The organism is Hyphomicrobiales bacterium (genome assembly GCA_016710435.1).
GTDB lineage: Bacteria > Pseudomonadota > Alphaproteobacteria > Rhizobiales > Aestuariivirgaceae > Aestuariivirga.
This window is the reverse complement of sequence record JADJVV010000001.1, coordinates 1178609-1233587: the sequence shown is the minus strand read 5'-3', so window position 1 is coordinate 1233587 and position 54979 is coordinate 1178609. Positions and strand designations below refer to the sequence as shown.

61 protein-coding genes, 1 tRNA gene and 1 pseudogene (2 of these 63 cut by a window edge) are annotated in these 54979 nt (G+C 63.4%); 42 read left to right on the top strand and 21 right to left on the bottom strand.

The window, feature by feature from the left end:
• Both IPM06_06040 and IPM06_06035 read left to right on the top strand, forming a co-directional pair.
• Window positions 1-461, top strand: the 3' portion of a protein-coding gene (locus IPM06_06040) for a DNA-3-methyladenine glycosylase 2 family protein (protein MBK8769974.1). Its footprint begins 43 nt before the window's first position; 461 of the gene's 504 nt are visible here — the last part of the coding sequence; the start codon falls outside the window, past its left edge; the stop codon is at window positions 459-461.
• A 69-nt stretch (window positions 462-530) separates the two neighbouring features.
• Window positions 531-1103 (top strand): HNH endonuclease, encoded by a 573-nt coding sequence (locus IPM06_06035; protein MBK8769973.1) that lies wholly within the window; start codon window positions 531-533, stop codon window positions 1101-1103.
• 12 nt (window positions 1104-1115) lie between these two features.
• Here IPM06_06035 and IPM06_06030 read toward each other — a convergent pair whose 3' ends face one another.
• The 3 genes from IPM06_06030 to arfB are packed head-to-tail and all read right to left on the bottom strand — an operon-like array spanning window position 1116 to window position 2603.
• Window positions 1116-1574 (bottom strand): disulfide bond formation protein B, encoded by a 459-nt coding sequence (locus IPM06_06030; GenBank protein ID MBK8769972.1) that lies wholly within the window; start codon window positions 1572-1574, stop codon window positions 1116-1118.
• A complete protein-coding gene (locus tag IPM06_06025; protein ID MBK8769971.1) occupies window positions 1568-2176 on the bottom strand; it encodes a DedA family protein in 609 nt (202 codons plus the stop codon). The genes IPM06_06030 and IPM06_06025 overlap by 7 nt, the downstream gene beginning before the upstream one ends.
• Window positions 2177-2180: 4 nt before the next feature.
• Window positions 2181-2603, bottom strand: a complete 423-nt coding sequence (gene arfB / locus IPM06_06020) for an aminoacyl-tRNA hydrolase (GenBank protein ID MBK8769970.1) — start codon at window positions 2601-2603, stop codon at window positions 2181-2183.
• A gap of 67 nt (window positions 2604-2670) precedes the next feature.
• Here arfB and IPM06_06015 point away from each other — a divergent pair.
• The 5 genes from IPM06_06015 (at window position 2671) to IPM06_05995 (ending at window position 6636) form a co-directional block, all read left to right on the top strand.
• Window positions 2671-2754 (top strand) — tRNA-Leu (locus IPM06_06015).
• A 98-nt stretch (window positions 2755-2852) separates the two neighbouring features.
• Entirely contained in the window at window positions 2853-4274 is a 1422-nt protein-coding gene (locus IPM06_06010) for a D-alanyl-D-alanine carboxypeptidase (GenBank protein ID MBK8769969.1), read from the top strand.
• A gap of 4 nt (window positions 4275-4278) precedes the next feature.
• Entirely contained in the window at window positions 4279-5166 is an 888-nt protein-coding gene (locus tag IPM06_06005) for a DMT family transporter (GenBank protein ID MBK8769968.1), read from the top strand.
• A 4-nt stretch (window positions 5167-5170) separates the two neighbouring features.
• Entirely contained in the window at window positions 5171-6283 is a 1113-nt protein-coding gene (locus tag IPM06_06000) for a GTP-binding protein (protein ID MBK8769967.1), read from the top strand.
• Entirely contained in the window at window positions 6280-6636 is a 357-nt protein-coding gene (locus IPM06_05995; protein MBK8769966.1) for a Spx/MgsR family RNA polymerase-binding regulatory protein, read from the top strand. Before IPM06_06000 ends, IPM06_05995 begins: the two co-directional genes overlap by 4 nt.
• A gap of 4 nt (window positions 6637-6640) precedes the next feature.
• Here IPM06_05995 and IPM06_05990 read toward each other — a convergent pair whose 3' ends face one another.
• Together IPM06_05990 and IPM06_05985 are read right to left on the bottom strand one after the other, a co-directional pair.
• A complete protein-coding gene (locus IPM06_05990) occupies window positions 6641-7519 on the bottom strand; it encodes an amidinotransferase (GenBank protein ID MBK8769965.1) in 879 nt (292 codons plus the stop codon).
• Window positions 7516-7758, bottom strand: coding sequence for a sulfurtransferase TusA family protein (locus tag IPM06_05985; GenBank protein ID MBK8769964.1), 243 nt, complete (start codon window positions 7756-7758; stop codon window positions 7516-7518). The genes IPM06_05990 and IPM06_05985 overlap by 4 nt, the downstream gene beginning before the upstream one ends.
• A 38-nt stretch (window positions 7759-7796) precedes the next feature.
• Between IPM06_05985 and IPM06_05980 the strand changes: the two genes are divergently transcribed.
• Together IPM06_05980 and mobA are read left to right on the top strand one after the other, a co-directional pair.
• Window positions 7797-8387 (top strand): MOSC domain-containing protein, encoded by a 591-nt coding sequence (locus tag IPM06_05980; protein MBK8769963.1) that lies wholly within the window; start codon window positions 7797-7799, stop codon window positions 8385-8387.
• A 2-nt stretch (window positions 8388-8389) separates the two neighbouring features.
• Complete coding sequence (gene mobA / locus IPM06_05975; protein ID MBK8769962.1) at window positions 8390-8977, top strand: molybdenum cofactor guanylyltransferase; 588 nt, start codon at window positions 8390-8392, stop codon at window positions 8975-8977.
• Here the strand turns inward: mobA and IPM06_05970 are convergent, their stop codons facing one another.
• The gene (locus IPM06_05970; GenBank protein ID MBK8769961.1) at window positions 8978-9874 is read right to left on the bottom strand and encodes a DMT family transporter; all 897 of its coding nucleotides are present in this window, start codon (window positions 9872-9874) and stop codon (window positions 8978-8980) included.
• Window positions 9875-9999: 125 nt separating this feature from the next.
• On the opposite strand from IPM06_05970, the gene mobB reads away from it, so the two are divergent.
• The 3 genes from mobB (at window position 10000) to IPM06_05955 (ending at window position 13692) form a co-directional block, all read left to right on the top strand.
• Window positions 10000-10515, top strand: coding sequence for a molybdopterin-guanine dinucleotide biosynthesis protein B (mobB, locus tag IPM06_05965; GenBank protein MBK8769960.1), 516 nt, complete (start codon window positions 10000-10002; stop codon window positions 10513-10515).
• 13 nt (window positions 10516-10528) lie between these two features.
• Window positions 10529-11065: a DUF924 domain-containing protein gene (locus tag IPM06_05960; protein ID MBK8769959.1), complete on the top strand. Its 537-nt coding sequence runs from the start codon at window positions 10529-10531 to the stop codon at window positions 11063-11065.
• Window positions 11066-11175: 110 nt separating this feature from the next.
• Entirely contained in the window at window positions 11176-13692 is a 2517-nt protein-coding gene (locus tag IPM06_05955) for a GcvT family protein (GenBank protein MBK8769958.1), read from the top strand.
• Between the two features lie 9 nt (window positions 13693-13701).
• Here the strand turns inward: IPM06_05955 and IPM06_05950 are convergent, their stop codons facing one another.
• Window positions 13702-14601 carry a DMT family transporter gene (locus tag IPM06_05950; protein ID MBK8769957.1) on the bottom strand — a complete coding sequence of 300 codons (900 nt, stop codon included), beginning with the start codon at window positions 14599-14601 and terminating at the stop codon, window positions 13702-13704.
• Between the two features lie 125 nt (window positions 14602-14726).
• Here IPM06_05950 and IPM06_05945 point away from each other — a divergent pair, with 125 nt between their 5' ends.
• A complete protein-coding gene (locus IPM06_05945) occupies window positions 14727-15680 on the top strand; it encodes a DMT family transporter (protein ID MBK8769956.1) in 954 nt (317 codons plus the stop codon).
• On the top strand, window positions 15677-16552 hold the full coding sequence (locus IPM06_05940) for a DMT family transporter (GenBank protein MBK8769955.1): 876 nt from the start codon (window positions 15677-15679) through the stop codon (window positions 16550-16552). Before IPM06_05945 ends, IPM06_05940 begins: the two co-directional genes overlap by 4 nt.
• A 9-nt stretch (window positions 16553-16561) precedes the next feature.
• On the opposite strand, the gene gloB is transcribed toward IPM06_05940, so the two are convergent.
• The gene (gene gloB, locus IPM06_05935; protein ID MBK8769954.1) at window positions 16562-17332 is read right to left on the bottom strand and encodes a hydroxyacylglutathione hydrolase; all 771 of its coding nucleotides are present in this window, start codon (window positions 17330-17332) and stop codon (window positions 16562-16564) included.
• An 85-nt stretch (window positions 17333-17417) separates the two neighbouring features.
• On the opposite strand from gloB, the gene IPM06_05930 reads away from it, so the two are divergent.
• The 7 genes and pseudogenes from IPM06_05930 to IPM06_05900 all read left to right on the top strand — a co-directional run bounded on the left by IPM06_05930 (window position 17418) and on the right by IPM06_05900 (window position 23428).
• Window positions 17418-18167 (top strand): methyltransferase type 11, encoded by a 750-nt coding sequence (locus IPM06_05930; GenBank protein ID MBK8769953.1) that lies wholly within the window; start codon window positions 17418-17420, stop codon window positions 18165-18167.
• A 66-nt stretch (window positions 18168-18233) separates the two neighbouring features.
• On the top strand, window positions 18234-19028 hold the full coding sequence (locus tag IPM06_05925) for a chorismate mutase (GenBank protein MBK8769952.1): 795 nt from the start codon (window positions 18234-18236) through the stop codon (window positions 19026-19028).
• A gap of 5 nt (window positions 19029-19033) precedes the next feature.
• Window positions 19034-20129: pseudogene (locus IPM06_05920) on the top strand (histidinol-phosphate transaminase).
• Entirely contained in the window at window positions 20126-21049 is a 924-nt protein-coding gene (locus IPM06_05915) for a prephenate/arogenate dehydrogenase family protein (GenBank protein MBK8769951.1), read from the top strand. The pseudogene IPM06_05920 and the gene IPM06_05915 overlap by 4 nt, the downstream one beginning before the upstream one ends.
• A gap of 13 nt (window positions 21050-21062) precedes the next feature.
• Window positions 21063-21590, top strand: coding sequence for a gamma-glutamylcyclotransferase (locus tag IPM06_05910; GenBank protein MBK8769950.1), 528 nt, complete (start codon window positions 21063-21065; stop codon window positions 21588-21590).
• Between the two features lie 147 nt (window positions 21591-21737).
• The gene (locus tag IPM06_05905; protein MBK8769949.1) at window positions 21738-22484 is read left to right on the top strand and encodes an electron transfer flavoprotein subunit beta/FixA family protein; all 747 of its coding nucleotides are present in this window, start codon (window positions 21738-21740) and stop codon (window positions 22482-22484) included.
• Between the two features lie 2 nt (window positions 22485-22486).
• Entirely contained in the window at window positions 22487-23428 is a 942-nt protein-coding gene (locus IPM06_05900; protein MBK8769948.1) for an electron transfer flavoprotein subunit alpha/FixB family protein, read from the top strand.
• Here the strand turns inward: IPM06_05900 and IPM06_05895 are convergent, their stop codons facing one another.
• Entirely contained in the window at window positions 23429-24595 is a 1167-nt protein-coding gene (locus IPM06_05895) for an MFS transporter (protein MBK8769947.1), read from the bottom strand.
• 98 nt (window positions 24596-24693) lie between these two features.
• Here IPM06_05895 and IPM06_05890 point away from each other — a divergent pair, with 98 nt between their 5' ends.
• Window positions 24694-25569, top strand: a complete 876-nt coding sequence (locus IPM06_05890; GenBank protein ID MBK8769946.1) for a 3-hydroxybutyryl-CoA dehydrogenase — start codon at window positions 24694-24696, stop codon at window positions 25567-25569.
• On the opposite strand, the gene IPM06_05885 is transcribed toward IPM06_05890, so the two are convergent.
• Together IPM06_05885 and IPM06_05880 are read right to left on the bottom strand one after the other, a co-directional pair.
• Entirely contained in the window at window positions 25570-25890 is a 321-nt protein-coding gene (locus IPM06_05885) for an MmcQ/YjbR family DNA-binding protein (GenBank protein MBK8769945.1), read from the bottom strand. It abuts the gene before it with no gap.
• Complete coding sequence (locus IPM06_05880) at window positions 25887-26546, bottom strand: TlpA family protein disulfide reductase (protein ID MBK8769944.1); 660 nt, start codon at window positions 26544-26546, stop codon at window positions 25887-25889. The genes IPM06_05885 and IPM06_05880 overlap by 4 nt, the downstream gene beginning before the upstream one ends.
• A gap of 99 nt (window positions 26547-26645) precedes the next feature.
• Here IPM06_05880 and argH point away from each other — a divergent pair, with 99 nt between their 5' ends.
• The 4 genes from argH to IPM06_05860 all read left to right on the top strand — a co-directional run bounded on the left by argH (window position 26646) and on the right by IPM06_05860 (window position 32634).
• Window positions 26646-28019, top strand: a complete 1374-nt coding sequence (gene argH, locus IPM06_05875) for an argininosuccinate lyase (protein ID MBK8769943.1) — start codon at window positions 26646-26648, stop codon at window positions 28017-28019.
• A gap of 121 nt (window positions 28020-28140) precedes the next feature.
• Window positions 28141-29409, top strand: coding sequence for a diaminopimelate decarboxylase (lysA, locus tag IPM06_05870; protein ID MBK8769942.1), 1269 nt, complete (start codon window positions 28141-28143; stop codon window positions 29407-29409).
• A 54-nt stretch (window positions 29410-29463) separates the two neighbouring features.
• Window positions 29464-31983: a TIGR02302 family protein gene (locus tag IPM06_05865; protein MBK8769941.1), complete on the top strand. Its 2520-nt coding sequence runs from the start codon at window positions 29464-29466 to the stop codon at window positions 31981-31983.
• A 177-nt stretch (window positions 31984-32160) separates the two neighbouring features.
• Window positions 32161-32634, top strand: a complete 474-nt coding sequence (locus tag IPM06_05860) for an SRPBCC family protein (GenBank protein ID MBK8769940.1) — start codon at window positions 32161-32163, stop codon at window positions 32632-32634.
• 18 nt (window positions 32635-32652) lie between these two features.
• On the opposite strand, the gene hpt is transcribed toward IPM06_05860, so the two are convergent.
• Window positions 32653-33195: a hypoxanthine phosphoribosyltransferase gene (gene hpt / locus IPM06_05855; protein ID MBK8769939.1), complete on the bottom strand. Its 543-nt coding sequence runs from the start codon at window positions 33193-33195 to the stop codon at window positions 32653-32655.
• Complete coding sequence (locus tag IPM06_05850; GenBank protein ID MBK8769938.1) at window positions 33192-33863, bottom strand: hypothetical protein; 672 nt, start codon at window positions 33861-33863, stop codon at window positions 33192-33194. The genes hpt and IPM06_05850 overlap by 4 nt, the downstream gene beginning before the upstream one ends.
• 112 nt (window positions 33864-33975) lie before the next feature.
• Here IPM06_05850 and ftsE point away from each other — a divergent pair, with 112 nt between their 5' ends.
• The 5 genes from ftsE to IPM06_05825 are packed head-to-tail and all read left to right on the top strand — an operon-like array spanning window position 33976 to window position 38600.
• Window positions 33976-34632 carry a cell division ATP-binding protein FtsE gene (ftsE, locus tag IPM06_05845; protein MBK8769937.1) on the top strand — a complete coding sequence of 219 codons (657 nt, stop codon included), beginning with the start codon at window positions 33976-33978 and terminating at the stop codon, window positions 34630-34632.
• Window positions 34632-35534 (top strand): ABC transporter permease, encoded by a 903-nt coding sequence (locus IPM06_05840; protein MBK8769936.1) that lies wholly within the window; start codon window positions 34632-34634, stop codon window positions 35532-35534. The genes ftsE and IPM06_05840 overlap by 1 nt, the downstream gene beginning before the upstream one ends.
• Entirely contained in the window at window positions 35531-36253 is a 723-nt protein-coding gene (locus tag IPM06_05835; protein ID MBK8769935.1) for a 1-acyl-sn-glycerol-3-phosphate acyltransferase, read from the top strand. Before IPM06_05840 ends, IPM06_05835 begins: the two co-directional genes overlap by 4 nt.
• A 44-nt stretch (window positions 36254-36297) precedes the next feature.
• Window positions 36298-38085 (top strand): adenosylcobalamin-dependent ribonucleoside-diphosphate reductase, encoded by a 1788-nt coding sequence (locus tag IPM06_05830; GenBank protein MBK8769934.1) that lies wholly within the window; start codon window positions 36298-36300, stop codon window positions 38083-38085.
• On the top strand, window positions 38043-38600 hold the full coding sequence (locus tag IPM06_05825; GenBank protein MBK8769933.1) for a hypothetical protein: 558 nt from the start codon (window positions 38043-38045) through the stop codon (window positions 38598-38600). Before IPM06_05830 ends, IPM06_05825 begins: the two co-directional genes overlap by 43 nt.
• Here IPM06_05825 and IPM06_05820 read toward each other — a convergent pair.
• The 6 genes from IPM06_05820 to IPM06_05795 are packed head-to-tail and all read right to left on the bottom strand — an operon-like array spanning window position 38545 to window position 43658.
• A complete protein-coding gene (locus IPM06_05820) occupies window positions 38545-39231 on the bottom strand; it encodes a rhomboid family intramembrane serine protease (GenBank protein MBK8769932.1) in 687 nt (228 codons plus the stop codon). The two genes, IPM06_05825 and IPM06_05820, sit on opposite strands and share 56 nt — an antisense overlap.
• Before the next feature lie 9 nt (window positions 39232-39240).
• Window positions 39241-39840, bottom strand: a complete 600-nt coding sequence (locus tag IPM06_05815; protein MBK8769931.1) for an amino acid transporter — start codon at window positions 39838-39840, stop codon at window positions 39241-39243.
• Window positions 39840-40430, bottom strand: a complete 591-nt coding sequence (locus tag IPM06_05810) for a cob(I)yrinic acid a,c-diamide adenosyltransferase (GenBank protein MBK8769930.1) — start codon at window positions 40428-40430, stop codon at window positions 39840-39842. Before IPM06_05810 ends, IPM06_05815 begins: the two co-directional genes overlap by 1 nt.
• A 21-nt stretch (window positions 40431-40451) precedes the next feature.
• Entirely contained in the window at window positions 40452-41150 is a 699-nt protein-coding gene (locus tag IPM06_05805) for an FtsX-like permease family protein (GenBank protein MBK8769929.1), read from the bottom strand.
• Entirely contained in the window at window positions 41071-42978 is a 1908-nt protein-coding gene (locus tag IPM06_05800; GenBank protein MBK8769928.1) for a hypothetical protein, read from the bottom strand. Before IPM06_05800 ends, IPM06_05805 begins: the two co-directional genes overlap by 80 nt.
• Entirely contained in the window at window positions 42975-43658 is a 684-nt protein-coding gene (locus IPM06_05795) for an ATP-binding cassette domain-containing protein (GenBank protein ID MBK8769927.1), read from the bottom strand. Before IPM06_05795 ends, IPM06_05800 begins: the two co-directional genes overlap by 4 nt.
• Before the next feature lie 148 nt (window positions 43659-43806).
• Between IPM06_05795 and IPM06_05790 the strand changes: the two genes are divergently transcribed.
• The 4 genes from IPM06_05790 (at window position 43807) to IPM06_05775 (ending at window position 46155) form a co-directional block, all read left to right on the top strand.
• Window positions 43807-44436: an arylesterase gene (locus tag IPM06_05790; GenBank protein ID MBK8769926.1), complete on the top strand. Its 630-nt coding sequence runs from the start codon at window positions 43807-43809 to the stop codon at window positions 44434-44436.
• Between the two features lie 57 nt (window positions 44437-44493).
• The gene (gene thpR, locus IPM06_05785; protein ID MBK8769925.1) at window positions 44494-45048 is read left to right on the top strand and encodes an RNA 2',3'-cyclic phosphodiesterase; all 555 of its coding nucleotides are present in this window, start codon (window positions 44494-44496) and stop codon (window positions 45046-45048) included.
• Window positions 45045-45338 (top strand): 4a-hydroxytetrahydrobiopterin dehydratase, encoded by a 294-nt coding sequence (locus IPM06_05780; GenBank protein ID MBK8769924.1) that lies wholly within the window; start codon window positions 45045-45047, stop codon window positions 45336-45338. The genes thpR and IPM06_05780 overlap by 4 nt, the downstream gene beginning before the upstream one ends.
• Window positions 45339-45426: 88 nt before the next feature.
• Complete coding sequence (locus tag IPM06_05775) at window positions 45427-46155, top strand: Bax inhibitor-1/YccA family protein (GenBank protein ID MBK8769923.1); 729 nt, start codon at window positions 45427-45429, stop codon at window positions 46153-46155.
• A 76-nt stretch (window positions 46156-46231) separates the two neighbouring features.
• Here IPM06_05775 and IPM06_05770 read toward each other — a convergent pair whose 3' ends face one another.
• Window positions 46232-46636, bottom strand: coding sequence for a DUF2794 domain-containing protein (locus tag IPM06_05770; GenBank protein MBK8769922.1), 405 nt, complete (start codon window positions 46634-46636; stop codon window positions 46232-46234).
• A 348-nt stretch (window positions 46637-46984) separates the two neighbouring features.
• On the opposite strand from IPM06_05770, the gene htpG reads away from it, so the two are divergent.
• The 7 genes from htpG to IPM06_05735 all read left to right on the top strand — a co-directional run bounded on the left by htpG (window position 46985) and on the right by IPM06_05735 (window position 53932).
• Window positions 46985-48862: a molecular chaperone HtpG gene (htpG, locus tag IPM06_05765; protein MBK8769921.1), complete on the top strand. Its 1878-nt coding sequence runs from the start codon at window positions 46985-46987 to the stop codon at window positions 48860-48862.
• 318 nt (window positions 48863-49180) lie between these two features.
• On the top strand, window positions 49181-49369 hold the full coding sequence (locus IPM06_05760) for a hypothetical protein (protein ID MBK8769920.1): 189 nt from the start codon (window positions 49181-49183) through the stop codon (window positions 49367-49369).
• A 137-nt stretch (window positions 49370-49506) separates the two neighbouring features.
• The gene (gene leuC, locus IPM06_05755; GenBank protein ID MBK8769919.1) at window positions 49507-50916 is read left to right on the top strand and encodes a 3-isopropylmalate dehydratase large subunit; all 1410 of its coding nucleotides are present in this window, start codon (window positions 49507-49509) and stop codon (window positions 50914-50916) included.
• 173 nt (window positions 50917-51089) lie between these two features.
• A complete protein-coding gene (locus IPM06_05750; protein ID MBK8769918.1) occupies window positions 51090-51245 on the top strand; it encodes a hypothetical protein in 156 nt (51 codons plus the stop codon).
• Between the two features lie 149 nt (window positions 51246-51394).
• A complete protein-coding gene (gene argC, locus IPM06_05745; GenBank protein MBK8769917.1) occupies window positions 51395-52345 on the top strand; it encodes an N-acetyl-gamma-glutamyl-phosphate reductase in 951 nt (316 codons plus the stop codon).
• A gap of 11 nt (window positions 52346-52356) precedes the next feature.
• A complete protein-coding gene (gene leuD / locus IPM06_05740; protein ID MBK8769916.1) occupies window positions 52357-52962 on the top strand; it encodes a 3-isopropylmalate dehydratase small subunit in 606 nt (201 codons plus the stop codon).
• Window positions 52963-52984: 22 nt separating this feature from the next.
• Entirely contained in the window at window positions 52985-53932 is a 948-nt protein-coding gene (locus IPM06_05735; protein ID MBK8769915.1) for an AEC family transporter, read from the top strand.
• 3 nt (window positions 53933-53935) lie between these two features.
• On the opposite strand, the gene IPM06_05730 is transcribed toward IPM06_05735, so the two are convergent.
• Window positions 53936-54979: the 3' portion of a MaoC family dehydratase gene (locus IPM06_05730; GenBank protein ID MBK8769914.1), read on the bottom strand. 21 nt of this gene lie beyond the right edge of the window; only the last 1044 of its 1065 coding nucleotides appear in the window; its start codon lies off the right edge, out of view — the gene reads right to left on this strand; the stop codon is at window positions 53936-53938.

Sequence of the window (54979 nt, the reverse complement as noted above, 5' to 3'; positions counted from 1 at the left end):
CGCACGCCATCTGGCTCAGGATCGAGGCGCGCCTGTCGCCCTTTTCCAGCGACGCAGTCCTCGCATGTCCCGTCGACGAGTTGATGAGGCTGGGCCTGTCGGGCGCGAAGGCCCGCAGTTTTCACGGTATTGCGGCCCGCCTGCTATCTGACCCCGACTATATCTCCGGCCTGACCACCTTGCCGGACGACGAGGCGCGGGCACGTCTGGTGGCACTTCCCGGGGTCGGGCCCTGGACTGCCGACATTTACCTCCTGGTTGCCCTTCAGCGCGCTGATGTGTGGCCTGCGGGCGATCTTGCACTGCGGCAGGCGGCAACCCATCTGTTCAGCCTGGGCGAACCGCTGTCAGAGAAGACCATGCGGATCATGGGCAGCCGGTTTTCCCCCTGGCGGGCCGTTGCGGCGCGCCTGTTGTGGTCGCACTACCGGGGTCTTAAGGGCCTGGGGCAGGCCAAATAGGTGGGGCCGATCGACCCCCTTCACACGGCTGTCGCACCAGATATAGTAGGCGTTGCTGGAGTTCCAGCGGTGGAGAGACACGTGTATCACGCGCCGATTGCGCCGGAAGCCTGTCCTGCCCTTGTCCTCAATGCCGATTACCGGCCATTGAGCTACTATCCCTTGTCCCTGTGGAGTTGGCAGGACGCGCTGAAAGCCGTGTTCATGGAGCGGGTCAACATCGTCTCCGAATATGACCGGGTGGTGCGCAGTCCTTCGATGGAATTCCGCCTGCCGTCGGTCGTCTCGCTCAAGACCTATGTGAAGCCGTCGCGTACGCCTGCCTTCACCCGGTTCAATGTCTTCCTGCGGGACCGCTTCCAATGTCAGTACTGCGGGTCGTCGGACGATCTTACTTTCGATCATGTGATCCCGCGTTCCAAGGGCGGACAGACGACATGGGACAACGTGGTCGCGGCATGCGCGGGCTGCAATCTCGCCAAGGGCGGGTTGCTGCCGCAGGAGGCGCACATGTTCCCGGCCCACAAGCCGCATTGTCCCAGCGTGAACGACCTGCACGCCAACGGCAGGCTTTTCCCGCCGAACTATCTGCACCAGAGCTGGATGGATTACCTTTACTGGGATACGGAACTGGACCCCTGATCGCGCGAAACGTCAGCGCCGCGCGCCGCGCATGGCCAGCAGCGACAAGACCAGCGAGACGATCGCATTCCATCCCGCCAGCGACAGGCCGAGGATGCGGAGCGCGGCCTCATTGCAACGCACGGCCATCTTGTTCAGGTCGGGAAGTCCGTCGCCAAAATTCACATCTCCGCCGGAGCAGGTGACGGGCCCCTGCCACCATCCCCATTCAACACCCGAATGATAGGCGCCGAAAATGGCGCTGCCCAGCCACCAGACTGTCATGAGCCACAGGGCACCGCGGATCCAGGCCGGGTTCCAGGCCGCCATCAAAAGGGCCACGGGAATGCCGATGTAATAGGGCCAGCGCTGCAAAAGGCAAAGTTCGCACGGTGCGTAGCCGTAGTACTCGAAGATCCACGCCCCTGCGATGATGATGAAGGCGATGACGGCGATGAGGAGGCTTGTGGTGCGCGGCGACAGGTTCAGCATGCGGGGGTTCCAGAAGCGGCAAGATACTTCACGGCGAGATAGAGTCCAATCAATAGCGCCGCAGCAATACCTGCAAGCAGGCCCAGCCGCTTTTCGATGAATGTCTTGATCGTCTCGCCATAGCGCTGCAGCGCCCAGGCCAGCGCGAAGAACCGGGCCCCGCGGGCGATGATGCAGGAAAGCAGGAAGAATACGAAGCTGACCTGTGCCACCCCCGCAAGGATGGTGACGACCTTGATGGGCGGCAGGTGCGCCAACCCCGATGTCACGAGCAGGAGCACGAGGGTGTCTTCGCTCGCGCAGGCCTTGAGGGCTTCAAAGCTTTCGAGCTTTCCGTAGAACAGCAGGATGGGCTTGGCGATTGCTTCATAGGCGAAGTAGCCAAGTGCATAGCCGGCGATGCCCCCCAGTGTGGAGGCGAGCGTGGCGACCAGGGCATAGCGGTAGGCGCGGGCGGGTTTCGCCAGCGACATGGGCAGGAACAGCACGTCTGCCGGGACGAGGAAGATGGAGCTCTCCACGAAGGCGATGACAGCAAGCCAGCGTTCTGCCGACTTTCGAGCCGCGAGCGAAAGCGTCCAGTCGTAGAGTGCGCGCAGCATGCCGTCAGTCATCCAATCCGGGTTTGACGCGGCGTTTCGACTTGACGTCCGAGCGCCGCGACTTTGATTCGAGCCGGCGCAGCTTTGACGCCTTTGTCGCCCTTGTTGCAATACGTTTGCGCGGCCGCACCGCGGCCTTGCGGATCAGGGTTATCAGCTTCTGAAGGGCATCTTCCCGGTTGCGTTCCTGCGACCGGTATTGCTGTGCGGTGATGACGAGGTCGCCGGATTGCGCGAGTTGCCGCCCCGCCAACATGCGCAGGCGTGCCCGCACTTCGTCAGGAAGGCTTGCTGTCTCGATGTTGAAACGAAGTTCCGCCGCCGTCGCGACCTTGTTGACGTTCTGTCCGCCCGGACCCGAAGCGCGCATGAAGTTCCAGCGCAAATCCGCGGGGTCAATGATGATCGAAGGCGTGATGAGGATCATGGGAATCGTTAAGCCCCTTTCCGGTTGACGGCGCAAGGGCCCGCGCTCTAGACGTGGCCCCGCGCAAGCCCGTGTGGTGGAATGGTAGACGCGGCGGACTCAAAATCCGCTACCGAGAGGTGTGGGGGTTCAAGTCCCTCCACGGGCACCAGTTCCTGATCCGCCTCATCCTCCAGGTTCGGTAGATCCGTTGCCTGTGGCGGGTTTGGCAATCGAGGCATTCACTGCCATAACCGGGGTGTGTTGCACGTGAAGAAGTTGTTGTTCGTTCTTCTGTCTCTCCTGCTCCTCGGCGCGCCCGTGGCGGCCCAGGAAAGCGATGCCGACGCAGGTGACGACGATGCTGTTCAGACGGAACAGGCCACACCGTCCGGAAAAGATAAACCCGCCGCCACCATTGCCGCCCCCGGGAAGGCCGCGAAGAAGGCAAAACCCGTAAAGCCGGAGCCGCGGGGTCCTTCCATCCTCATCGATGCACGGTCAGGCGAAGTTCTGATGGAGGAACGGGCGGGAGAACCGTTCTATCCCGCATCGCTCACCAAGCTGATGACCAGTTACATCATCTTCCACAAGCTGCGGTCGGGACTTCTGAAGCCGGACCAGGCGCTTGTCGTGTCCGAGCTTGCCCATTCGCAGGAGCCGAGCAAGATCGGCGTGCCAACGGGCAAGACCGTAACAGTCGATTTCGCCCTTCAGGCGCTGCTTGTCTATTCGGCCAATGATATGGCCTATGTGCTGGCCGAAGGTGCTGACGGTTCGATTGCCGCCTTTGCAGATGAGATGAATGCAACGGCACGGCGCTTGGGACTGACGGCCTCTCACTTCATGAATCCCAACGGCCTCTTTGATGCGCGTCATGTGTCCAGCGCGCGCGACCTCGCGGTTCTGGCGGCGGTCATCATCAATGAGTTTCCGGAGTACCAGAAATATTTCGTGCAGCAGTATCTGGAGGTCGGCAAGCGCCGGCTGCCCAACCGCAACATCCTCATCCGCACCATGCCGGAGGCGGACGGCATGAAGACGGGATTTGTCTGCGCCTCCGGGTTCAACCTCGTTGCCTCCGCCAGCAGGGATGGCCGCCGTCTCATCGCCGTGGTGATGGGCATGCGCAACAGCGCGGCGCGCGCGGCTGCGGCCAAGGCCATGCTGAACGCGGGCTTTGACATGCCGGCGGCACCGCGCCGCAAGATTGCCGACGTCAACAACCTGCCGCAGGGCGCCATCGTTCCGGTGGACATGACGGGCACCGTCTGCCGCAGCAAGCCTCCCGTGACTGTCCAGGACGGCGCGGAGCTGGCAGGCTGGGCTGCGTCCTTCGGCACCTATGACAGCGCCGACAAGGCGCAGATGGCGCTTCGTGGCCGGGCCCTGAGCCCCGCCGGATTGTCCGCAGGCGGACGTGCCGGCATCATCCAGATGCCCGACGGGGCAGGTTTCCTTCCGGTGATCTGGGGCCTCGACCAGATGCAGAGCGTCAATGTGTGCTCTGCCTACAAGCTCGATGGCGCGCACTGCGACGTGCTGCCGGCCGTATTGATGGACAAGATGGCGACCATCGCCAAGGCGCGCAAGGCGGCGCAAGCGACTCAGGCGCCGATCGAGCAGGGTTCCGATGGCACGCAGCCGAACAGCCCGACCCGGAAGCTCCTGAAACGGCGCGTCGGCCACTGATCCCATGAAGCCATCTCATCTGACGGGTGTGTTGCTGGCTCTGGGCGCGGCGACGATCTACGGGGCAGTACCGAACTTCGCGCGACTCGCCTTCCTCAATGGCGTACCTGCGCTCGAAAATGTCTTCTACCGAACCTCCACCGTCGCCGTGGTGCTCGCCATCGTGGCCGTGGTGCGCGGGGAAAGCTTTCGCATCCGTGCCGAAGCATGGCCAAGTTTCCTGTACCAGTGTCTCGCGACGCTCATGGTGTCTGCCTGCTATCTCGCCTCGGTGCAGTTCTTGCCGGTCACGCTTTCGGTCATCATCTTCTACCTTTTTCCTGTGCTCATTCTTCTGGCGGCACCCCTGGCCGAAGGCCGGGTACCGGGATTCGCACGCCTTGGTGTGGCGCTTCTCGGCTTTTCCGGGCTCGCGGTTTCGGTGGGACCGGCCTTCGACCAGGTCAGTGTGCTGGGTCTGGTGCTGGCGTTTCTCGGCGCCGTGGGCTGCATGATGCAGTTCTTTTCGGGGCGCATGCTGTCGCGGCACCTGACGCCCGCTGCATTCGGCAGTCTCGTGCATATCGCCATCTGGCCGATCATGCTTTGCCTCGCGCTTGGCTTCGGCGGCAATACCTTGCGGCTGATCGACGGCCAGGCACTCACGGGGAGTCTCGCGTTTCTGGCTGTGGCCCTCGTCTCGGTGGCGTATGTCGGCGGCTACTTCCTCCACATGTCGTCGGTGCGGGCCGCCCCGTCGTCGGTGGTCGCTCCCTATTTCAATCTGGAGCCCATCGTCTCCACCATGCTCGCCGTCTTCATTCTGGGAGAGGCGATGTCGATCAACCAATGGATCGGAGGGGCAATGGTCTTTGCGGCTCTTGTCATCTCGGGCCTGTTGCCGGAAAAATGACGCCATGACGACACCCATTCCCGTTTCCGTGCTCACCGGCTTTCTCGGCTCGGGCAAGACCACACTGCTCAACGTCCTGCTCAAGGATCCGATGCTCGCCAATGCCTGCGTCATCATCAATGAATTCGGGGATGTGGGCATCGACCATCTGCTGGTGGAAAGGTCGGATGAAAATCTCGTTGAGCTGTCGTCGGGCTGCCTGTGTTGCACCATCCGCGGCGATCTCATCGACACGCTGACGGACCTGCTGGCGCGCCGCGATGCAGGAACGATCAAGGCCTTCGACCGCATCGTGATCGAGACCACGGGTCTGGCGGATCCCGCTCCCATTCTTCATGTGCTGATGATGGACCCGCTGCTGGTGTCGCGCCTGCGGCTGGAGGGCGTCATCACGGTGGTCGATGGCTTCAACGGCATGGCGACGCTTGATGCACATCCAGAAGCGGTCAAGCAGGTGGCCGTGGCGGACCGGGTCGTGCTCACCAAGCTCGACCTGCTCGAGGGCAAGGAAGGCGAGGACATGCTCTTCGCCATCATCGCCAAGGTGCGCAAGCTCGCGCCGGGGGCACGCCTGTTGACCACGCATCGGGGCGAAGCGACGGCCGAACGACTGTTCAATGCCGGCCTTTATGATCCTGCGAGAAAATCAGCCGACGTCCAGAACTGGTTGTCACTGGAGGCCGTGCAGAAGGCGGAGCGTGCTGCGCACCGTCACCAGCATGGTGGCCACGGTGAGGGTCATCACCATCACGATGCGTCCCGGCACGATGACAGCATCCGGTCCTTTGCCTTTACCGACGACAATCCCATCAGCCCCCAGGCACTTGAATTGTTCCTCGAATTGCTGACCTCCTATCACGGGCCGAAGCTGCTCCGCCTGAAAGGAATCGTGAAGCTCAGCGACGAACCCGACCGTCCAGTTGTGCTGCATGGCGTGCAGCATGTGCTGCATCCTCCTGTGCGCCTTGAAGGCTGGCCTGACGGACTTCCACAGACACGTCTCGTGTTCATCGTGAAGGACATCGACAAGGCGGCGATCGAAGAATTGTTCCGGGCCTTCACTGATCCGTTGACAGGTGGCGCAAGTACAACGGACAAGACTCTCTCGCTGTCGTGAAGGCCAAGCCGATGAAAGCCTATGGATTGAAGAAGTGTTCCACCTGCCAGAAAGCGCTCGACCATCTGGCGGCGAAGAAGGTTCAAGTGGTCTTCACCGACCACAGTGTGTCACCGCCCACGATAGACCAGGTCGCCGGCTGGTCGAAGGCCTTGGGCGGATGGGAGAAGATGATCAATCGGGCCGGCTATACCTGGCGTGGCCTCCCGAAGTCCGACATTGAAAACCTGACGGAGGCCAAGGCCGTGGCGCTTGCGGTGAGACATCCGTCACTCATCCGGCGGCCCCTGATCGAGCATGATGACGGCAGCGTCACCGTCGGTTTTGCGGAAAAAGTGAAAGCGCTGTTCTAGCTTCTCAGCCGCGAATGAGCGGACGCGTCATGCAGGTGGGTCCGCCTTCGCCCTTGCGGCAGATATCGCTGCCGCTGATGACTTCGACCTTCACGCCCGCCTCGCGCATGCGGTGGTGCGTCTCGGGATTTCCATCCACCATCATGGCGTGGCGCGGGCCCAGCGCGAGGACGTTGCAGCCCATGCTGTCAAACTCTTCGTCCGGCACATGGACGAACCGCACACCCCGGTGCTCCAGCAATTCCACCAGACGCACCGGCATGAGCGGCAGATAGACAACCGCGAGATCATGGTCGAGCGGGCTCAATACCGACATGAGATGGAAGACATCGGTCCGGCCCTTGTAGTGCGGCATGTCGAACCAGAGGACCTCCACATCGCCACCCGCCAATTCCTGCAACTGCATCACGCCTTCGATGTTGGTGCGATAGCCCACGCCCGCAATCAGGGTGTGGCGGTCGAGCCAGACGAGGTCGCCGCCCTCCAGCTTGCCGTCGCCGCCGATTTCACCAGCGATGGGATATCCGAGGCTTTCCAGATAGGCTCCGTTCACGTCGGCCTCCTGGCGGCGCTGCGACTTGCCCATGCGGGGTTTGACGAGACCGTTCGGCGTCACGACGAGGGCGTCATGCGTATAAAGTGAGTCAAGCGTGAGGCCCGGACCATCGGGAAGCTGGATCACCTCAGCACCGGTCGCGGCGAGAATTTTTTCGACGGCTTCAAATTCCTTCAAGGCCTTGGCGAGGTCCGGGCGGGAGTGGAAGTTCAAGTCCTTCCACTCGGCATCGATCTTTGCATCGGACTTGAAGGCCCGGGCGGGATTGCGCACCGCGACGGCCTTCAGTGTTCCCCAGTTGTTGAAAGCGCCAAAATCGAAAGTCATCTGCGTTTGATCCTGAAATGAAAGTTCTGTCCTGCCTGTTCATGCGACAGCAACGTATGGCCCTGCTCGGCGCAGAAGTGCGGCATGTCGATCATCGACATGGGGTCAGTGGCGACAACCTGAAGGATGGCCCCCGCCGGCATGGCCTGCAGCCGTTTGCGCGCCTTGAGGACGGGCAGGGGGCAGAGCAGTCCGGTCACGTCGAGCATGCTTTCGCCATCGGCAGGGTTGTCGGCCATGGAGGCTTCCTATAGTGGCATTGGCGAGGAGACGCCATATGCCGCTCTTGACCAAATTGCCCCGGCCCGGACGCGTGGAGCAGCTTTTGCAGCGCGCCTCGCGGCAGAGCGGGTTTGAAAAGTCGGCCACGGAAAGGGTCCTGCTGCGCTTCGATGGGCCCGAGGGCGATTGCCATGCGGGACTGACGCGCAAGTCCGACTCGCGGACCCTGCAGACCTACAAGCGCAACACGGACATCCGCAACGTCCGGCAGGTGACCATCCTTTCCGTCGAAGAACTGGAGGAGACGGCACAGGCGCTGGGCATTCCGGCGATTGATCCGTCGTGGTTCGGGGCCAATATGGTGGTCTCGGGCATCGCGGACTTCACGCTGCTACTGCCCTCCACCCGCCTGCAGTTTCCGTCCGGGGCCACGCTGGTGGTGGACATGGAAAATCTCCCCTGCAGCCAGATCGCGGAGGTGGTGGCGCGGCATCATCCCGATGTGCAGTTCAAGGTCGTTCCCGCAGCCATGCACAAACGCGGTGTGACTGCCTGGGTGGAGCGCGAGGGAGAGGTGCTGGTGGGCGATGCCATGACGGTCTGGCTGCCGCCGAACCGGCTCTATCCCCACATGCCCGTGGTGTGAGCATGCGTGTGCTGGGGGCGATCATCGCGGGCGGACAGTCGCGCCGCATGGGTGGGCAGGAAAAGGCGTTTGTCACGCTTGGCGGCATCACGCTCCTTGAACGGGTGATCTCGCGTATCGCGCCGCAGGTGGATGAGGTCGTCATCAACGCCAATGGAGAAGCGGCGCGCTTTGCCCACTTCGGGAAGCGTGTGGTGGCGGACGTGCTGGACACGGGAACGCCGCTCGCCGGACTGCATGCGGTGCTCTGCCTTGGCCAGCGCGAGGGTTTTGACGCCGTGCTCACGGTACCGTCGGATTCACCATTCCTGCCCCTTAACCTTGTGGCGCGCCTTGCAGACGCAGGTGCGCAGACGGGGGCTGCCGTGGCGGCAAGCGGCGGGCAGGTGCATCATCTCACCGGGCTCTGGTCGTCCGCCATCGGTGGCAAGCTGGATGAATTGTTGCGCGCCCGCACCATGCAGCGGGTGATGGACCTCGCCGTCGTGTTCGATGTAGCGGCCGCCACATGGGAAACGGAACCTGTCGATCCGTTTCTCAATCTCAACACGCCGAGGGATCTGGCTTTGGCCGAGCAGCAACTGGTCTGATCAGGCGCGCTTCGTCCGCGCAGGCAGGATGCGCCACTTCAGGTTCATCCCCAGCGTTGCGAGACAGATGAAGCCAAGGCCGACAAACTGCAGGGACGACAACAGCCTGTCGTAGGCCAGCCAGTCGATCAGGATCACGACGGCCGGATAGACGAAGTTCATGATGGCGATGACGCGTGTGGGGAGTAGCGGAAAGGTGGCGTACATGGCGACCATCACCACGCCGGTGTGGATTACGCCCATGCCCACAAGCCAGCCCCAGGAGCGCAGGCTGAGCGTCTGGTGAAAGTCAGCCAGCAGGGCGAGGATCAGCGCTCCGGTCAGGGCCTGCATCATCATCGTCACCTCAGGGCGCTGATTGCGGATGACACGGGTGATCATGGTGGTCACCACATAGGCGGCAGCCGAGATCACTGCGAGGAGTGTGCCGAGAAACCAGTTGCCGCTGTCGGCGTGGCTTGCTCCCAGGGCGCCGCTGGCCAGGGCCACGCCACCAAAGGCCAAGACCATCCAGAAGAATTCATCAAGGCTGAGAGCGTCACGCCACACCAGCACGCCGCCCAGCACGAGGAGAAACGGATAGCTCTGGAAGACCAGCGTGGCCGTGGCGATGGAGGTGATGCGGAACGCCGTGAAGAGCGTGACCCAGCAGAAGGCGAGGAAGGCTCCGGCAAGCATGGCGAGGAGCAGGTTGCGCGGCTTGAGCGCGTCGCGCTTGAGATAACCGAATGCAAGACACCACGACCCCAGGAAGACCGCGCCAAAGAAACAGCGCCAGAACACCGTCGTCATCGGGTCGATGCCTGCCTCGTGGGCGAAGGCGCCAACAGACGCGCTGACGGCAAGGGCGATCGCAAGCTGCACCGCCGGATGTCTGACCTGGGGTGCGTGGGGCACGAGATGTCTCCGATGACGCCTGTGGGTAGGACAAAAGGTGCGGCGTGATCAATCAATGGTTTGTGATAGATGCTTCACGGAATGTCATGGGTGAGGGCGCCGCCCGCCGGAGAGGATTGCATGTCATGAGCCAGAAGGTGATCGGCGTTGCCGGATTCAAGAACTCGGGCAAGACAACCCTCGTCGAACGTCTTGTCCGTATCCTGACCGAGCAGGGCTATCGCGTGTCGACGGTCAAGCATGCCCATCATTCCTTCGACATCGATCACGAGGGCCGCGACTCTTTCCGCCACCGCAGGGCGGGAGCCACGGAAGTTGCCGTCATCAGCCGTGACCGCACGGCCATCATCCATGAATTGCGCGGGCAGGAACCGCCGTCTTTGGAAGAGGTGCTGGCGCGCCTGAAGCCCTGCGATCTCGTCATCGTGGAGGGCTACAAGCGCGATCATCATGACAAGATCGAGGTACGCAATCTCGCACTTGACCACCCGTTGCTGGCGGGCGACGATCCGACCGTCGTTGCGGTCGCTGCCAACGGAGCGGTGCAAGGCGCTGCCGTTCCCGTGTTCGACCGCGATGATGTCACCGGTCTCGCGGCCTTCATCTGCCGTCACATGGAACTTCGGCCGCGTACGTCCTGAGGGGAGGTCTGCCATGACTCCGGATGAATTGATTGCCGTCTGGCTGGAGGCGGGGGAAAGCCGCTGGTTCACCAAGGATGCCGTGTTCGACGGAATGCTTTCCGTACGATTCGGAGTCAGCCTGCGCGAAGCGCGGTTAGGGACCTTCGACCATTGGACGGCGACGGCGCGGGGGTCGCTTGGCCTTGTCCTTCTCCTGGACCAGGTGTCGCGCAACATCCACCGCAATTCGGCGCTGGCCTTCGCGGGTGATGCCAGGGCGCTGGCGGTGGCCAAGGCGTCGGTCGCGCGTGGTGATCACCAATCCATGCCGCCACCGCTGGCCATGTGGTTCGTGATGCCCTTCGAGCATGCCGAGGACCTGGATTGCCAGGAACGGGCCGTCAGCCTGTTTACCGTGATGGGACAGGGCGAGATGGTCCGCTGGGCCAAGGTGCACCGCGACATCATCGCGCGCTTTGGCCGTTTTCCACACCGCAATGCGGTGCTGGGCCGCCCGTCGCGCCCGGAGGAGGTGGCTTTCCTCAAGTCAGGTGGCTTCAGCGGCTAAGAGACGCGTGTCGCAATCCGCCAAGGCGCTGTCGCTGGCCTTCACGCCTGTTGAGTTTTTCTCACTTAGGTGTTGAGTCATTATCCCGGATCTCGAGAGCAGGTTTTTCCATGAAGACAGAAGCGCGTGCAGTGGTGATCGGCGGCGGTGTCGTCGGTGTGTCCACCCTTTACCATCTGGCCAAGAAGGGCTGGAGCGACGTTGTGCTGATTGAGCGCAAGGAGTTGACGTCGGGGTCCACCTGGCATGCCGCGGGACTGTTGCCGCTCTTCAATCTGTCCTACTCGGTGGGGCAGATCCACAAATACTCGGTCCGCTTCTATCAGGAACTGGAGAAGGAAACGGGCCAGCACGTCGGCTTCAGCAAGGTCTCCAACATCCGCCTCGCCCGTACCAAGGACCGCTGGGACGAGTTCATGTATTATGCCGGTGTTGCCGAAACGATCGGCGTCAAGGTCAACATCCTGACGCCCGAGCAGGTGAAGGAGATCTGGCCGCTGTGCGAGACCGACGGCATCCTCGGCGCCATCCAGCATCCGGACGACGGCTACATCCAGCCCGCCGACCTGACGCAGGCCCTGGCCAAGGGTGCACGTTCGCGTGGGGCAGAGATTTACCGCAACACCACTGTGACGGCGATCACCCAGCGCGACGACGGCAAGTGGACCGTCACGACCGACAAGGGCGAGATCGTCGCTGAACATGTGATTTCATGTTCCGGCAACTTCGCCCGCAAGACGGGCGCCATGGTGGGCCTCGACGTGCCGGTCATTCCCGTCGAGCACCAGTACATCGTCACCGAGCCGCATCCTGCCATCCGCGAACGCCAGGCCAAGGGTCTGCCGGAAATGGGCGTGCTGCGCGAAGCTGACTCCTCATGGTACATGCGCGAGGAAAACGGCGGCCTGCTGCTCGGTCCGTATGAGAAGGGCGCACCCTGCTGCTACATGGACGGTCCCTCCGACGAGAGCGAGTACGAACTCTTCCAGGAAGACCTCGACCGTCTTGCCCCGCACATCGAAACGGCAATCACGCGCGTTCCGGCTTTCGGTGAAGTGGGCATCAAGAAGGTGTACAACGGCGCCATCGCCTATACGCCTGACGGCAACCCGATCATCGGCCCGGCACCGGGCCTCAAGAATTTCTGGCTGAACGAGGGTCATTCCTTCGGTGTCACCGCCGCCGGCGGTGCTGGCTGGCAGTTGGCGGAATGGATCGTGGACGGCGAACCCACCATCGACATGATGGGCGTCGATCCGCGCCGCTTCGGCCCCTATGCCACGCGCGGCTACCTCAAGATCAAGAACGAGGAAGCCTACGCCAACGTCTTCACGCCGCACTATCCGGATGAAGAACGGGTTGCCGCCCGTCCGCTCAAGACCACGCCATGCTACGGCCGGATGAAGGACCTGGGCGCTGTCTTCGGCTCCGTTTACGGGTGGGAACGTCCCGGCTGGTTTGCGCCGAAGGGTTATGGACTGTCGAAGGATGAGGTCAATTCTCCCGACGTCCTCACCAACCACAATCACAGTGCCGCCGCCGATGATGGCAAGATCAAGGAGAAGTGGTCCTTCCGCCGCTCCAACTATTTCCGTTTCGTCGGCGAAGAGTGCCGTGCCGTCATGGACAGCGTCGGCCTGCAGGACATGTCGGCCTTCGCCAAGATGGAAGTGTCGGGACCTAAAGCGCGGGAATGGCTGGAATCGATCCTCGCCAACAAGATCCCGAAGAAGCAGGGCCGCATCGCACTCTGCCATCTGCTGACACCGCGTGGCGGCGTGCGCGCCGAATTCACGGTCTATGAATGGCAGCCGGGCCGCTTCTACCTGGTTTCGGCCGGTGCCTACGAGCGGCACGACCATGACTATCTCCACAAGCTCTGCCCCACGGACGGTTCCGTCAGGCTGAACCCGATCACGACGCGCCTCGGGGTGCTGGTGATCGCGGGCCCCAATTCCCGCAAGCTCCTGCAGAAGCTCACCTCGACCGATCTTTCCAACGAGGCCTTCCCGTGGCTGTCGGGCAAGCAGATCAGCGTCGGTCCCGTGTCCAGCCACTGCCTGCGCGTGAACTTCGTCGGCGAACTGGGTTACGAGTTCCATCATCCGATCGAGCAGCAGGTTGCGTTGTTCGATCTCCTCATGGAGGCGGGCAAGGAATTCGGCATCCGTCCCTATGGCATCAAGGCCATGTCGTCGCTCTCGATTGAAAAGAGCTACCGGCTGGTGCCGCGCGAACTTTCCATCGAGTATTCCGCCTACGAGTCGGCGCTGGATCGTTTCGTGCATCCCAACAAGGGCCAGTTCATTGGCCGGGACGCGCTTGTCGCGGGCCGTGAAAAGGGACTGGGCTGGAACTTCGTCACCATGGAAGTGCATGGCATCAAGGACAGCGACTCGGATGTGCGCGGGTCCGAACCCGTCTATGCCAAGGGCCAACTCGTGGGCCGCGCCACCAATGGCGGCTTCGGCTTCCGAGTGAACAAGTCACTGGCTCTCGCCATGGTGAAACCGGAGCACGCAGCCTTGGGCACCGAACTTGAAATCAAGATCCTCGGTTCCATGTTCAAGACAACGGTGGTGGCGGAAAGCCCTTACGATCCGGAGAACGTCAAGCTCCGTGCCTGACGCACAAGTCTAGGTGCGGCCTGCAAAAAGCAGCGCCATGCCGCAGATCACAAGGCCCGCCCCGAGCCATGCGCCCGCGGCGGGCCTTTGTTTTGTGGTGATCCACAACAGTGGCAGCACCATTGCCGGCGAGGTGGCGGAAAGGGTCGAGACAATGCCGGTCTTGCCGCCAGAGAAAGCATAGAGCAGCAACGTCATGCCGACGCCCATGGCGAGCACGCCGCTGCCCACCGTGAGCAGCGCAACTTTCATCGTCAGGGGGTTTTTCTGCCGGATGGTCGGAATGGGGAGAAGCAGGAAGCCGCTGAGGCAGAGGCCGGCCACGCCGATCCGCACCATGGAAGCGACGAAAGGATCAAGCCCGCCTGCCATGAGGGGGCGGGCAATCACCGAACCAATGGCCTGGCCCAGCGCCGCACCAAGACCAAGCGCTACGCCGATCCAGAGCGGCCCCTTGCCTTGCTCGAAGACATGGGTGTTGCCCGCGCGCTTGCCGAAGAAGATCGCCAGCATGACGCCTGCCACGCATACGGCAATGCCGAGCACCGCAAGGGGCGACAGGGTCTCGCCGAGAAAGGCATAGCCGAGCACCGCGGCCATGGGGGCATTGAGGGCAAAGAGGATGCTGGAGCGGCGCGGCCCCAGGCGGTTCAGTGCGGTGAACAACAGTGAATCACCCACGAAGATGCCGATCACGCCCGACGCCATGAGCAGGGCTAGGTCATGGTGAGAGAGGTTCTGCCACCGGCCCGTCACGAAGACGAAGGCGGCAAGCATTGCCGCCACGGACACCTGCCGCAATCGGCTGAAGGCGACGGCACCGAGATGGCCGGCAGGTACGGCAGCGATCAGGCTGGTCGCTGCCCAGCAGACAGCCGTCGCCAGGGCCGCAAGTTCATGGACGGGCAGTTCAGAAAGAGTCATGAACCGGCAGCTAACATTGCAGGAGAGACCAGACAACCCGCCGCAACAGGCGGCAGGCATGACGCCTTTTGCTGTCACATCCGGGCGCAAGCCCGTGGTATGGCCGAGAGATGGAATCAACGGCGCGTCAATCCTACGGACAGGGCATCGGCTTCGTGCTGCTCGCCACTCTGGGATGGTCGCTCTCCGGGTTGTTCGTGCGGCTCATGCCGGGACTGGATGGCTGGCAGCTCAATTGCTGGCGCGGGTTCTGGATGGCTGTCGTGCTGCTGTGTTACCTGGTGGTGGTCTATGGCCGGGACCTGTGGTCCAGCTTCCGGGTCATTCCGCTGGTGGCCCTGTGTTTCTCAGCCGGATTCTTCGCCCTCGGCTCGACGCTCTATGTCACCTCACTCACACTCGTCAGTACGGCGACGATCTCGGTCATCGGAGCCTCGTCACCGATCTTCACGGGGTTACTCAGCCCCTGGGTCACCGGTGAACGGCCCGGCCTTGCGGCGTGGCTTGCGGCGGCACTGGCCATGGCGGGCGTCGGCATCATCGCATGGGAAAAGCTGGAAGGAGGAAACCTCACGGGAATCCTCATTTCCATCTGCGTGCCCATGACATTTGCAGGGCAGACGCTGGCCCTGCGCCGGTATCGCGGCGTCGACATGACGCCTGCCATCTGCGCGGGCGGATTTCTCTCATTTTTTGCCGCGGGCATCCTGGGTTTTGTGGTTCCCTATGTCATGGGGCTCGACGTGCGGCCGGGCGGTGGCTTCAATGTGGGCCTTCGCGAAGTGTTGCTGCTTGCCCTGATGGGACCATTGCAGCTGTCGATCCCTCTCATTTTCTACATCAAGGGAGCGCGCTCCGTTCCCGCCGTGACGCTGGCGCTCATTGCCATGCTGGATGCGGTGCTCAATCCGCTGTGGCCCTGGCTCTTTGTGGGCGAGCAGCCGGAACGGTCCTCGTTCATGGGTGGCGCCGTCATCATCGCTGCCGTCATCATCTCGATCTTCGGGGGGCAATGGCTCGAACGGAAAAGGAAACGGGCGGGTTTGAGCGGTTCCATGGCATGAACAAGACAACGGCAACAATGATCGGCTTCACGGCCGTGCTGATGTGGGGGCTTCTTGCCTTCTTCTCGAAGCTCGCCGATGCCATTCCGCCCCTGCAACTCACGGGAATGAGTTTCCTGATCGGTGGCCTTGTCGGGGTGCTGAGCTGGCCGTTCAGGCCGGGGGCGGCGCGCGTTCTGCTGCAACATCCGCCGGGGGTGTGGCTGCATAATGTGGCGGGACTGTTCGGCTCGCATTTCCTCTATTTCATGGCGGTGCAGAATGCGCCTGTGGTGGAGGTCAGCCTCATCGCCTATCTGTGGCCGCTCTTCATCGTGCTCTTTGCCGGGTTCCTTCCGGGCGAGAAACTGAAGACGCATCATCTCGCAGGCGCTGCCCTCGGGCTTCTCGGCGCCTATCTGGTGGTGAGCAAGGGGCAGGGCATCGGACTCTCAAACGGCCTGCAATTGGGCCACATGATTGCGCTGCCCTATGCCATGTTCTGGGCGGCCTATTCGGTATCGATCCGGCGCTATGGCAAAATCCCCTCGGACATCGTTGCGGGCTTCTGCATTGCCACGGGGATCGTTGCGCTCTCGGCACACATGCTTCTGGAGACGACGGTGTGGCCGCTCAGCGGACAGCAGTGGCTGGCGATCCTGGGGCTTGGACTCCTGCCAGTGGGAGCTGCCTTCTATGCCTGGGACTTCGGCATGAAGCATGGCGATCCCATGGTCCTCGGGGCGTCGTCCTATGCGGCACCGCTGCTGTCCACGGTGGTGTTGTTGCTGGCAGGATTTGCCACCTTCCACTGGTCCATCGGCGTGGCTTGCCTCCTCATCATGGGAGGCGCACTGACCGCGGCCAAGGACATGATCTTCCGGAAGACCTGAGGCCTGCCGTCAGAACCTGTTCTTGCGCTCGCGGATTTCGGCGAAGACTTCAACATCCGTCGCAGACTCCATGCCGAGCACCTTGCGGATTTCCGGCGCGTTGCAACGCAGGTAGGGATTGGTCCGCAACTCATCACCGATGGTCGTGGGACAGGTCATCTTGCCCTGCTCGCGGAGTTGCTTCACTTCCAAAGCGCGGCGAACCAGATCGCGATTGCCCGGCTCGATGGTGAGCGCGAACTTCGCATTGGCCTCGGTATATTCGTGGCCGCAGTAGACCGAGGTCATGCCCTGCAGGGTGCGGAACTGGTTGACCGACTCATACATCTGCGCCGCCGTGCCTTCGAAGACGCGGCCACAGCCCAGAGAAAACAGCGTATCGGCGGCAAACAGAAGATAGTCGTCGGAGAAGTGATAGGCCACATGGCCGAGGGTGTGGCCGGGGCAGGCGAAGACTTTCACAGGGCGGTGAGCCAGCTGCAGGACGTCGCCGCCCTTCACTGTTTGCGAAATGCCGGGGATCTTGTCCTTCTCGGCCTCGGGTCCGATGATGCGGCAGCCGAAGACGTCCTTCAGTTCGAGGTTGCCCGCGACGTGATCCTCGTGGTGATGCGTCGTGAGGATGTGGGTGAGCTGCCAGCCGCGCTTCTTCAATTGTTCCGTGATGGCGGTTGCATCCGGTGCATCAACTGAAATCGTGGTGCCGGTGCGGCTGTCGTGGACGAGCACGCCATAGTTATCCTGGCGGCAAATGAACTGGTGGACATCGAGATTGGACATGGTGGCCTGCCTACACCATGTTTTCCATCCGGCAAAGCCGACTGCTGCATTTTTTCGCCACAGCCCCTAGATTGGGGCGATGGACGTGGTCGATCTCCGCGAATTCTACCAGACGCCGCTCGGCCAGTCGGCGCGGATGCTGATCAGCCGCACCCTTGCGCCCCGCATTGCCGTTCATGCCGGGCAAACTGTGATGGGACTGGGTTTTGCCCATCCCTATCTCGATCTCGCCATGCCGCAGGATGCAGTTTCCCTGTCCTTCATGCTGGCGCGTCAGGGTGTGCTGCATTGGCCCGCAGGGGAGCCGTCACGCGCCGCTCTGGTGGATGATGGTGACCTGCCGCTCCTCGAAAGCGTGATTGATCATGCGGTGGTTGTGCATGGGCTCGAACTTTCCGACAGCCCGCTCGACATGTTGCAGGAGGTTTGGCGTGTGCTGGCGCCACAAGGTAAAGTCTACCTCGTGGTACCCAACCGGCGCGGCTTGTGGTCGTCTTCGGAAGCCTCGCCCTTCGGCCATGGCCAGCCCTTTTCGCGGCGGCAGTTGCTGGCGCTCTTGAAGGAAGCGCGGTTTTCGGTGACGTGGTCATCGGAGGCTCTGATGCTGGCGCCGTTGCGGTCGCCCTCCATTCTGAAAGCGGCGTCCGCCATGGAGACGGTCGGCAAGCGGGCTTTCGGTCGTTTTGGCGGCGTGATGATCGTGGAAGCGATGAAGCAGGTCTATGCCTTCTCCTCCGGCAAGCGCGTGCGCCGGCTTGTGCCACGGCTCCGGCCCGTGCTGCTGCCCTCGCCGCAGCCTCTCGGGCGCGTGCCCGGCACTTCATCCGAATTCTAGGAAATGCCTGTTCCCACTGCCTGCACCGTGGGTTATGTCTTTTGGCTCAGACATTGAATCGGTCCGATGACAGCCCCCAGCGAACCCTCTTCCACGCCCCATCTGGACGACGTGCGCCGCGCCATCGACGGCGTCGATGATGCCCTGCTGGACCTGCTGGAGAAGCGCATCGCCCTGGTTGACGGCGTCATTGCGGCAAAAGCGGGCGACCCGCAGGCCGTTGCTTCGCCCCTCCGGCCAGGCCGCGAAATGCAAATCCTGAAACGGCTGATCGCACGGCGAAGCCAGACCGACCCGCAGTTACTGGTGCGTCTTTGGCGGGCCATCGTCAGCGAGGCGACACTGAAGCAGGCGAAGGTCGCTATCCACGTGGGGCGAAAGACGGCACAGGCCATGGGTCACCGCCTGCGCATCCGTGATCATTTCGGGCGCTTTCCGGTCGAGGAATGGCGCGACGCCGGCCAGGCGATGATGCAGGTGAATGCGAACCCCGCCGACCTGTGTATCGTGGAAACCGACTCGGACTGGGTCGACCCATTCGTGCACGGCCATGCCGGCCGCGCCCAGGTGATTGCGGCCCTGCCTGCTCTCAAGGAAGAGGGCGTGCCCAAGCTGCTGGTGATCGGTGTGTCGCCAGCACAGCCGACAGGCGAGGACGAGACGCTGATCATCAGCAAGGGCAATCTGCCGCGGGATTTTGCGCCGCAACCGCTCTGGCAATTGAAATCCGGCCCCTACCGCCTATCGGCCCTGGCGGGGTGGTTTTCCGAACATGAAAGCCCGCTCGTGGGGCTGGCGCGCTCCAATCCCGGGCTTGGCCTGAAGGTCGCCGGGCGCTATGCGTCCGCCATCGAGGTTTAGATCACATGACAACCGCAACACCCGGGCGGCCCCAACCCCGCCCCGGCATCCTTGGCATTGAGCCCTATGTGCCCGGCAAGAGCGCTGCCAGGGGAGCGAAGATTTACAAGCTGTCGTCCAACGAGTCTCCGCTCGGCGCAAGCCCGAAGGCGGTTGATGCCTATCGCGCCTCCGCCGCAACGCTGGAACGCTATCCCGACGGCAGCGCCACCGCGCTCCGCAGCGCCATCGCGCAACGCTACGGTTTGTCGGCCGAGCGGATTGTCTGCGGCGCGGGTTCCGACGAGTTGCTGCAACTCCTCGCCCACGCCTATCTCGGCGAAGGCGACGAGGCGATCTACAGCCAGTATGGCTTCCTGGTCTACCCGATCGCCATTGCATCCAACGGCGCGAAGGCGGTGATGGCGCCGGAGCAGAAACAGACCACCGATGTGGACGCCATCCTTGCCGCGGTGACGCCACGCACGCGCATGGTTTTCATCGCCAACCCGAACAATCCGACGGGCACCTACATTCCGTTCAGCGAGGTGAAGCGCCTGCATGCGGGTCTGCCCGCTCATGTGCTGCTGGTCCTCGATGCAGCCTATGCGGAATTCGTGCGGGCCAACGATTATGAGTCGGGCATCGCACTCGTCAGCGAGCACGAGAACGTTGTCATGACCCGGACGTTCTCGAAGATCTTCGGCCTTGCGGCCTTGCGCCTCGGCTGGCTCTACGGCCCGGCCCATGTTGTTGATGTGCTGAACCGGATCCGCGGTCCCTTCAATGTGACGACGGGTGCGATCCTGGCGGGGGTCGCCGCGATGGAAGACCAGACTTTTGTGGACAAAGCCGTGGCCCACAACAGCACCTGGCTTTCCTGGCTTGCGGCGGAAATCGGAAAACTCCGGAATCACCGTCACGCCCAGCGTCGGCAATTTCCTGCTGCTCAATTTTCCGGATGCGAAGCCTGCACCTGCGGCAGATGCCTTTCTGCAGGACCGGGGGATTATCGCGCGGCGCATGGAGGCCTATGGGCTACCCCGTGCGCTCCGCCTGTCGGTGGGCGACGAAGAGGCCAACCGCGCCGTTGTCGCCGCCCTCAAGGAATTCATGTCGTGACGAAGCCGTTCGAAAAAGTGGCCATCCTCGGCCTTGGCCTGATCGGCTCCTCGATCTCCCACGCGATCCGTGCCTATGGCGGGGCAATGAGCATCAGCGGCCATGCCAAGAGCGCGGAAACGCTGAAGGCCGCTGCTGAACTGAAACTTGCCGACACGCTGCACGCCTCGGCAGCAGATGCGGTGAAGGGAGCTGATCTCATCATCCTCTGCGCGCCTGTCGGCGTCTGTGCCGCCCTTGCGGCGTCGATCAAGGATGCCGTTGCACCGGGCGCCATCATCACCGACGTGGGCTCGGTAAAGGGTGCGATCATCCGTGATGTGGGCCCGCATGTGCCGCCACACGCCTACTTTGTTCCCGGCCATCCCATTGCCGGGACCGAGCAGTCGGGTCCGCGCTCGGGATTTGCAGAGTTATTCCAGAACCGCTGGTGTATCCTCACGCCCGTCGACGGAACGCCCCCGGAGAGGGTCGCGGCGCTGGAAGCCTTCTGGCGCGGTTTCGGATCGAATGTCGAGATCATGGGTGCCGAGCATCATGACCTGGTGCTGGCCATGACCAGCCACCTGCCGCATCTCATCGCCTATAATTCGGTCGCGACGGCCGCGGATCTGGAGAAGGTGACGCAGTCGGAAGTGATCAAGTTTTCGGCGGGCGGCTTCCGGGACCTGACCCGCATCGCCGCCTCCGATCCCACCATGTGGCGCGACGTCTTCCTCAACAACCGGGAAGCGGTGCTGGAGATGCTGGGACGCTTCATGGAAGAAATGTCGATGCTGCAACGGGCCATCCGCTGGGGCGATGGCGAGACGTTGTTCAATCTCTTCTCCAGGGCGCGGGAGGTGCGGCGCGGCATCATCGCGGCGGGGCAGGATACGGCGGCGCCCAATTTCGGCCGCACGCCCGATCGCAAGACCTGAGGCCTGCCGGGGCATGGCGGATGCTGCCACCCACTGGGTCTTCGGATACGGCTCGCTCATGTGGAACCCCGGGTTTCCCTACCGCCGCATGGCACCGGCGCGCATCGCCGGGTTTCACCGCAAACTCTGCGTCTATTCCTTTCACTACCGGGGCCGGCCGGAAAAGCCCGGGCTCGTCTTCGGGCTGGACCGGGGCGGGTCGTGCATCGGCATGGCCTTCGAAGTGGCGGAGGAACATTGGCCCGCGACCTGGGACTACCTGCGCAAGCGCGAGCAGGTGACGATGGTTTACCGGGAGGTCTTCAAGCCCGTGCGTCTTCGGGAGGGCCAGACCGTGCAGGCGCTCACCTATGTGGTTGACCGCGCCCACGACCAGTGTGCGGCTGGCCTCGCCGACTCCGAGATCGCGGCCCTGATCCGGCAAGGGGAAGGCATTTCCGGGCGCAATCTCGATTATGTCCGCAACACCCATGCTCATCTCGCGTCGTTGGGCATCACGGATCCGGCGCTGGAACGCATTGTGGCCCTGCTGAAGACCTGAGCGGCGCTCATCAATTTCCCGGGCGGTGCGGCAGATAGCCAAAACGTCGCATTCCGGCCAACCACGCCGTTCGCGGAATTGACTTGGGGGGTCGCCGAAACTAGGGTCCGGCCACTTTTTCAAGACCTTTCCCGAGAGGTAGTCCCCATGAAAGTCCTGGTCGCGGTCAAACGCGTCGTTGATTACAACGTGAAGATCCGCGTCAAGGCGGATGGGTCGGGCGTCGAGCTCGCCAACGTCAAGATGTCCATGAACCCGTTCGACGAAATTGGCGTCGAAGAAGCCGTTCGCCTGAAGGAATCCGGCAAGGCCACGGAAGTGGTTGCCGTGACCATCGGACCGGCACAGGCGCAAGAAACCCTGCGGACCGCACTTGCCATGGGCGCCGACCGCGCCATTCTCGTCAAGCATGACGACTATGTCGAGCCACTGTCGGTCGCCAAGATCCTGAAGGGTCTGGTCGAGGCCGAGAAGCCGGAGATCGTGATCCTCGGCAAGCAGGCGATCGACGACGACGCCAACCAGACCGGCCAGATGCTGGCGGCACTCCTGGGCTGGCCGCAGGCCACCGCCACCTCCAAGCTGGAGCCGGGTGCGGGCGAAGCCACCATCACGCGTGAAATCGATGGCGGCCTGCAGACTCTCAAGATGAAGATGCCGCTCATCGTCACGACGGACCTTCGCCTGAACCAGCCGCGCTATGCCTCGCTGCCCAACATCATGAAGGCGAAGAAGAAGCCGCTTGATGAAAAGACACCTGCTGACTTCGGCGTCAACCCGTCGCCCCGCCTCAAGGTGGTCAAGACGGAAGATCCGCCAAAGCGCCAGGCGGGCGTGAAAGTGAAATCGGTTGCCGAACTCGTCGGCAAGCTCAAGGACGCAGGAGCGATCTGACCATGGCTGTTCTCCTCATTGCCGAACACGACAACAAGAATCTCAAGGACGCCACCCACAAGGCGTTGACCGCCGCCGCGCAGATGGGCGGTGACGTGCATGTGCTGGTGGCCGGCAACAATGCCGGTGCCGCCGCCGCCGAGGCTGCGAAGCTCTCCGGCGTCAAGAAGGTGCTGCATGCCGAAAGCGCGGCTCTCGAGCGCCCCGTTGCCGAACCCATGGCCGCGACCATCGTGGCGCTGGCGGGTGGCTATGACCATATCGTGGCGCCTGCCACCACCAACGGCAAGAACTACATGCCGCGCGTGGCGGCGCTTCTCGACGTGATGCAGGTCTCCGATATCTCGGAAGTCAAGTCTGCCGATACCTTCGTCCGTCTCATCTACGCAGGCAACGCCGTGCAGACGGTGCAGGCGACGGACGCCAAGAAGGTGATCACGGTGCGGACCGCCTCCTTCGCCGCCACCGGCGCCGGCGGTTCTGCCGCGATCGAGAAGGTGAACGCTGCTGCCGATCCGGGCCTGTCATCCTACGTCAGCGAGAACCTGACGAAGTCGGACCGCCCCGAGCTCACCTCCGCCAAGATCGTGGTCTCGGGCGGACGCGGCATGCAGAACGGCGACAACTTCAAGATGCTTGATGCGGTGGCCAAGAAACTCAATGCTGCCGTCGGCGCCTCGCGCGCCGCCGTCGATGCGGGCTACGTGCCGAACGATTACCAGGTGGGACAGACCGGCAAGGTCGTTGCTCCCGACCTCTACATCGCCGTCGGCATCTCGGGTGCCATCCAGCATCTTGCAGGCATGAAGGACTCGAAGATCATCGTCGCCATCAACAAGGACGAAGAAGCGCCGATCTTCCAGGTCGCCGATTACGGTCTGGTGGCGGATCTCTTCGCTGCCGTCCCCGAACTCGAGGCCGAACTCGGCAAGATCGGCAAATAATCAGCGCCGCGCCAGCCGTGTCGCGAAGAGCGACGCGGCCAATGACGCAACCGTCAATGCACACGCCGTCCACGCAATGGACGGCGTGATTGTTTGTGTGACGAACCATCCGCCCAGCCCCGCACCCACGGCCTGGCCCACGTAGACAACCGAGGTGTTCAGCGCCACGGTCGCTGCCGCCACAGCGGGGGCGATGGCCACCAGGCGGCTTTGCTGCAGGGAGTTGGAGGAGAATGAGCCCAATCCCCACAGGGCAATGCCCAACAGCGCCAGACTGAAATGGCCGAAACTCGCAGCAAGAATGGCGAGCCCCGCAATGAGGCAGGCAATGGCCATGGCGATCACCCGGTCGATGCCAAGCGGCGCCACGATACGCGCTGCGATGGCGTTGCCCGTGACGCCGGCGATGCCTGAAACGGCGAAGGCAATCGCCACTTGCGCGGGACCGCCCGCAAAGGAATCGCGCAGGATCGGCGCGATATAGGAGAAGACGGTCATCTGTCCCGACATGGAGAACAGCGTGACCAGCAAGACCACAAGCAACACGGGGTTGGTCAGGGCATCGCGCCAGGCGGCGGCATTGAGACGCTGGACGAAAAGCCCAGCCGGCATCACGGCCCAAACGCCTGCTGCCGCAAGGGCGCAGGCCAATCCCATGCCTGCCATCACGCTCCGCCAGCCCACCAGCGTGGCGAGGTAACTGCTGATCGGAATGCCGGCGACGCTCGCCGCGGACCAGCCGATGAAGATGAAGGCAATCGCACCCGCGCGGCGGTTTGGCGGCACCAGCAGCCCGACCGCAGCCGCGGCCTGGGGCGTGAAGATCGCTGCCCCCACGACCGTGAGGGCGCGGATCACCGCAAGCCATGCAAAGCCCGGTGCCATTGCGGCAGCGAAATGGCCTGTCGCATAGAGAACCAGCGCGAACACCAGGAGTTTCCGCCTGTCGATGCTGCTGGTCAGGCCTGCAACCAGAGGGGCGGTTACGGCAACCACGACGCCGCCCACCAGCATGAGCAGCCCGGCCTTCGCTGCCGTGATGGAGAGGTCTGCAGTGATTTCGTTCAGCAGACCCGCCGGCATGAGGACGCCGGTGCCGATGATGAAATTTCCGGCCAGCAGCGTCCACAGCCGCAGGCTCTCCGAAGTATGGACACTCTCATTCATTGTGGCATGATCTCGCAGTCGCGAAAGGCGCTTGCCGTACGCCCCTCAGACGATTAGGCTTTGCCTGACTTTTGGATGGATTTGATCAAGAAACCAAGATGAAAATCAGCAAAATCGGCGTCATTGGCGCCGGACAGATGGGTTCGGGCATTGCCCATGTCTGCGCCCTTGCAGGGTTCGAGGTTGGCCTCAACGACGTGAGCCCGGAGCGCATCACCGCAGGGCTCGCCACCATCGGCAACAACATCACCCGGCAGGTCAAATCCGGAAAGGTGAGCGAAGAGGTTAAGACGGCAGCGCTCGGGCGAATCTCGGCGGTCGAGAGCTTTGCCGGATTCGGACAGCATGACCTGATCATCGAATCCGCCACCGAGAACGAGGACGTCAAGAAGAAGATCTTCGAAGCACTGTGCCCGCATGTGAAGCCGGACGCCATCCTCGGCACGAACACTTCGTCAATTTCCATCACGCGCCTTGCCGCCGTCACAGACAGGCCGGAACGTTTCATCGGCGTTCACTTCATGAACCCCGTGCCGGTGATGGAACTGGTGGAACTGATCCGCGGCATCGCCACGGATGACGAGACTTTCAAGGCTGTGCGGGAGTTCACGACCTCCCTGGGCAAGATCACCGCTGTCTCCGAGGATTTTCCCGCCTTCATCGTCAACCGCATCCTGCTGCCGATGATCAACGAGGCGATCTACACGCTGTATGAAGGCGTGGCCGGCGTCGAGGCCATTGATACCGCCATGCGCCTGGGCGCGCATCATCCCATGGGTCCGCTGCAGCTCGCCGATTTCATCGGCCTCGATACCTGCCTTTCCATCATGCAGGTGCTGCACGAGGGACTGTCGGATTCCAAGTACCGGCCCTGTCCGCTTCTGGTCAAATATGTCGAAGCGGGCTGGCTCGGGCGCAAGAGCAAGCGCGGCTTCTACGATTACCGTGGCGAGAAGCCGGTGCCGACGCGCTGATTACGTTTGCAGTGACTTCGGTGCCACGTTTTTCCACGCCATCCTCAGTACATTCTTGAGCAATGGCTCGTCCGCCAAGGGCGCGTTGACCAGAGTCCAGCCTTTGCGGCCCCAGCTGCCGGGGACGGGAGACAGGATGCCCGGTTCTGATGCCATCAGCATGTTCTGCTGGTCCGGGGTGAGCTTCACATAGGCCATGCCTTCCGTGTTGAAACCCGCGAATATCCTGTTGCGGACACGGATGTCAGCCTTGCCGAAATGTGACTTTTCCTGCGCGCCCGGCAGGGCGAGGGCGAGGTCACGGAAGTTGCCGCGACTCATTTCATCAGTTCACGGATGATTGCCTTGGCTTCATCCGACGACCAGGCGGCGGGGCCGAGCAGCCGGGCCGCTTCCTTGCCGTCCTTGTCCACCAGCAACGTGGCCGGAAGACCAAGCGCGTTCACCGCCGCCAGCGCCTTGCTCTCGACATCGGTGTAAAGCGCGAGATTGTCTGCGCCCACGTCCTTGAGGAAGGCGGCGGAGGCTTCCAGTCCCTTGCGGTCGAGGCTCAAGGCCACGACTTCAAATCCGGGTCCGCCCATGTCCTTCTGAAGTGCGGCGAGATCAGGCATTTCCTTGCGGCAGGGCGCACACCAGGTGGCCCAGAGGTTCAGGAGCACGACCCTCCCCTTGAAATCAGCAAGGGACTTTTCGGCGCCAGCGCCATCCTTGAAGGTGAAGGCGGGAATATCCTTGCGCGGTTCGCTGACGAGAAGTGCGGCGAGCGGCCCCGTGGCCAGCGCCTTCAGCCCTTGACCCTGGCCTTGAGCCTGGCCTTGAGTCTGACCCGCAGTTGCCACGGCGGCGGGGTCTGCCGCCGGGGTTTCCACCTTGCCAGTGTCCACCCTGAACCAGTAAAGCCCCGCTGCAATGAGCAGGATCACGATCACAAGTGGCGCCGTGGCAAAGGGTTTGATCATGTTGGAACGGGTCATATGGTGGGGCTCGCCTGAAAACTGGGAAAAATGATGACAAAGTCCGTGAAGAAGACCGGGTCCGGAACGAATACCGCGCAGACGCCCGGCTCGAATAGCATGTGGGGCGGGCGCTTCGCCAGCGGTCCTGCTTCCATCATGGCCGAGATCAATGCTTCCATCGGTTTCGACAAGCGACTTTACGCGCAGGATATCGCCGGCTCCAAGGCCCATGCAACGATGCTGGCGGAACAGGGCATCATCAGCAAGGCCGACGCCGCCGCCATCGGCAAGGGTCTTGACGCGGTGCGCAAGGACATTGCGGGAGGCACATTCTCGTTCAGCGCGGCGCTGGAGGACATTCACATGAATGTGGAATCCCGGCTGAAGGACATCATCGGCGAACCGGCGGGGCGGTTGCACACGGCCCGCTCGCGCAACGACCAGGTGGCCACAGACATGCGCCTCTATGTGCGGGATGTTGTCGATGCCCTTGATGCGGCCATCAGCGATCTCATGCTGGCGCTCGCGGTGAAGGCCGAGACCCATGCGGCCACGGTGATGCCGGGCTTCACCCATCTGCAGGTGGCGCAGCCCATCACCTTCGGCCACCACTGTCTCGCCTATGTTGAGATGCTGTCGCGTGACCGCGGGCGATTGCGCGATGCGCGGGCACGGCTCAATGAATCGCCGCTCGGTGCAGCGGCCCTCGCCGGCACACCCTACCCCATTGACCGCAAGATGACCGCAAAGGCGCTTGGCTTCTTGGGACCCATGCGCAATTCGCTCGATGCCGTGTCGGCGCGCGACTATGTGCTGGAGGTTCTGGCTGCGTGCTCCATCTGTGCGATCACGCTGTCGCGCATGGCCGAGGAAATCGTGCTTTGGACGACCGCGCAGTTCCGCTTCGTCAAGCTCACGGACAAGTTCACGACCGGATCTTCCATCATGCCGCAGAAGCGCAATCCGGATGCGGCCGAACTGGTGCGCGCGAAGCCGGGCCGCATTCTCGGCGCCTTCATGGCGCTTGCCGTGGTGATGAAGGGCCTGCCGCTGGCCTATTCCAAGGATATGCAGGAAGACAAGGAACCGGCCTTCGACGCCTTCGATGCGTTGGCCCTGGCGTTGGCAGCCATGGCGGGCATGGTGCGTGACATGGAGCCCAATGCCGAGACGATGCGCGCCGCTGCAATGACGGGCTATTCCACCGCCACCGACCTTGCGGATTGGCTGGTGCGCACGCTGCAGATGCCGTTCCGCGACGCTCACCACGTCACGGGGCGCATCGTGGCGCTGGCGGAGAGCAAGGGGGTGCGGCTTGATGAATTGTCCCTCAGCGATCTCCAGTCGGTGGAGAAGCGGATCAGCAAGGACGCGTTCAAGGTCCTGACCGTCGAGGCTTCGGTTGCGAGCCGCACGAGCCTTGGCGGCACTGCCCCTCGCAACGTGAAAAAAGCTGCTGTAGAGTGGCTCAAACAGTTGAAGGACCGCTGAGCCATGACCCTCCTGAAACAGGCGCTGATTGCCGCCCTGATTGCCTCGTCTCTCGCCGGATGCGGCGTCAGGGGCGATCCGGAACCGCCGCCCAGCTTCACCCAGCAGTAAGTACTTCTTCATGCATCATTTCGCCTATCGTGACGGCATCCTCCATGCGGAGGATGTGGACCTTCGCCTCATTGCAGGCGACGTCGGCACACCCTTCTATTGCTATTCCCACGCGACACTGGAGCGGCACTATCAGGTGATGGACAGCGCCTTTGGGGGCACTGACCATATGATCTGCTATGCCATGAAAGCGAACTCCAACCAGGCCGTGATCAAGACCATGGCGGCGATGGGGGCGGGCATGGACGTGGTAAGCGAGGGTGAATTGCGCCGTGCGCTCGCCGCCGGTGTTCCGGCACGCAAGATCGTATTCTCCGGCGTTGCCAAGACAGCGCGGGAAATGGCGCTGGCGCTGAAGGAAGGCATTGCCTGTTTCAACGTCGAGTCGGAACCGGAACTGGAACTGCTCTCGGCCGTCGCCAACCGGGTGGGGCAAAGGGCCAGCGTGTCGATCCGCGTCAACCCCGATGTCGATGCCAGGACGCATGCCAAGATCACGACAGGCAAGGCCGACAACAAGTTCGGCATTCCCTATCTTCGTGCATCAGAGGTTTATGCCCGCGCGGCGGCGCTGCCCGCAATCGATGTCGCCGGCATCGACATGCATATCGGCAGCCAGATCACCGAGCTTGCGCCATTTGAAAAAGCCTACACGCTGATGGCCGAGCTGACGCGGCAGCTGCTTGCGGAAGGCCACGCGATCCGGCACCTCGATCTGGGTGGCGGCCTGGGCGTGCCCTACCGTGGAGACAATGACATTCCTCCGCACCCGGATGAATATGGTGCCATGTGCAAGCGCGTGCTGGGTCCGCTCGGCCTCAAGCTGGTGCTGGAGCCGGGCCGCATGTTCGTCGGCAATGCGGGGATCCTCGTGACGCGGGTCATCTATCGCAAGGACACCGAGGCGCGGCGCTTCATCATCCAGGACGGGGCGATGAATGACCTGATTCGCCCGACGCTCTACGATGCGCACCACGACATCCTGCCGGTCGATGAAAAGCTCGGCCACGGTGAAATGGTGGAGGCCGACGTGGTGGGCGGCATCTGCGAATCGGGGGATTATTTTGCCAAGGCGCGGCGGTTGCCGTCTTTCGAACCGGGCGACCTGATAGCGATCATGACGGCCGGTGCCTATGGTGCAGTGCAGTCCGGCACCTACAACTCGCGGCCGCTGGTTCCCGAGGTCATGGTGCGGGGCGACCGCTGGTCGGTGATCCGCCCGCGGCAAAGTTACGAAGAATTGATCGGACTGGACCGGCTCGCCTCCTGGCAGGAGTAAGATTAATTTCCTTTTCGACACATTTCCGCCGTGGTGTGCTAATAGGCGGTGACAATGCCCGTTAACCGCCCGCGCCACCTCTCGCGAAAAGTCACCCTGCAGCAACTGGCCATGCTGTGGGAGGGGCTGTGGGAGGCGTTGTACGGGCCGCTCCTTGTGGCGGGAATTGCAGTGGCGGCCATTGCCTCCGGCGTCCTGGCTTCGCTGCCCTTCATGGTGCGCGCGGCCGCAGGAGCGCTCCTGCTGGCCGGGTTCCTTTATTCGTCGCGCGGATTGGGGCGCCTGATCTGGCCGCGCCGCGTCGTTGCCATGCGGCGCATGGAACAGGCCTCCGCCGTGACGCACCGGCCGCTCTCGGGTTCCGATGATGCGCTGGCCGCTGAATATCTCGACCCCCTGAGCGATGCCGTGTGGGAAGAACACCAGCGCCGCCAACTTCTCGCCCTCGACAAGATTCGCATCGCACCGCCGCGCTCGGCTTGGGCACGTTTCGACTCGCGTGCCCTGCGCGTGCCTGTGCTGCTTCTCGCCGGGAGTGCGCTCCTGCTGGGACCGGGCAGCCTCTCTTCCAACCTGCGTGAAGCGGCGCAACTGACGCCTGCCGTGGCCCCGGTTCCGCTCACGCTCGATGCCTGGCTGAAGCCGCCTGGATATACGGGAAAGCCGCCGCTCCTCCTGTCGGGGCCGTCCATGGCGGAACGCCTCGCGGCGGGGAACGACCTCGACGTGCCGGACCAGTCACTGTTCACGGTGCGGGTGGCGGGGGCTGCAACGCCGACACTGGCGCTGCTTGACAGCACGGGTGCGGAACTCGACGGCGGCAAGGATATCAAGACATCGTCACCGCAGGCCGGTGTCCTGTCGGTGGAATACAAGCTGACGCGGCCCGTCACCATCGTGGTGCGCGATGGTAGCCGTGATCTCGCACGCTATCCGCTGGCCATCATCCCGGATGCGCCGCCCACCATCACGCTGAGCAAGCCGCCCACGGGCGAAGCGCGGGGTGCGCTGGTGACGGAATGGCTGGCGCGCGATGATTATGGGGTGCGCTCCGTTTCGGGCGAGATCGAACTGGCCGACGAGCAGGAAGGCGGCACCGGGTTTGAAAGCAATGGCGTGTTCCTGTTCGATCCGCCTGACTTGAAATTCGCATTGCGCCGTCCCAATGCCCGCGAAGAAGCGGGCAAGTCGACGAATGATCTTGCCTCGCACCCGTGGGCGGGGCTCACGGTCAACCTCACGCTCAGCGTGAAGGATGGTGCAGGCCAGGAAGGAAAGAGTGCTCCGGTCACCTTCCAGCTGCCCGAACGCCAGTTCGTTCGGCCGCTGGCCCAGGCGCTCATCGAGCAGCGCAAGCAACTCATCCTCTACCCCGAACGCTCGCCCGATGTCGGCGATGCGCTTGATACATTGATGCTTTACCCGGACGGTCTGGTGGAACGCAGCGGCCATGTCGTGGCCATCGCCATGCTGGCTTCGCGGCTGCGCAATGTGACGGGCTATGAGGACGTGAAGTCCGTTGTCGCCGGGCTATGGGATGTGGCCGTCTCCATTGAGGAGGGATCGCTCGAAAATGCCAAGAGCGAACTGCAGGCGCTGAAGAAGGAACTGGAGAAGGCGTTACAGGATGGCGCGCCGCCCGAACGCATCTCCGAACTCATGAACAAGATGCGCGACGCCATGGACCGCTACATGCAGGCCATGCGCAAGGAGGCGGAGCGGCGCATGAAGGACGGCACGATGCAGCGTTCGCCGCAAGGCCAGCAGGGCCGCATGGTGACGCCCGAGGACCTGCAGAAGATGATGGACGCGCTCGAAGACCTCGCCAAGGGCGGCTCGCGCGAGATGGCGGAACAACTGCTCAACGAACTCGACAAACTGCTGCAGAATCTGCAGCCCGGCGGACAGCAGGCGCAGGGCAATGACGACATGGGCCAGATGATGGACCAGCTTGGCGACATGATGAAACGCCAGCAGGGCCTGATGGACGACACGATGCGGGAGCCTGGCGAACCGCAGGACGGCGGCGAAGGCCAGATGGGCGAACAGGGCCAGCAGGGCGAGGAAGGCAACCGTGGCAAGGGCCCCGGCAACGGCATGGGCGGCCTTGCCGACCGCCAGCGAGATCTCCAGCAGATGCTCGATGACCTGATGGGCCAGGGCATGGGCCAGATGCCCGGCGAACTCGGCGAGGCAAACCGGGCGATGCGGCAGGCTGAAGAAGGTCTGCGCAATGGCGACCGCGACGGCGCACTCCGTGACCAGGGTGAGGCGCTGGACCAGTTGCGCAAGGGCGCTGGAAAATTGGCGCAGCAGATGCGTGAGAATGGCCAGGGCCAGGCCGAAAGCGATGCCCGTGATGGCGAGGGCCGTGGCGGCAAGGATGATCCGCTGGGGCGGCCGCGGGCCACGCATAATCCCGACGATGGCCCGGATGAAAACATCCTGCCCACCGAGCAGGCGATGAAGCGGGCACGCGAAATCCTCGAAACGCTGCGGGCCAAATCCAACGAGCAAGGCCTCACCGACGGCGAACGGAGCTACATCGAGCGGCTGCTGCGCGGGTTGTACTGACGTCATCCCTCCTCGCCGCAGGCGTGATGACACCGTTTCATTCACTTGAGCTGCCAGGGCGGCAGAAAATTCCCCGTCCTCTCGAAAACGCCCGATTTTGCGCTAGCATCACCGCTGTGGCTGCGGGCGGGTTCGCTTGTTCCGGCCGTCGTTCATTCCAACACAAGGAAAACACCCGTGGTCATACAAACGGATACGCATGTCGCGCGCGCCTCTGATCGTGAACTTGTGGTGACGCGGAGTTTCGACGCGCCGGTGCACACGGTCTTCAAGGCGTGGACAACGCCTGCACTGTTCCAACGCTGGTGGGCACCCGCGTCCATGGGCGTGAAGATGTTGTCGTGCGAGATGGATGTTCGCCCCGGTGGCAGCTATCGCGTGGTCTTCGGACATGAGGGGACGGAAGGCATGGCCTTCTTCGGGCGTTACCTGGATGTGGTTCCCAATGCCCGGCTGGTGTGGACCAACGATGAGGGCGCAGATGGCGCCGTCACCACCGTCACCTTCACGGAAAAGAATGGCCGCACGCAGCTGGTGCTGCGGGAGCTTTATCCAACCAAGGAAGCGCTCGATGAATCCGGTCCCGGCACGGAAGGGTCGACGCCTGAACAGTTCGCGCAGCTGGATGCGCTTCTGGCGGCGGAGGGGTGAAGTCCGGGACTGACGCTGCTACTTCACAACATGGCCGACGAATGGCAGTTCGCGGAACTGGTGGGCCATGTCCATGCCGTAGCCGACGACGAACTTGTCGGGGCAATCAAAGCCCTTGAAGTCCGACTTGATGTTGGCGGCGAGGTGGCCGGGCTTGTCGAGCAACACGCAGCTCATCACCTGGCGCGCGCCCCTGGCGGCGAGAAGGTCCTTGGCGAAGGCCAGCGTGCGGCCCGATTCGAGAATGTCATCGACCAGTAGAACATCGCGGTCCTTCACCACCGATTCGATGTCGCGCAGCACGTCGACCTTGCCGGAGGAACGTGTGCCTTCACGGTAGCTGGCGAGGATCATGAAATCCACCTCCGGCGACAGGCCGGCATGGTGCATGGCGCGGATGAGGTCTGCGGCAAAAATGAAGCTGCCCTTGAGCACCGGCACGACCAGAAGTCGATGCGGATTGCGGGCGGCGATCTCGCCAGCCAATTCATTGATGCGGGCGCGGATTTCAGTATCGGAGAAAAGGACATCGATGCGATGCCCGTCGATCGTAAGGCTCATGATCCGCCATTTACGCCGATTTCGCTCGCCTTTGCAAAACGGATTTTGAGGTGTGTGGATGTTTCGGGCGGGGCTTGCACCCGGGTGGTGAAACCCGTCGATTCGCCCGGCCGCAGGGGCCGCGCGGCGGTGTCCAGCGTCCAGGTGTAAAGCTCCTTGCCGCTGTCATCTTCCAATGCAAAGCGGAGCCAGGGAAGCTTGCGCATGTCATCGCTGATATTGACGATGTCGCCCTTCACGGAGAGCACACGAGTGCCGTTGACGATGGCATGCTGGCGTTCGATGCGGCGCAATTCGAGGCCGTAGATGTTGATGTCAAAGCCCAGCTTTTCATAGGCCTTGATGGTGACGGGCGCTGCCCGCACCACCTGTTCCGGGAAGAGGCCGAGGCTGATGATGGGCGCCAGGAAGAAGACGGCATAGGCGGCCCAGTTGCGCAGGCTGCGCTGGCGGCGGGCGCTGGCATCGCGGTAGCGGCGCTCGGCCTCGCGGGCCATTTCGCCCAGACGCCGCGCCTCGCGTTCGGGGGCGTCGTCGTGGTCGATCACCCGTGGCAGGTTCGGCGTGGGCACATCGAGAATGTCGATCGTTTCCACCTCGGTCCAGCGCTGGCCGCAATTCTTGCACGAGATCGCAACCGAACCGCCGGCAAGACGGGCTTCGGGCATCACGTGGCGCGTGGAACAAGTGGGACAGTGAACAATCATGGTGGCTTACCCAGCCACATATCCCGTGGTTACGGTTAACGCGTGGTTAAGCACGGGGCTGGCAAAAGGGGCCATGCTTGAACTGGACGATGTGGGCTTCCGCTATGCCAAGGGGCAGGACATCCTGCACGGGGTGAGCTTTCGCCTGCAGCGGGGAGCATTCTCGTTCCTCACGGGACCTTCGGGGGCGGGCAAGACGACTTTGCTGCGGCTGCTTTTCCTGGCGCTGCGGCCGAGCCATGGGCGCATCCGGCTGTTCGGCGAGGATGTGACGCGGCTGCCGCGAAGCGCGCTGCCGCCGGTTCGCCGCCGGGTGGGCGTGGTGTTCCAGGAATTCCGATTGCTCGACCATCTCTCGACCTTCGACAATGTGGCGCTGCCCTTGCGCGTTTCCGGCCAGGCACCTTCAAGCTACAGCCGCGACGTGATGGATCTTCTCGACTGGGTGGGCCTCAAGAAGCAGGCCCATGCCTTTCCCGCCGTGCTCTCCGGCGGGGAGAAGCAACGCGCGGCAATTGCGCGGGCCGTCATTGCCAAGCCCGAGCTGCTGCTCGCAGACGAGCCGACGGGCAATGTCGATCCTGTGCTGGCGCGCCGTCTCATCCATCTCTTCGCCGAACTGAACCGGCTGGGCACCACGGTGCTGCTCGCCACCCATGACCAGGGTCTGTTCAAGCAGGTGCGTGCGCCCGTGCTGCATCTGCAGGACGGCACCCTGAGGATGCTGTGATGGCTGAGCGCAGACCGGGAGCAGTGATCCCCAAGGAAGCGGCGAGCCTCCGAACCCTCACGGCCACCATGACGGTCATGTGCTATCTCGCCTGCCTCGCGATCGGTGCGCTGGTGCTCATCGACAGGGCTGTGGACAACTGGTCTCGCGGGCTTTCCCGCGAGGTAACGGTGCAGGTGCGCGAAGTGGAGGCGCGCGACATCGATGCGGACGTTGCGGCGGTTCTGCAGGTGCTGCAGGACACGCCGGGTGTGACGGCGGCGGACGATATCGGGCGCAAGGCGGCGGAGGCGCTGCTGGAGCCATGGCTCGGGTCTGAAGGCCTCGATGCACTGCCAGTGCCGCGCATCGTGCGCGTTGCCGTCAATCCCGAGCAGCCACCGGAATTCCCTGCACTGGCCCAGCGACTGACGGCAGCGACACCGGGTGCCAGCCTCGATACGCACCGGCGCTGGGAAGATGAACTGAAGCGCATGGCGGGCACGCTCACGGTGTTGGCGTCGCTCATTCTCCTGCTGATCGGCGGATCGGCTGTGGCCATGGTGATCTTTGCAACGCGCGCCGTGCTGGAGGCGAATCGCCAGACGGTGGACGTGCTGCATCTCGTCGGCGCGGAGGATGGATATATCGCGCGCGCCATAAACAGGCGCTTCCTGGCCACCGGACTGTGGGCCGGCGGACTTGGCGTGCTGCTGGCGCTGCTGACCTACTTCGTGCTGGGCCATGCCGGGCTGCCGCAGGCGGACGGACTGGCGGCGGCGAGCCGTTCGCTTTTCTACGTTCCTGATTCGCAATGGTGGGCGGTGCCCGCGGCCCTCGTGGCCGTGCCCTTCGCGGCGACGCTGCTTGCGCTCGTCACGTCGCGCATTACACTGCTGCGCATGTTGAGGCTGCTGTCATGACCGCCGTGCGGTCTCTGGTGTTCAATGTCGTCTTCTATGTGAACCTCGTGCTGTTCCTGGTGCTGGGGTCGTGGCTGATGCTGTGTCCGCGGTCCTGGGCCATGACGGGTCTGAAGACCTGGGCGCGGAGCTCGGTGTGGCTCCTGCGGGTGATCGCGGGTACGCGCATGGAAGTGCGGGGCGCCGGGTACCTGCCGAAAGGGCCAGCGCTGGTGGCCGGCAAGCACCAGTCCTTCTGGGAGACCTTCGCCATCCTGCCGCTGCTGCCCGACCCCTGCATGGTGCTGAAGAAGGAATTGACCCTCATTCCGCTGTTCGGTTGGTTTGCGCTCAAGTTCCGCATGATCGCGGTGGAGCGTTCGGCAGGAACAGGGGCGCTGAAGAAGCTGGTGGCGCGCGGCAAGCGCGAGATCGCAGCCGGGCGGCAGATCGTCATCATGCCGGAAGGAACGCGCAAGAGCCCCGATGATCCACCGGACTACAAGCCGGGTGCAGCGGCCCTCTACGGGGCGCTCGATGTGCCGTGTGTTCCCTTCGGTCTCAACGCCGGGCTGTTCTGGCCCAGGCGCAGGTTCCTGCGCCTGCCCGGCACCATCGTGATCGAGTTCATGCCGGCCATTCCGGCGGGCTTGCCGCGCAAGCAGTTCCAGGCGGAACTGGAGGCCCGGATCGAGGCATCGACGCGCGCGCTGGTGGCGGAAGCGCGGAAACAAAACTAGAACAACTTCTGGACTCGCCCCGCCCCGGCCCCTAGATTGCGGAGATGCTGCAACGCGTGCCCGACAGTGACGTGGCCAGTGACATCTGGTCTCTGAAGTACCGGCAGGAGGGTGAAACCTCCATCCGCGACAGTTTTGCGCGGGTGGCCCGGGCGGTCGCTGCCGCCGAAGCAGAGGCGTTGCGGCCGCTGTGGGAAAAGCGCTTCCGCGACCTGATGGACGACTTCGCCTTCCTGCCGGCGGGCCGCATCCTGGCCGGTGCGGGCAGCCAGCGCGAGGTGACGCTGTTCAATTGTTTTGTCATGGGAACGGTGCCGGATTCGATTGCGGGCATTTTCGATGGCCTCAAGCAGGCGGCGCAGACGCTGCAACAGGGCGGTGGCATCGGCCACGATTTCTCGACGCTCCGTCCCAAGGGTGCGCTGGTGCATGGCGTCGGTGCCGATGCCTCGGGGCCTCTTTCCTTCATGGATGTGTGGGATTCCATGTGCCGCACCATCATGTCGGCGGGGGCGCGGCGTGGCGCCATGATGGGAACACTCCGCTGCGACCATCCCGACATTGAAGATTTCATCGAGGCGAAGCGGGATCCCCGGCGCCTGCGCAATTTCAATCTCTCCGTGCTGGTGACGGATGATTTCATGGCTGCGGTGGAAAGGGATGCGGACTGGCCGCTGGTGTTCGGCGACACGGTGTTCCGGACACTGCGGGCGCGCGACCTGTGGGACCGCATCATGCGCGCCACCTACGACGTGGCCGAACCCGGCGTGATCTTCATCGACCGCATCAACCGGCTCAATCCGCTGGCCTATTGCGAGACGATCTCCTGCACCAACCCGTGTGGCGAGCAACCGCTGCCGCCCTATGGCGCGTGCCTCCTGGGCTCGCTCAACCTCACGCGCTTCGTGCACGATCCCTTCGTGGCCGGGGCGCGGCTCGATGTGGCGAAACTGCGGGCCGCGGCGCAGGTTGCGATCCGCTTCCTCGATGATGTTGTTGACGTCTCCAACTATCCGCTGCCGCAGCAGCGTGCGGAAGCGCTGAACAAGCGCCGCCTCGGGCTTGGGGTCACGGGGCTTGCGGATGCGCTGTTCATGTGCGGCTTCCGCTACGGCTCGACCGCTGCCGTGGCCGCGACGGGTGCCTGGATGCAGGCGATCCAGGAGGCCGCACTGGAGGCGAGTGCGGCTCTGGCGCAGGAGAAAGGTATCTTCCCGCTCTTCGATGCGGAGGCCTATCTCGCCACGGCCTATGGTCAGCGGTTGCCGCAGCGCCACCGCGAGATGATTGCCCGGCAGGGCCTGCGCAACGGGTTGCTGACCTCGGTTGCGCCCACGGGCACGATCTCGCTCGTGGCGGGGAATGTGTCGAGCGGCATCGAACCGATCTTCTCGCTCGCCTACGACCGGCACATTCTGGAAGCGGACGGTTCGCAGCGCACCGTCGCCATGGAAGACCATGCCTATCGCCTGTGGCGCGCGGACAAGAGCCGGGGCAAGCGGCCTCCTGCCCTGGTCACGGCGGCAGACCTCACACCGGAGGAACACCTCGCCATGCAGGCGGCGGCGCAAGCGCATGTGGACAGTTCCATCTCCAAGACCATCAACGTGCCGGAGACGCTGCCCTTCGAGGCCTTCCGCACGGTCTATGAACAGGCCTACCGCCTCGGCCTCAAGGGTTGCACCACCTTCCGGCCCAATGCGGTGACGGGTTCCATCCTCTCGGCGCGGCAGGACGAGGACCGCTCGTGCCCCTCCTGCGGCAGTTTCGAGCTGACGGCGCGGGAGGGATGTACCACCTGCCTCAGCTGCGGATTCGCCGTCTGCGGTTGAGTTCTGTTTTTGTTCTTGACGAATCGCGACGTTGTTCTATCTTCGTTCTCATGCTGATTCATGGTTCACCCATCACCGTCGAACTCATATCCGATCCCGGCCTGCAGGAGCGGTTCTGGTATTGGCATGGTGCGTCCGGACAAAAATACATTCATTCGGTCTACGAGCCGGAGAATTGCCCGCCCCTGCCGGGCGCCATCTATGTGGCCGTGCGGCGCGAAGGGCATCTCCGCATTGCGCTTGCTGTCGGACGTTTCACGCCGTTCTGGGATGGAACGATGATGAGCAGCGAAGCCGCCCATGTGGCGCGGCTTGGTATCGATGAGATTCATGTTCACCTGCTGGCCCGTTCGCCGCTGGCGGCAGAGGATGTGCTGGCCGATCTTCGCGATGCGCTGCACGCCGATGATGAGGTGCTGCCGGGCCGCCTCCAGGAAGCGTGCGACGGCGATTACGCCTTCATGTCCGCACCAGCAGCCGCGAGCGCAGGAGCAATGTCAGCAGCAGGCCGGTGACGAAGCCGCCGATGTGGGCCCACCAGGCCACGAGCTGGCCTTCCTCCACCGGCGTGAAGACGCCCAGCACCTGCAGCGCGAACCAGGCGCCCAGCACGATGATTGCCGGGATGCGGAACGGCACCGGAAGGTAGAAAAAGATCCACAGCCGCGCCTTGGGAAACAGCAGGATATAGGCACCCAGCACGCCAGACACGGCACCGGACGCTCCGATCACGGGAAGCTGGCTGAGCGGCTGCATGATGGCGTGCATCAGTCCGCCGGCAATGCCGCACAGGACATAGAACAGCAAAAAGCCCACATGACCGAAGGCATCCTCCACGTTGTCGGCAAAGACCCAGAGGAAGGCCATGTTGAAAAGCAGGTGCAGCCAGCCGCCGTGCAGGAACATGTAGGTGATGAGCGTCACGGGTTCCGGCACCGGCTCCAGTGACATGGGAACGATCATGCCGGGGCTGAACAGTTCCACCGGCACAACGCCATAGGCGCTGGCGATGGCGGAGGAGAATTCCGGGCGGGCAAGGGCGCCGGTGAAAAAGAAGATCACCACATTCACCGCCACGATCAGCGCCGTCACGACCTGAAAACGGATCACCTGCAGCGGGTTGTCGTCCTTGAGCGGCACAAGCATGCCACAGGGTTAGCCCAAGACCAGCCTGCCAGCGAGTACAAACATGACAGCCGCAATGGTGACGTCAATCACCCGCCAGACCACCGGCCGCGCCAGCACCGGGCGGAGTGCTGCCGCGCCATAGCCGATTACAAAGAACCAGATGAGCGACGCCAGCGAGGCGCCTGCCGCAAAGGGGATCTGCTCGCCCGCGGGACGGGCATTGGCAATGGAACCCACGAGAATGACCGTGTCGAGATAGACGTGGGGATTCAGAAAGGTAAAGGCGGCGCATTGCGCCAGTGCTGCCGAGAGGCCCGGAACATTGGCGGCCGAACCCAGCATGCCGTGGGGTGAAAATGCGCGCCGCGCTGCCATGAGGCCATAGACCGCGAGAAAAGCCGCACCACCATAGGTCATCACGGGAACGAAGGCCGGGATGGCCCTGACGACGGCACCCAGGCCGAAGACGCCACTCCAGATCAGCAGCGCATCACTCGCCGCACAGAAGAGGCAAATCCAGAAGATGTGATGGCCGCTGATGCCCTGCCGGATGACGAAGGCATTCTGCGCGCCAATGGCCACGATCAGGCTTCCGCCCAACAGGACGCCCGCAATGAGGGCCGCCATCAGTTCCGCGTCTTCCCCGGAACCCAGAGATGATCACCGTCACCCGTGCGGGCGTTCACCCAGCGGCTGGCGACGAAGAGGAAATCGGAGAGGCGGTTGATGTAGGTCACACCGGCGTCACTGACATGTTCGCCGCCCTGTGCCCTGAGCGCCACCATCTGCCGCTCGGCGCGGCGAGCCACGGTGCGCGCGAGATGAAGATGCGCCGCAGCGGGATGCCCACCGGGCAGCACGAAAGAGCGTAGCGGCTGCAACTCCGCATTCAACGTGTCGATCTCGGACTCAAGGCGCGCCGCTTGCGCCGCCGTCATGCGCAAGGGCTCGTAGGGCAGGGGCTCGCCCCGGTCCGGCACACAGAGATCGGCCCCGAGATCGAACAGCTCATTCTGGATGCGGATCAGCATGGCATCGAGTTCCGCCAGCGCTGCATCGACCGTATGCAGGCGCACGATGCCGATCACGGCATTGGTTTCATCCACGGTGCCGTAGGCAGCGATACGGAGGTGCGCCTTCGAGACGCGTTCGCCGGAACCGAGTGCCGTGTCGCCGCCATCGCCGGTGCGGGTGTAAATCTTGTTGAGTACGACCATGACGCCTCTGTTAGCGGCCCGTCATTCGTTGCGCAAATGGCTTGAGGGCTTGACTGAGAGGGCGCGCGCCGTGACGGCCAGTCCGGCGGTGATCGTGAGTACCATCGCCATGAAGGCGGTGAGGAAGGCCACCGGCCAGGAAAACGAAAAACCCAGGTCGAGGATGAAGGATGACAGATACCAAGCCCCCGCCGCACCCACCGCCATGCCGAACAGGGCCGAGACAAGACCGAGGAGACCATATTCCACCATGAAGGCCAGCAGCAGTTGCCGCCGCGTGGCGCCATAGGTCTTCAGCACCACCGCCTCATAACTCCGCGCTGCGAGACTGGAGGCCAGCGCACCCGCAAGCACCAGCACGCCCGTGAGCAGGGTCAGGACGTTGGCACCGCGCACGGCGGCCAGCATCTTGCCGAGAAGATCGCCAACCGTCGCCAACGCCTCCTTCACGCGCACCGCCGTCACCGACGGGAACTGTTGCGCCATGTGGTTGAGAAGGGCGGCTTCGTCGCCACCCGTCATCTCGATCGTCACGACATGGCTGTGCGGCGCCGACTTCAAGGTGTTGGGCGAGAACACCATGACGAAGTTGATGCCCATGCTGCGCCAGTTGACGCGGCGGAGGCTCGCCACTTCCGCCTCAATTTCGCGGCCGAGGACATTGACCCTGATCTTGTCGCCGATGGCGAGGCCCAATCCATCGGCAATCTCGTCCACCATGGAGACGAGCGGCGGCCCCGCATAGTCGGCGGGCCACCACGTCCCGCTGACGAGCGTCGAGCCCTCCGGGCACTGTGTCCGAATACGTGAGGCCCCGGTCGCCCTTGAGGGCCCAGGCTGAATCAGGCGCCACCTTCACCTGCTCGGCGGGCACTCCCTTCACCGCCACGATGCGCCCGCGCAGCATCGGCGCATTGTTCACGGCGGTGACACCACGTTCCTTCAACACAGCGGCACGGAAGGCCGGGAGTTCGTCGTTCCGTACATCCAGCACAAAGAACGCCGGCGCCTTCTGGGGAATGCCCGACTGAATTTCGCGGGAGATGGTGCGGTCGGTGAGCGCCAGGGCCACGAAAAGCGTGAGGCCGAGACCAAGTGCAAGGATCACCGATACCGCAGAAGCACCGGGGCGGTGCATCGCGAGCAGCGCATGGCGGAGATAGACGTTGCGCGGGCGCGGCAGGGCGGCGACCAGCTTCATCAGCGCCCAGGCCAGCAGCGCCAGCAGCAGGAAGGCCCCGGCGATGCCGGCAAGATAAAAGGACGTGACCCTCATGTCGTCAAAGCTGAACAGTACGGTCGTGGCGGCAAGCGCCATGAGCAGCAAGGTGATGGCAAGACCCGTGAGCGAGAGCCGTCCCGGCGCTGCCGCAAGACTTCCGCGGAACAGGGCAGCGCCCGCAACGTCGCTGATGCGGGCAAGAGGCAGGCTTGCCGCCGCAAGCGTAACGAGCACACCCAGCAGTGCTGCAAAAGCCAGCGGCCTCCACGCCACGGCACTCGCCAATGGCAAGGGAAGACTGTCGGCAAAGAGCGCCTTCACCACAAACGGCGATACGGCACCGGCCAGCAAGGCCACGGCAATGCCGAGCAGGCCCACGAGCAGGATCTCCGTGAGGTAGAGGCCGATCACATCACGGCTGGAGAGGCCGATGCATTTCAGCGTGGCAATGGCGGAGGTGCGGCGGGTGATGAAGGCCGAGACGGCATTGGCAATCCCGGCGCCACCGATCACAAGTGCGGCGATGCCGACGAGGGCCATGAAATAGCCGAGCCGCTCGACAAAGCGCTCGGCCCCCTGGGCAGCGCTGTCGCGCGCCCGCACGCGCCAGCCCGCGTCCGGGAATTGTGCCTCAGCCTCTGCCACCACCGCCTTTGCGGCGGAGAGCGGCGCATCCGCTGGCAACTTCACGCGATAGCGCCAGGTGATGAGAGAACCGGGCTGGATGAGGCCGGTGGTGCGCAAGGCCTCGTCACTCATCATCATGCGCGGGCCGAGAATGATGCCATCGGATATGCGGTCCGGTTCCGCGGCAATCACCGCCTGTATGCGCAGATCCCTGGTGCCGATGCGAACGACGCCGCCGGGGCTCATGCCGAGGCGGCCGAGCAGGAGCGGGTCGACGGCCACGCCATCAATGCCTTGCGTCATCGCGAAAGGCTTCGCCGCTGCACCCGGCGCGTAGGTGAGCGTGCCGTACAGGGGATAGGCGTCATCGACGGCCTTGATCTCGACGAGCGTGGACTTGCCGTTGGCCGTTGCCATGGCGCGGAGCGTGGCGATGCGGCTCATGCTGCCCTTGTTCGCCATGAAGGCCTGTTCTGGTGCTGTCGCCTCGCGGTGAATGAGCGAGAATTCGACGTCACCGCCGAGGAGCGGCTGGCCCTGTTCGGTGAGGCCACGATCAACCGCCGCCACAAGACTTCCGACAATGGCAATCGCCGCAACGCCGAGCGTGAGGCAGGCGAGATAGATCCAGAATCCCTGCAGCCCGGAACGCAGGTTCTTGCGGGCATAGCGCAGCCAGAGCAATGGCCGGGCGATCATGTGGCGGTGCCTTCGCTCACCTTGCCGTCGCGCACCTCGATGATGCGGCCGCAACGGGCGGCGAGGCTGCGGTCGTGGGTGACAAGCAGGAGCGTTGCGCCCTCGCGGGCCTTGAGGTCGAAGAGGAGATCGATGATCGCCTGGCCCGTCTCCTGGTCGAGGTTGCCGGTGGGTTCGTCGGCGAGGAGGATGCGGGCACCCGCAGCGAGGGCCCGGGCGATGGCGACGCGCTGCTGCTCGCCGCCGGAAAGCTGGCCCGGATAGTGGTCGAGCCGATGGCCCAATCCCACCCGGACGAGGGCGGCGCGGGCACGTTCGCCTGCATCGGTGAGGCCGCGGAACTCCATGGGAATGGCCACGTTCTCCAGCGCCGTCAGCGTCGGGATCAGGTGAAACGCCTGGAAGACGATGCCGATGGTCTCGCGGCGGAGGCGAGCCAACTGTTCTTCCGTGCGGCCAGTGAGGTCGTTGCCATCCAGCATCACCTTGCCGCCCGTCGCAGGTTCAAGACCAGACATCACCATGAGGAGCGAGGTCTTGCCGGAGCCGGAGGGTCCGACAATCCCCACAGCCTCCCCCGCCTCAATGGCCAAGCTCACGTCCTGCAGGATGTGAACAGCACCGGCGCGCGAGGTGAGGGTGAGGTCGACATGGGAGAGGGAGAGAAGAGGAGACGTCATGCAAGGGTCCAGGCCACGGGGCCACTCATATGGGTTGCAGCCGGGGCGATTGCCAGCACGCCTTGCACCTTACGGCGATTCGCACCACATGGACGCCATGCCCATGACTTTCCGCCCCATGAATTTCCGCCCCATGACCTTCAGCCCCATGACTTTCCGCGCCCTCATCCTGCTCGTATTCGCCGGCCTGCTGATTTCCAGTCCGCAGGCAAGGGCGGAAACGCAATCAATCCTGGCGCTGGGTGACAGCCTGACGGCGGGTCTCGGTCTCGACCCCTCGCAGGCCTTCCCGGCCCGGCTCGAGGCTGCCCTCAAGGCCAAGGGCCATGACGTCACGGTGATCAACGCGGGTGTGTCGGGCGATACCGTGGCGCAGGGGGCGGCCCGGCTCGACTGGTCGCTCACGGATGAGGTGGACGCCGTCATCGTGGAGCTGGGTGCCAATGATGCACTGCGTGGCCTTGACCCGGCCCAGGCGGAGGCGGCGCTCAGCGAAATCCTGACGAAGCTCTCTTCCCGTAACCTGCCGGTGCTGGTGGCAGGCATGCGGGCGCCCCCCAATCTCGGCCCGGACTATGCGCACGCCTTCGAAGCCATGTACACGAAACTCGAAGGCCGCCCTGGCGTTGTGGTGTATCCGTTTTTTCTCGATGGCGTTGCCGCCGATCCCAAACTGAACCAGGATGACGGTCTTCATCCGACTGCCGAAGGAGTTGACGTGATCGTGGCGCGCATGCTGCCTGCGGTGGAGCGCCTGCTGGCGCTGACGAAAAAATAACTTGGCGGCGCGGCGAATCGCGCTAGCGTTGTGGACCAGAAGATGACGGAGGGAACCATGCCACGCCTCTTCACCGGACTTGATGTGCCAGACGACGTGGCACTGGACCTGCAGATCATGCAAGGTGGCGTGCCGGGTGCACGCTGGATGGATCCCTCACAATATCATCTCACCCTGCGCTTTATCGGCGACATCGAAACGGGTCTTGCCCGGGAAATCGCCCATGGCCTCGACGGCATCCACGCAAAGCCGTTTTTGCTGACCCTGAAGGGTGTCGGCCTCTTTGGCGGCAACAAGCCCCATTCGATCTATGCCGGGGTGGAGGAAAATGCCGAGCTGAAGCGGCTGCATGATCTCCACGAACGCCTGTGCCAGGTGCTGGGTCTTGCGGCAGAGCCACGCCGCTTCGTACCGCACGTGACGCTGGCCCGCCTCAAGGATCCGGAGCCGCGCGCGTTGCAGCGCTGGATCGAAGTGCACAGCCTCTATCGCAGCGCCACCTTCCCGGTTAGCCATTTCGTACTCTTCTCGTCGCGGCCGCTGAAGGGCGGGGGACCCTACGGCGTTGAGGAATCCTATCCGCTCGGGTCCCTCATGGAGGTTACCGTATGAGTGAGCGACTGCAGGGGGCAGCCCGCATCAAGGCATTGCAGGAGCTTCCCGACTGGAGCGATGTTTCCGGCCGGGACGCCATTACAAAAACTTTCAGATTCAAGAACTTCCGGAAAGCCTTTGCCTTCATGAGCGAGGTTGCGCTGGTGGCCGAGAAGATGGACCATCATCCGGAATGGAGCAACGTCTACGGCAAGGTGGAGGTAACGCTCACAACCCATACGGCCCAGGGACTGACAGCGCTGGACGTCACGCTGGCCCGGAAAATGGACGAAATCGCGGGCACTTAGGTGCAGCGCCTCCGCTCCATTACGGGGCGGTAACTTGACGGGAAGTGACCGCTTCCCCATATCATGGGCAAAGTTTTGGAGGGACCACATGGCTGAACTTCGCTATCCAACCCAGACCGGCAGCCGCGCCGAGATCGACCCCGGGCTTCGTGCCTACATGCTGCGGGTCTACAACTACATGGGCGCGGGCCTCGCGCTCACGGGTGTTGCGGCCTACGCGACATTCCACGCCGCCGTCGATGCCGCCGGACAGCTGACGCCGTTCGGTGCCGCCATCTTCACAAGTCCGCTGAAGTGGGTGGTGATCTTCGCGCCGTTGGCGCTGGTCATGCTGCTGTCCTTCGGCGTGCAACGCATGAGCGTGGCCGCGGCGCAACTCGCCTTCTGGGTCTATGCGGCGCTGGTGGGCGTAAGCCTCGCCTCGCTCGGACTGATCTACACGGCGAACAGCCTGACGCAGGTCTTCCTCGTCACGGCCGCGACCTTCGGTGCGGTGAGCCTCTACGGCTACACGACGAAGCGTGACCTGACGGGCATGGGATCATTCCTGTTCATGGGACTGATCGGCCTCGTCATTGCCAGCATCGTCAACATCTTCCTGCAGTCCAGCGCCATGAGCTTCGTGCTTTCTGCGGTCGGCGTGATCGTGTTCACCGGCCTCACCGCCTGGGACACGCAGAAGATCAAGGAAATCTACTTCGAGGGCGATGATACCGTCGTCATGGGCCGCAAGGCCATCATGGGCGCGCTCAGCCTCTACCTCGACTTCATCAACCTGTTCCTGTCGCTGCTCCGCCTCATGGGCAACCGCGAGTAGACTTGAGCGTCAGACTGCACTGACGGGCCCCGGTGGAAACACCGGGGCCTTTTTTGCGCGACTACAGGCTGAGACGTCAGGTGGCGAGCTTCGGCTTTTTGACGAGGACGCGGAGCACAGGGGCCAACTCGTGCCCGCGCTTGAGGATCAGTCCACCCTGGGCGATGACGGCATACATGCCCTGCTTGCGGGCGAGTGCCGGGGTCTTGACGATTCGGTAGAGAGGCTGTTCGGAGGCGCGGCGGAAGATCGAGAAGCTCGCCGCTTCCCTGCCGAACTCCATGGCATAGTCGCGCCACTCGCCTTCAGCGACATGACGCCCGTAGAGATTCAATATCTGGGTGAGTTCATGCCGGTCGAAGGTGACCGGCCTTGCCGCCTGATGTGCGGGAAAACGGAGAACCGTTGTCTCCTCCGCTTCCCGCGGACGGCTGTCGACACTTGATTCCAGATCCAAGGGAATGATCCTCCCGACCGTCATGCAGACATGTGCCTGTCATAGTGCGGTGCCTTGATGGCCTTGGCAAGCAAAATGCAATTTCACCTTTCCGCCCCAATTGCATCATGCGAGCGCCAAGATGGGGGAGGATACAGAAGATGTTGCCTCGATAGCCCGGCTGGATGGAGCCCCGGTTTCAGCCCCCCAGCCCCTCCGGGATCCGCGTAAGATCCGGCCGGGCCCCCAACTCTTCGTGAGTTGAGTCAGAGTCTGAAAGCGGCCCTTCGTGGCCGCTTCTTTTTTGCGCCGCAGCACTCCCTCTTGACGCACTGCATGGCCCTGCCGATATGGGCGTCACATTCACGCAAGAATTTCAGGCGAGGTGTGAAAATGGCGGCGGCCCAGTCCAAGAGCAAGAACAAGATCAAGGCAACCACGGGTGAGCCCCAGGCCTTCCAGGCGGAGGTCGCCAAGATCCTCAAGCTCATGGTGCATTCGGTCTATTCCGACCGCGACGTGTTCCTGCGCGAACTGATTTCCAACGCGTCCGACGCACTCGACAAGTTGCGCTACGAGGCGATTGCAGCACCGCATCTCCTCGAAGCGGAACCCGGGCTCACCATTACGCTGGTGCCTGACAAGGACGCGAAGACGCTGACCGTTACCGACACCGGCATCGGCATGACGGCGGATGAACTTGCCTCGCACCTCGGCACCATCGCGCGCTCCGGCACGGAAGCCTTCATGGCAGGAGCCGCGGATGCGCCGGACCTGATCGGCCAGTTCGGCGTCGGCTTCTATTCGGCCTTCATGGTCGCGGACAAGATCGAGGTGATCTCGCGCAAGGCGGGTGAGGCTGCTGCCCATGTGTGGACCTCGGACGGACTTGGCACCTTTACCGTCAACACGGCGGAGGCCGGCGGACGCGGCACGCGGATCGTGCTGCACCTCAAGCCGGACGCCGCGGATTATCTCGAAGACTGGAAGATCGAGAGCGTCGTGCGCAGCTACTCCGACCACATCGTGCATCCCATCCTCCTCGCCGGCGGTGAAGAGACGCGCCAGATCAACTCCGGCAGCGCCATCTGGATGCGCGCCAGGAACGAGGTGACGGCGGAACAGCACAAGGAGTTCTTCGACAGTCTCGCCCATTCGGCCGAACCGCCCGCACTCACCATCCATTACCGCGCCGAGGGCCGGCAGGAATACAACGTGCTGCTCTACGTGCCGGCGGAAAAGCCGTTCGACCTCTTTGATCCCGAGCGCAAGGGCAGGCAGAAGCTCTATGTGCGGCGCGTCTTCATCGCTGATGATGCGGCGCTGCTGCCGCCCTATCTGCGCTTCGTGCGCGGCGTCATCGATTCGTCCGACATGCCGCTCAACCTGTCGCGCGAGATGCTGCAGAACAATCCGGATGTGGCGGCGATCCGCAAGGCCGTGACCAACCGCGTGCTCAGCGAGCTGAAGAAATGCGCCGAGAGCGACGCAGCGACCTTCGGCAAGATCTGGGAGGCGTTTGCGCCGGTCATCAAGGAAGGCCTCTATGAAGACATGGAGCGCCGCGACCAGTTGTTCGAGATTGCGCGCTTCCGCTCGACCAGGGGCGAGAACGTGTCGCTGCGTGATTACCTTGCCGGACTGAAGGAAAACCAGACGGCGATCTATTACCTGACAGCCGAGGATGCGGCGAAGGCGAAGTCCAGCCCGCAGCTTGAAGGCTACAAGGCACGGGATGTTGAGGTGCTGCTGCTTACCGACCCGGTGGATTCCTTCTGGGTGCGCACCGCCCTGGGCTTCGACGGCAAGCCGTTCAAGTCTGTGACGCAGGGGGTTGCCGACCTCGATGCCATCAAGCCCGCCACGGAACAGGCGGTGCCGGCTGAAGCGGATGCCGCAACCACGGCGTTGCTCGGCGCGCTGAAACAGGCGCTGGGTGAATCGGTGAAAGAGGTGCGCGTGTCGAAGCGGCTCACCGACAGCCCCGTCTGCCTCGTGGCCGACGGCATGATGGACCGGACGCTGGAGCGGCTGTTGTCGCGCCAGCAGGATTCCGGTGTTTCGCTGAGCGCTCCGGTGCTTGAGGTGAATGCGGGCCACGGCCTCATCAAGGCGCTGGCGGCCGTGGCCAACAGCAAGGGGGCCGATGCCGTGGCCGATGCCGCCCACCTGTTGCTGGACCAGGCGCAGGTGCTGGAGGGTGAGCCCGTGGCCGACCCCGCTGCCTTCGCGCGGCGCATGGCCGAGGTGATGCGCCGGGCCTTCGCCTGAAAAAGCGAGCGTGACGTGATTGCAACAGGGCGCTGAAGATTTCTGCGCCCTGTTTTCTTTTTGACGATTTGCCGTTACGAGAACCATCCTCATTCATCGCCACGGAGGATCGACCATGGAGCATATTTTTACGCGACGCTGATCCCCGGACCCGTTCAGGTCCGGCAGGGGCTTGAGCGGCTAAGCGTATGACGCGCCACAGGCGCCCATCTTTCCAAGAATCATACTGAATCAAACCGGCAGCGGCTTGCGCCTTCGCGCGCGCCTGCCTTGCAACGCGGGATTTGCCGGAAAGGCGTTCCTGCGAAAGGAACGTCCATGACTTTTTCACTGTTCGACTGGCTGGTGATCCATATCCGGCCGAAGGAACGCATCGCCCCCGGGGGGACCTTCGCCGGGCTCACGCCCGAAGAAATCCGGCAATTGAAGCGCATGCGGGACGAAGTGCGGCAGGCCCGGGATGCGACGAAGGCCTTCGTCAGCTGGAACCGGGGCGGGCTGGTGTGATGCCAGCCTGTCTCTCCGGCATGCAGGCCATGCAGCCTGCGCGCGGCAGGCTTTGACTCTTCGGGCCAACGCGCTACATAGCGGCGACATTTGACCGCCCATGGCCCCGCCATGGCCCGACACGCCAGGATATCCCGATGAGCAAGGCCCGCACGCTGTATGACAAGATCTGGGACGACCATGTGGTCCACCAGGCCGACGATGGAACCTGCCTGCTCTACATCGACCGCCATCTCGTCCATGAGGTGACGTCGCCACAGGCCTTCGAGGGCTTGCGCATGACGGGCCGCAAGGTACGCCATCCCGAGAAGACGCTCGCCGTCGTCGACCACAACGTGCCGACAACCGACCGTTCCAAGGGCATCGCCGAGGAAGAGAGCCGCATCCAAGTGGAAGCGCTGGCGCAGAACGCCAAGGACTTCGGCATTCCCTACTTCAACGAAATGGACAAGCGCCAGGGCATCGTCCACGTGGTCGGCCCAGAACAGGGCTTCACGCTGCCCGGCACGACCATCGTCTGCGGTGACAGCCACACGTCGACGCATGGCGCCTTCGGCGCGCTCGCTCATGGCATCGGCACCTCTGAGGTGGAGCATGTGCTCGCCACCCAGACGCTGATCCAGAAGAAGGCCAAGAACATGAAGGTGGAAGTGAACGGCAAGCTGCCGAAGCACTCCACTGCCAAGGACATCATCCTCGCCGTCATCGGTGAGATCGGCACGGCCGGCGGCACGGGCCATGTCATCGAATTCGCCGGCGAGGCCATCCGCGACCTTTCCATGGAAGGCCGCATGACGGTGTGCAACATGACCATCGAGGGCGGTGCCCGCGCCGGCATGGTGGCGCCCGATGAAAAGGCCATCGCCTATTTCGAGGGACGGCCCATGGCGCCCAAGGGCGAAGCCTGGGACAAGGCCCGGCGCTACTGGGAAACGCTGCGCACCGATGAAGGCGCACACTTCGACCGGATCGTGACGCTGGATGGCGCCAACCTGCCGCCCATCGTCTCCTGGGGCACCAGCCCCGAGGACGTGATCTCGGTTGCGGGTGCCGTGCCCGACCCGTCGCTTATTCCCGATGAAGGCAAGCGCCAGTCCAAGATCCGCGCCCTGGAATACATGGGACTCACGGCCGGCCAGAAGATCACCGACATCGCGCTCGACGTGGTCTGGATCGGCTCGTGCACCAACGGCCGCATCGAAGACATGCGCGCCGTGGCCGACGTGGTGAGGGGCAAGAAGGTTTCGTCGCGGCTCGCCTATGCCATGATCGTTCCGGGCTCGGGCCTTGTGAAGGAACAGGCGGAAGCCGAAGGCCTCGACAAGATTTTCCGCGAGGCGGGCTTCCAGTGGCGTGAGCCCGGCTGTTCCATGTGCCTTGCCATGAACCCGGACCAGTTGAAGCCTGGGCAGCGTTGCGCCTCCACCTCGAACCGGAATTTCGAAGGACGCCAAGGCTACAAGGGCCGCACCCACCTCGTCTCGCCGGAAATGGCGGCGGCGGCGGCGCTGGCCGGGCACTTCGTCGACGTGCGCAAGCTCTCCTGACACGCGAGCGCGCGGGATGAATTGCCCGCGCGCCGAGTCCTGTTCATGACCTATTCAGAATCGTCCTGTTAAGGGTTGCGTAACGTTGTCTTTACGTTAAAGACACGTCCGGGCGGTAACGTCGAATCGGCAGCGGGGTTGCCGATCGGTATTCTAGTTTTAGGGGACTTCACGTGAATTCGACTGTTACGGCTGATGCCAAATTTCTCCGCCGCGTCCTTTTTGGCCTTGTCATTCTGACACTCATCGCCGGCGCCATGGCCGCCTTCACCACGGTGCAGGCGCGCAACGAACTCTTCCCCGAACCCTGCCAGACGGCTTGCGAATAAGCTCGCTCCCGCCATTCCGCGGAATGGCTTCCCGGACTTCCTGATCCTGACCTTGCGCCGGCTCCTCCGGCACACTGGCATTTTTGCAGCAAGGCCATGACGTCAACCGCTTTGCACTCGCGGCTCCGTTGTTCTATGAGCCCCGCACCATGAGCACCAGGACCACCATCTTCATCGACGGCGAGGCCGGAACCACCGGCTTGCAGATCCGCGACCGGCTGAAGGGCCGCACCGATCTTGAACTCCTGTCGATCGCGCCTGAGCGGCGCAAGGATCCGGCGGCACGGCGCGAGCTTCTCAATTCCGCCGACGTGGCGATCCTCTGCCTGCCCGACGAGGCGGCGGTGGAAGCGGTGTCATTGATTGCCCCGGGCGCGAAAACCCGCGTCATCGATGCCTCAACGGCGTTTCGCATCCATCCCGATTGGGCCTATGGCTTTGCCGAAATGGAGCGCAGCCAGCGTGAGCGCATTGCCAATGCGGCGCGTGTCGCCAATCCTGGTTGCTGGCCGCAAGGCCTCATCGCGCTGGTGAAGCCGCTCATCGCGGCGGGGCTGCTGCCCCCGGACGTGCCGCTGAGCTATGGCGGTGTCTCCGGCTATTCCGGTGGCGGCAAGAAGATGATCGAGGACTACGAGTCAAAGGGTAACGCGGCCAGTCACTACTGGCCCTACGGGCTCTCACTCTCCCACAAGCACCTGCCGGAGATGAAGCACTATACGGGTCTCGCCCACGACGTGGTGTTCCAGCCGGTGGTCGGAAACTTTGCGCAAGGCATGCTGACCAGCGTGCCGCTGCACCTCGCCCAGATGAAGAAGGGCATCACCGCCGCAGACATCCATGCGGTGATTGCCGCGCATCACGACGGCGCGCGCTTCATGCATGTGGCTGCCCTCGACGCCGCCGACAACCTCAACCCGCAAGCCCACAACGGCAGCAATGACATGCGCCTTCACGTGTTCGGCAACGACAAGCGGGGACAGGTGGTGCTGATGGCGATCTACGACAATCTCGGCAAGGGCGCCTCGGGCGCTGCCGTGCAGAACCTCAACCTCATGACCGGAGCGGATGAAGCCGCCTCGGTGAACCTCTCTTCGTAAGGACCAGCATCATGCAGAAATTCGACGTGCTCAATGGCGTGGCCGCACCGCTCAACATCGTCAACATCGATACCGACATGATCATCCCCAAGCAGTTCCTCAAGACGATCAAGCGCACGGGACTGGGCAAGTCGCTGTTCTTCGAGATGCGCTACACGCAGGACGGCAAGGAAATGCCGGAGTTTGTGCTGAACAAGCCGGCCTACCGCAAGGCAGAAATCCTTGTGGCGGGCGACAACTTCGGTTGCGGCTCGTCTCGCGAACATGCGCCCTGGGCATTGCTCGACTTCGGCATCCGCTGTGTCATCTCCACAAGCTTCGCCGACATCTTCTACAACAACTGCTTCAAGAACGGCATCCTGCCGATCGTGGTCTCACCGGACGACCTGAGGAAACTGCTCGACGATGCCGAGCGCGGCGCCAACGCCACGCTGAGCATTGATCTTTCCAAGCAGGAAATCCGCGGGCCCGATGGCGGCACGATCAGGTTCGACATCGATGCGCACCGCAAGCATTGCCTGCTCAATGGTCTCGACGACATCGGCCTGACGCTGGAGAAGGCCGCCAGCATCGACGCCTACGAGAAGAAGGCCGCCGCGAGCCACAGCTGGCTGTGAGCCGGCAGCAGCGCAGCTTCCCATGAACGCCATCGTCACGACGGTTCTTCCGGTTTTCGGATTGATCGTCGTCGGCTATGGCCTGGCCAAGGCCAACATCATTGACGGTGTGGCGGGGCGGGGCATCACGCTCTTCGTGTTCAACGTCGCCATTCCTGCCTTCCTGTTCCGCACCGTCGCCAGCATGACCTCACAGGAGGGCGCGCCCTGGGCCCTGTGGATCGCCTTCTTCGGCGGACTGGCGATGGCGTGGATTCTTGCTGCCGTCGTTTCGCATTTCGTGGAGAGCCTCAATGTCTCGGGTGGCGCCGCCGCCTCCATGGCGACGGGCTTCGGCAACCTGGCCCTGCTCGGAACGCCGCTCGGCCTTGCCCATTTCGGTGACGGGATCGCCGTGCCGCTGGGCATGATCCTCTCCATCCATGCGCCCGTGCTGTGGTTCTCGGCAACGCTGCACCGGGAACTGGCACGCAACGCCGCAGCGTTCTCCATCATCGATACCGGTCAGACGCTGCTCCGCATGCTCGCGACCAACGCAATCATCCTCGGGCTGCTGGCGGGTGGACTGTGGCGCCTGACAGGTCTGGGCCTCCATCCCGTGCCCGACAGGATGCTCGCCATGCTGAGCGACGCAGGCGTGCCGACGGCGCTGGTGGCGCTGGGCGTTTCACTCGCGGCCTACAATCTCAAGGGGTCATGGGGCGGCATGTTCGTGCTGATCGCGCTCAAGATGATCGCGATGCCGGCCTTCGTGTTCCTGCTGGCCCGCCATGCGGTGACGCTGCCGCCGCTCTGGATCAAGGTCGCGGTGCTCTTTGCCGCCATGCCCACGGGGGCGAATGCGTTTCTCTTCGCACAGCGAAACGATGAAGCGGTGCCTGCCGTCTCGGGCGCCGTGGCGCTGGGCACGGGCTTTGCCGCCATCACGGCCTCCATCCTGCTCTGGCTCATGGATGCCGGCTACATCTAGGCGCTAGACCGGTATCAGGGCCCAATAGTCGAGATCGAGGATGACACCCGGCTGGTCCGGCGTCGCATCCGCCGTGGGGAAGCTGGCACAGGGAAGGTCGCAGGTGGCGCGGGTGCGGATGCGCAGCGCGCCCACGTCATCGCGTCCCGGGACCCAGGATTCCTCCAGGATTTCCGACCAGGCATAGATGGTGCCGCCCGCGAAGAACGGCGCCACATGGCGGCCGCCGTTGATGGCGGCAATGTGGAAGGCATTGCCAAGACCATTGAACGAGAGTGCGCGGGCCAGCGACATCACATGTCCGCCGTAGATGAGCCGGCGTCCAAAGCGTCCCGCCGATTCCGTATGCTGGTTGAAATGCACCTTCGCGGTGTTCTGGTAGAGCCGCGTGGCGAGCTGGTGTTCCGCTTCCTCGACCGTCATGCCATCCACATGGTCGATGCGCTCGCCCACGGCGTAGTCAGCGAAGCGGTGCGGGCTGCCGGAGAGAGCAGTGTTCCAGGCCTTGCCGCTGATCTGCGGGCAGGCGCTGCCCAGCGCGGAGGCTGGCACACCCGATGCCAGTTCAGGCACAACGGCAACTGGCGCGGGGGCTTCGCCGTCGCGCTTGCGCACCATGACCCAACGCACGAAGGTGAGGACCTCCTCGTCGTTCTGGTTGAAGCCGCGGGTGTGGACCCAGACCACGCCGGTCTTGCCGCTGGAATTTTCCTTGAGGCCCGTCACCGTGCTGATCGCGTAGAGCGTGTCACCCACATAGACGGGCCTGAGGAACTGGCATTGGGCGTAGCCCAGATTGGCAACGGCATTGAGCGAGACATCCGGCACCGACTTGCCGAAGACGACATGGAAGACGAGCAGGTCATCCACAGGCGCACGGGGGTAGCCGATGCCGCGGGCAAAGGCGTCCGCCGACTGCACTGCAAAGCGCGAGCCGTACAATGCGGTGTAGAGGCCCACGTCGCCGCTCGTCAGTGTACGTGGCGTGGCATGGCGCAGCACCTGGCCGACGCGGAAGTCCTCGAAGAAATGTCCGGGATTGGTCTT

Coding starts and splice junctions, on each gene's coding strand:
- IPM06_05770 (MBK8769922.1), bottom strand. CDS start 46,636: ATGACGGTCGGGAGGATCATTCCCTTGGATCTGGAATCAAGTGTCGAC.
- IPM06_05795 (MBK8769927.1), bottom strand. CDS start 43,658: ATGACGTCTCCTCTTCTCTCCCTCTCCCATGTCGACCTCACCCTCACC.
- IPM06_05825 (MBK8769933.1), top strand. CDS start 38,043: ATGTACCACCTGCCTCAGCTGCGGATTCGCCGTCTGCGGTTGAGTTCT.
- argC (MBK8769917.1), top strand. CDS start 51,395: ATGAGCACCAGGACCACCATCTTCATCGACGGCGAGGCCGGAACCACC.
- IPM06_05810 (MBK8769930.1), bottom strand. CDS start 40,430: ATGGTCGTACTCAACAAGATTTACACCCGCACCGGCGATGGCGGCGAC.
- IPM06_05850 (MBK8769938.1), bottom strand. CDS start 33,863: ATGCCCGAAGCCCGTCTTGCCGGCGGTTCGGTTGCGATCTCGTGCAAG.
- IPM06_05885 (MBK8769945.1), bottom strand. CDS start 25,890: ATGAGTCGCGGCAACTTCCGTGACCTCGCCCTCGCCCTGCCGGGCGCG.
- IPM06_05735 (MBK8769915.1), top strand. CDS start 52,985: ATGAACGCCATCGTCACGACGGTTCTTCCGGTTTTCGGATTGATCGTC.
- IPM06_05955 (MBK8769958.1), top strand. CDS start 11,176: ATGAAGACAGAAGCGCGTGCAGTGGTGATCGGCGGCGGTGTCGTCGGT.
- IPM06_05840 (MBK8769936.1), top strand. CDS start 34,632: ATGGCTGAGCGCAGACCGGGAGCAGTGATCCCCAAGGAAGCGGCGAGC.
- IPM06_05805 (MBK8769929.1), bottom strand. CDS start 41,150: ATGGTGGACGAGATTGCCGATGGATTGGGCCTCGCCATCGGCGACAAG.
- IPM06_06005 (MBK8769968.1), top strand. CDS start 4,279: ATGAAGCCATCTCATCTGACGGGTGTGTTGCTGGCTCTGGGCGCGGCG.
- ftsE (MBK8769937.1), top strand. CDS start 33,976: ATGCTTGAACTGGACGATGTGGGCTTCCGCTATGCCAAGGGGCAGGAC.
- IPM06_05780 (MBK8769924.1), top strand. CDS start 45,045: ATGAGTGAGCGACTGCAGGGGGCAGCCCGCATCAAGGCATTGCAGGAG.
- IPM06_06025 (MBK8769971.1), bottom strand. CDS start 2,176: ATGCTGCGCGCACTCTACGACTGGACGCTTTCGCTCGCGGCTCGAAAG.
- IPM06_05910 (MBK8769950.1), top strand. CDS start 21,063: ATGGCGGATGCTGCCACCCACTGGGTCTTCGGATACGGCTCGCTCATG.
- IPM06_05830 (MBK8769934.1), top strand. CDS start 36,298: ATGCTGCAACGCGTGCCCGACAGTGACGTGGCCAGTGACATCTGGTCT.
- IPM06_05800 (MBK8769928.1), bottom strand. CDS start 42,978: ATGATCGCCCGGCCATTGCTCTGGCTGCGCTATGCCCGCAAGAACCTG.
- IPM06_05815 (MBK8769931.1), bottom strand. CDS start 39,840: ATGGCGGCCCTCATTGCGGGCGTCCTGTTGGGCGGAAGCCTGATCGTG.
- IPM06_06000 (MBK8769967.1), top strand. CDS start 5,171: ATGACGACACCCATTCCCGTTTCCGTGCTCACCGGCTTTCTCGGCTCG.
- IPM06_05865 (MBK8769941.1), top strand. CDS start 29,464: ATGCCCGTTAACCGCCCGCGCCACCTCTCGCGAAAAGTCACCCTGCAG.
- leuC (MBK8769919.1), top strand. CDS start 49,507: ATGAGCAAGGCCCGCACGCTGTATGACAAGATCTGGGACGACCATGTG.
- IPM06_05945 (MBK8769956.1), top strand. CDS start 14,727: ATGGAATCAACGGCGCGTCAATCCTACGGACAGGGCATCGGCTTCGTG.
- IPM06_05940 (MBK8769955.1), top strand. CDS start 15,677: ATGAACAAGACAACGGCAACAATGATCGGCTTCACGGCCGTGCTGATG.
- IPM06_06030 (MBK8769972.1), bottom strand. CDS start 1,574: ATGCTGAACCTGTCGCCGCGCACCACAAGCCTCCTCATCGCCGTCATC.
- gloB (MBK8769954.1), bottom strand. CDS start 17,332: ATGTCCAATCTCGATGTCCACCAGTTCATTTGCCGCCAGGATAACTAT.
- lysA (MBK8769942.1), top strand. CDS start 28,141: ATGCATCATTTCGCCTATCGTGACGGCATCCTCCATGCGGAGGATGTG.
- IPM06_05990 (MBK8769965.1), bottom strand. CDS start 7,519: ATGACTTTCGATTTTGGCGCTTTCAACAACTGGGGAACACTGAAGGCC.
- mobB (MBK8769960.1), top strand. CDS start 10,000: ATGAGCCAGAAGGTGATCGGCGTTGCCGGATTCAAGAACTCGGGCAAG.
- thpR (MBK8769925.1), top strand. CDS start 44,494: ATGCCACGCCTCTTCACCGGACTTGATGTGCCAGACGACGTGGCACTG.
- IPM06_05905 (MBK8769949.1), top strand. CDS start 21,738: ATGAAAGTCCTGGTCGCGGTCAAACGCGTCGTTGATTACAACGTGAAG.
- IPM06_05985 (MBK8769964.1), bottom strand. CDS start 7,758: ATGGCCGACAACCCTGCCGATGGCGAAAGCATGCTCGACGTGACCGGA.
- IPM06_05775 (MBK8769923.1), top strand. CDS start 45,427: ATGGCTGAACTTCGCTATCCAACCCAGACCGGCAGCCGCGCCGAGATC.
- IPM06_05960 (MBK8769959.1), top strand. CDS start 10,529: ATGACTCCGGATGAATTGATTGCCGTCTGGCTGGAGGCGGGGGAAAGC.
- htpG (MBK8769921.1), top strand. CDS start 46,985: ATGGCGGCGGCCCAGTCCAAGAGCAAGAACAAGATCAAGGCAACCACG.
- IPM06_05895 (MBK8769947.1), bottom strand. CDS start 24,595: ATGAATGAGAGTGTCCATACTTCGGAGAGCCTGCGGCTGTGGACGCTG.
- IPM06_05880 (MBK8769944.1), bottom strand. CDS start 26,546: ATGACCCGTTCCAACATGATCAAACCCTTTGCCACGGCGCCACTTGTG.
- IPM06_05980 (MBK8769963.1), top strand. CDS start 7,797: ATGCCGCTCTTGACCAAATTGCCCCGGCCCGGACGCGTGGAGCAGCTT.
- IPM06_05900 (MBK8769948.1), top strand. CDS start 22,487: ATGGCTGTTCTCCTCATTGCCGAACACGACAACAAGAATCTCAAGGAC.
- IPM06_05820 (MBK8769932.1), bottom strand. CDS start 39,231: ATGCTTGTGCCGCTCAAGGACGACAACCCGCTGCAGGTGATCCGTTTT.
- leuD (MBK8769916.1), top strand. CDS start 52,357: ATGCAGAAATTCGACGTGCTCAATGGCGTGGCCGCACCGCTCAACATC.
- IPM06_05790 (MBK8769926.1), top strand. CDS start 43,807: ATGACTTTCCGCGCCCTCATCCTGCTCGTATTCGCCGGCCTGCTGATT.
- mobA (MBK8769962.1), top strand. CDS start 8,390: ATGCGTGTGCTGGGGGCGATCATCGCGGGCGGACAGTCGCGCCGCATG.
- hpt (MBK8769939.1), bottom strand. CDS start 33,195: ATGAGCCTTACGATCGACGGGCATCGCATCGATGTCCTTTTCTCCGAT.
- IPM06_05835 (MBK8769935.1), top strand. CDS start 35,531: ATGACCGCCGTGCGGTCTCTGGTGTTCAATGTCGTCTTCTATGTGAAC.
- IPM06_05760 (MBK8769920.1), top strand. CDS start 49,181: ATGACTTTTTCACTGTTCGACTGGCTGGTGATCCATATCCGGCCGAAG.
- IPM06_05925 (MBK8769952.1), top strand. CDS start 18,234: ATGACAGCCCCCAGCGAACCCTCTTCCACGCCCCATCTGGACGACGTG.
- IPM06_05890 (MBK8769946.1), top strand. CDS start 24,694: ATGAAAATCAGCAAAATCGGCGTCATTGGCGCCGGACAGATGGGTTCG.
- arfB (MBK8769970.1), bottom strand. CDS start 2,603: ATGATCCTCATCACGCCTTCGATCATCATTGACCCCGCGGATTTGCGC.
- argH (MBK8769943.1), top strand. CDS start 26,646: ATGTGGGGCGGGCGCTTCGCCAGCGGTCCTGCTTCCATCATGGCCGAG.